Here is a 43,086-nt window from a genome sequence, read left to right on the forward strand (position 1 = left end):
AAAGATAAGCTGAAAAGCGGTCAACTCCAGAAGAAAACGAAAGCAACAACGCTCGAATGATTCAAAGGGGGTGGGTCAGTTTTACTTTGGCAGGGTGGGTCAGAATTCGATCGGTATTGACAACTGGTGCGGCTGAAAATAATTCGGCCTATGTTGTGACTGAAAAATAGCCTGATAGCTGCATTCGTATTTAGCCCCATGGCGGGGTGATGCTATGCAAGGTGGTATGATGGCGAGACAAGAATATCACCTGAGTAGGTCAGAAACGTATTAACAGGGACGTCTAATTATGCCGCTATAAAGCGGCATAATTTTATGTTGATCTAGCCATGAAAAGTATCAGCACCACCTGTATGGCAGACCTTACTAGATATACTCGATTTTCGAGTAACTTATTTTCAAATTTATTGAATAATGTTAACTTAATATTACCTAACACTCCCCTCAGTTTTATTTGTCAGAAAATTACCGTTGATATTTTCCATCTTCTGTAACGTAGCATCCATCTTATATTGAGGTTGAATCCAGTAAAAATGATACAGTGTTGATTTAAGTATCAAAAGGTGACTTTTTATTGTGGTTATTAGTTACATCATACAAGAGATTCAAAAATAAAACACCCAAAACCAAAAGTCTCGCAAAATAAGTCAAAATGAGCTCTTTACCTTTTAAGATAAAAGAAGCGGGATAATGTGACTTTTATAAGTTTCTCTAAATGTATGCTGTAACTAAATCGAGGCTATTATGTACATTTTAATCATTACGGATCTCGTCACGGAGTCGCTGATTTAATTAAACTAACTCACCATAACAACCTGGTTCCGAATTGTTTTACTCAAGTTTGTGAAGCCTGCTGATGATTTGTGAAATATCGGCAGAAAAGTACTCCATGACGCTCAGCCATATAATGTTACGTTTATCGAAGCCCTGATAGTTGGTTAAAACAGACCTGCGGGAAAGCCTGAATATCATAAACGGTAAAACCATTGGGATTCAAAGAGATAAAACCTCCTGGTAATAATTAAAGCCAGTTGGCCAGTAAAGCTGTCAGACGTACGTGCGCCGCGCTATCGCCTGCGATCGCAAGGCTACAACGCGTGCCCGCCGTGAGTAATGTGTCGTGCGGCAGCGCATCCAGTTCGATGTGCACCGGAATACGCTGTGCCAGGCGGCTCCAGCTAACCGGCTCTGGTGCTCAGATGGCTTTGGGTTCCGCTGTGATAATGGCGAAAAGTTGCGGTGACCTTCGCGCAGGACTGCTGCGACAGGGAGAGCATTGACTGGCCAGCAAGCACCGGAGGCTATGACAAAGAAACGGTGCAGGATGTCATGCTGGGTGCGGTAGAAAAACGCTTCGGAAGACAGCAGCCAACAAAGTAGCTGACGGATATATAGGATCAAATCCAGCATGGGCGGCACCGATATGAACAACCTCAAGCGCTTCCTGAAGTTCATCAAAGAAAAAGTGGATGATCCACCTGAAATCCTATGGCTACGACACGGCAGAGGAAAAAATGGGGCACACCACCACTTTTATCTGAACAGCGGCAGATTTTCCGAGAACAGCTGGCTGGAGAACATGCTGCGCGGCGTCTCAATCGATGGCTGGGCAGATAAATTCCAGTGGATGCTGAATGAACTGAAAGACATGCCTTCTGGTGAATCGCCTGTTGTGGGATCAGAAGGGCGCAGCAAGGTTGCATCATCCTGAACACGACAGGTGGCGTACAGACTGGAAAGAATATAAAATATTCAAATTGACCATTTTGATTAATCTGGAGTTGCTATGAACAACTTTACGGCCAGCGAAGCAAAGATGCAGTTTGGCGAGCTACTTAGCCAGGCCATGCGCGAACCCGTCAGTATTACCAAAAATGGCCGCCCGAAGGCGGTCATGATGTCGTGGGAAGACTATAGCCAGATTGAAGCGCTTAAAGTGCAGCACCTCCGCGCCACGCTGGCGCGCTCCGTTGAACAGGCTGAGCGCGGCGAGCTGTACGATACAGACGAGGTGTTCAGCCCGCTGACAGCGGACGAGCTGGCAAAAGCAAGGGAATAGAGCACAGAGATGTCGGTACGCTACACAAAAGACGCGCGGAACCAGATCCGTTCTATCCGCGCTTACTCGCAGCGACGCTGGGGTCAGGAAGTTGCTGAGCTGTATGCGCAGTCACTTCGCGTGACCATGACGGAAATCCTCGACCGAAAGCCTTCTCCTGGCCTGAACCGCAGTAATGACCTCGGCGAAGGCATTCTCAGCTTTCCCTGTGAGAGCCACCTCATTTACTACCGCGAGACGGATTACGGTATTGTGATTCTTGGCGTCCTGCACCACTCACAGGATGCTGTGCGCCATCTGCCACATAGCAACAGCCCTGCTTAATACGGCCGCGCTGCGCTCTGCTACTGCGCGTCTTTCGGCTTTTACCGTAGCGGCTAGCAAGTCTCGCCACCATCCCGATGTAGTTGCCTCTTTTCCGTACAGTTGGCGGATTAAATCATCCAGCACCTGACAGGCTCCCTCTATATCTGAACAGCGGATTGTAGTGGTTTACTGAATAAGCTTGTAGGGATTTTCACACTTTTAGGTATGCAAACCTTTAATCACAAAAGATCACAAGGGAGAGTGAAACAATAAAAATTCATTATACATTTTAAAATCATTAACTTAAATAATTTCCAATGCTAATTGGAAGTATGAAAACTGTGAGATTGCTCATCTATTTGTGAAAATTTTTTGCTCAATGCGCTTCCGGAAACCCCGGAACAGGCTTCTGCCTACTCACCGTCATTTGCGCTATCGATGTTAACCATCTTGCTGCCACCGATCCTGATGATGCTAAAAACGCTGGCAAAGGGGCACCTGGAGGCAGAAAGCACCGCTGCTGTTCTACTCAATACCGTAGGTGATCCTATTGTTTCGCTGTTAATCGCCGTGCTATTTGCCATCTGGGCACTGGGTATTAAAAGCGGCATGAATATGGCGTAACTGCAAAAAATCCTCGGCAAATGCCTTGGCCCCTGTGCTGCCATCATCTTAATACTAGGTGCCGGTGAAGGATTGAAAGAGATGCTGCTCGCCACTAACGTCAGTAAATTGATTGCTGATTCGGCGCTGCATTGGAATATTTCGCCACTGGTGCTTGCCTGGCTGGTTGCCGCGTTGATTCGTATTGCCATTGGCTCCGCTACCGTTGCGGTAGTGACAACAGCAGGGATTATGGCGCCGTTAGCAGCGCACAGTGGCGTCAATCTGGAGTTGCTGGTGCTGGCAACCAGCACCGGTGGGCTGATGCTGTCTCACGTCAATGATTCAGGGTTGAAGAGGAGGGGCTAAGGCTCCCTCCCCTCAATTTTTGGCTGATCCGCCCTGAATAGCGTTGACACATTTACCTCGTCCACTGAGGATAATGTGAGGAACCAGTATGTTAAATGCACCAACGCGATTACTCTCTGTCCTTTAAACTGGCCGTTGTCGAAAAAGGCGAAATGATCTACCGTCAGGCGCAAGACCGCTACGGGACCCAGGATAGCTCCACCGTCATGAAGTGGCTACGTAAATACGGCTATCCCGACAGGCTCTCATCCCCTTCAACAAGAACGTGCAGAGTCAACATGCCAAAAGTATCCCTTACTCCTGAGCAACGTATTAAATAACTGGAACAGCAGCTGGCTGAATCTGAAGTCAAGGCTCAGTTTTTTGAAGCCGTTGTGAAAGTCATGAATACGGCTTCCCTGTTCTGCTTCATTATGTGAAGCAATTTCCTGATTTGTTCTTTGATTCGCTTCACGCAATCTTCCCTTGCCGACGCAACTTCTCACCAATATCCATACGCTAAGTTTCAAGACATGACGCGTCTCTACGACGCGACATTTACCCTCTGGAGGTCGTATGGAGAATTCAACCCGTCACTATGACGGTGAGTACGTGGCGACAGAAACCAAAAATACGCCAAAACGTACCGCCAAAATCATGATGGCAGCCGGGATTGGTCATTTTATCGAGTGGTTTGATTTTGGCTTATACGGCACCCTGGCAGCAATTATCGCCAGTAACTTCTTTATCAGTTCCGATCCGGCCACCGCGCTCTTGAAATCCTTTGCCGTGTTTGGCTCTGGCTTTTTAATGCGACCGTTGGGTGGTTTCTTTTTCGGTTCAATGGGCGATCGACTTGGACGGCGAAAAGTGCTGGTGACAGTGATCGTCATCACCTCGATGTCCACTTTTGTAATGGGCATTCTGCCGACCTGGCATCGGGTCGGGATTATCGCGCCAGTTTTACTGGTGATTACCCGATTGGTGCAAGGTTTCGCGGCAGGCGGTGAAAGCTCCGGCGTCATTACCTATCTGGCAGAAAGTGCTGCGCCCCAGCGCCGTGCAACGCTCACCTGCTGGAGTGAAAACTTCAGTTTTATGGCATTTGTCTGCGGCTCAGGCCTGGTGCTGCTGTTGACCTATTGGTTGGGTGAAACGGCGATGAATGACTGGGGTTGGCGCATTCCTTTTTTGCTGGCTGCACCGCTCGGATTGGGTGGGTTATACATGCGCCGTAACATGGAGGACTCAGCAGAATTTCACAAGTTGAAGACCAGCGGCAGAATCGAAAAGTCTCCATTGCGCACCACTCTCAAAACTTCATTGTCGGCGTTGCTGTTTTGTACCGGTTTCGTAGTGATCAAAGCGGTCAGCAGTTGGGTACTGCAATCGTTTATGCCCGGCTATTTATCGACGCATCTGCAATACAGCCGCACCGATTCCTATCTGATCACCACGCTGGGCTTGCTGAGCGTCGCCATCTGCATGCCCATCACCGGCTATCTGTCGGATAGATGGGGACGGCGCCCGCTGATGCTGTTGGGATGCGCCGGTTTCATCCTGTTGACCTACCCCGCCATGCTGTTAATGACACAAGGTTCGGTGAGCAGCTCCATCGCGGCGATGAGCCTGTTGGGCGTATTTGTTGCGCTCTTCAATGGTGGCTGTGGCGCTGCGATGGTTGAGCTGTTCCCAACTGCAATCCGCTATGGCGGCATCGCCATGTCCTACAACTTTACTGTGGCGGTGTTTGGCGGCGTGACGCCGCTGGCCTCAGCCAGTCTGATCTCCTTCACGGGCGATCCGCTCTCACCCGCCTGGTACGTGATGATCACCGCGCTGATTTCATTCATTGCGGTGTGGTTTACCAAAGAAACGGCCGGAAAAGTATTGGATTAACGACAACTGGAGTCTGTATGCACATAACGAATGTTGAGTGTTTCCCACTCAAAATAACCCCGCAACAGGTCTATCTTGGCGGTAAGGCGGATGAAAGCGCCCCGGATTACTACTATCGCCCAGAATACCGCTGTGTTTATTCACGCAAGATGGAAACCTGTCTGGTGAAAATAACCACCAGCGAAGGCCATGTCGGTTGGGGAGAAGCGCTGGCGCCGGTCGTGCCGCAGGTGATCGCAGAATTGATTAATCAGTTATTTACGCCATTACTGATCGGCGAATCGCCCTTCTCCAGCGGCGTGCTTAACGCCAGGATGTATGACTCCATGCGCGATCGCGGGCACATCAGCGGGTATCACATTGATGCCATCGCTGGTGTGGATATCGCGCTGTGGGACCTCAAAGGTAAAATTCTCGGTTTGCCAGTTCATCAATTACTCGGCGGCGCATTCCGCGAGGCGATTCCTTGCTATGTCTCCGGTTTGCCAGAGCCCGATATCGACAGCCGCTGCGGCCTCGCCAGACAATGGCAGGAGAAAGGCTTCAATGCTGTTAAGTTAGCGCTGGGCTACGGTGTGCGTGACGACATCAAAAATATCCGCGCCATTCGCGAAACACTGGGCGACGAGGCGCAAATTTTTATCGATGCGCACTGGAATTACAGTGTGGCAGACGCCACCGATTTAGCGACGCAACTGCATGCACTGGGCGTCGGTTTTCTGGAAGCCCCACTGCTGCCAGAAGATATCGCCGGCCATCGTGAATTACGCGCCAAAAGCGCGATCAGCATCGCTTTAGGCGAGACCGAGCGCACCCGTTATCAGTTCAAAGTGGTCATTGAACAACGTGCGGCAGACATTCTCCAACCCGACGTCGGCAGAACCGGCATCAGTGAACTGATGCACATCGCGTCACTGGCTGAAACGTGGAATCTGCGTGTGGCACCGCATTTAAGTGTGGGTTTAGGGCCGTGTATCGCCGCATCCATTCATACCGCTGCCGCCATACCCAACCTGTTTATGCTCGAATACCAACCGCCGGTTTTTGCCATCGCTAATCAATTGCTGAAGCAGCCACTGATTTGCAATCACGGTGAGTATCATCTGCCTCAGGGCGCAGGATTAGGCATTGAAATCGATGAAGATCGCGTTCGCGACGTTGTGATGGAGGCAACATGTTAAAAGGTAATGTACCCATTCTCGCCACCGCATTTGATGAGCAGGGCCAGCTGGATTTGGCATCCATTGAACGCCTGGTGAAATTTCTGCTGCAACACGGCATTGACGGCCTGGCGCTGTTTGGCAATGCCTCGGAAGGTTACGCCTTAACACAGGAAGAGAAGCAAGCGTTGTTTTACTGCGTCAAAAAACAGGTGGGTGATTTACCGCTGGTGGCGGCGGCTGGCGGTGCTTCATCCGCCGTCGCCATTGAAGAGATCAACCGGGTGCGTCGCTGGGGCGCGCAGGTGGCGATGGTCAATCCACCCTCGGTGGTGAAGCCCGGTCCAGAGGAGATTTATCGCTTCTGGCGCGACATCTGCCAGGCCTGCGATATCGACATCATGATTCAGGATGCGCCACTGATGACCGGCGTTAACATTCCGGTGCCGACGCTGGTGCGTTTGTGTCAGGACTTCCCCACCATCAGGTACATCAAAGTGGAACAACCGCCAACCACGCTGAAAATCACTGCGTTAAAGCAGGCGCTTGGCGAGAGCGTGGGCCTGTTTGGCGGCCTGAACGCAGGGTTCCTGTTTGAAGAATTATGCCGTGGCGTGACGGGCACCATGCCCGCTTGCGAATTCCCGGATGTGATCAATGCCATTCTGGCGGCCTGGCAGCAGGATCGCCATGAGGCGCAAGCGCTGTTTTATCGCTATCTTCCTTTCCTGCGCTACGGCGTGCAGCCGGGGATCGGCGTTGCCATTCATAAAACCGTGCTGCATTGGGCCGGGATTTTTGCCAGTGATTACGTGCGAGAGCCGGCAAAAAGTCTGGATGACACCACGCGTCAGGAATTGAAAGAACTTACTGAGTTTCTACGCCTGGCCGCGCTGGGAGGACGACCATGAACTACATCGCTGTAGACTGGGGCACCAGCAACTTCCGCGCGCTAAGCGTGCGCGATGGCGTGCTGATTAAATCGGTGCAAGACAGTTGTGGCGTCGGCAAATGCCAGCAAGACGCCTTGCCCGGAATGTTAAAGCAGCAACTGCTGCGGCTTGATGATGCTTATGATGAACAATTGCCCGTGCTGCTCTGCGGCATGATCGGCAGCAATATCGGTATTGCTGACGCAGGTTATCTCGACATGCCACTTAGCTTTTCTCAGCTACTCGGTAAAGGCATGAAGTTGCCGGGCATCTTGCCTAATCCGCTGACCCTGCGCCCCGGTATTTGTGACAAACGGGTGAATGAGATCTGCCGTGGCGAAGAGATGCAACTGGCTGGCGCCCTGACGCTTTCTGATGCCTCCACGTTTGCCGCCGTCGGTACCCACAGCAAGTGGCTCAAGGTTAAGCGCTCACAGCAGCAGGTCACGGGTTTACAGACCTTGATTACCGGGGAGCTTTATCATCTTTTGCTCAAGCATTCTGTGGTGGGAAAAGGTTTGCCGGAGCAAATTCCCTCAACGGCAGCATTTCAGGCTGGCGTAGAGAGGGCGCTATCGGTGGTGCAAGAAGAGGCCGAACTGGTGACGGAGCTGTTTCGCTGCCGTGGACGCTACATTCTTGATGCATTGGCAAAGGAGGACGCTGCTTCATGGCTTTCTGGATTGCTCATGGGATACGAAATTGCTCGCGGTCATCCTGGCGGCAATAAAACGGTGTGCTTTATTGGCAGCGAAACGCTGCTACCGCATTACCAGCAGGCCTGCGAAATTTTACATCTCCGTTGTGAAGTATTACCCGCAGAAAGCGCAATGATTGCCGGATTAAATGAGGTATTTCGTCATGGTGAGTAATCAGAAAATTATCGCTATCTTGCGCGGGATAACGACAGACGACGCGGTGTTGCATATTGGCTGTTTATTGGAGCACGGTATTAATCGCGTGGAAATCACTACCAATTCCCCCGGCTGGGAAACCAGCCTGCAACAGGTTCGCCAACGCTTTGGCAGTGACGTCCAGCTCGGCGTGGGAACCGTCACCACGTCAGATCAGGTGCAGCGCTGTTTTGCCGCCGCGGTTGATTTCATTCTCACGCCCAATCTCAACCCAAAGATCATTGCGCTGGCGAAAAAGCATGAACTTATCGTCTGCGCGGGGGTGTTTACGCCAGGTGAAATATTCACTGCTGTCGATATGGGGGTCGATGTGGTGAAAATATTTCCCGCCTGCGCGCTGCCGCGCAATTATCCGCAACGAATAAAAGGTCCACTTTCTCAACCCGTCAGCTTTTCAGCGGTGGGTGGCGTGGAAGTGGGAAATGCAGCTGAGTTTTTGCGTTATTACGACAGCGTGGGATTAGGTTCCGCGCTGTATAAACCTGGCCAGCGCGTGGCCGACACCGCTGCGCGTTGTAAACTACTGCTGTAACATTGGCAGTGATTCTCCACTGATTTTTTTTGCCGCCGACACCAGATACAAACGCAAACTTTCAATATCCATTTTCTCACTGCTGATATTCGATAATGCGATCGCTGCCTGCATGCCTGGAATATTGCAGGCCAGGCGGTGATCACCCCGACCAAAGTCTTTGGCAAAGACCTGATGCCGACGCGCTTCGTCAATATCCTTTCTGAGTAGTTGGTAATCGTGAATACCTATTTGGCCGATAATTTCTTCATCGCTCATCGCCGATAACAATTTAATGCCGATAACTGAATCATGTACAGGATAAGATTCATAATTGCCAATGGCGCGCGCAATACTTTTTCCGCCGCGGGTATGAATCAAGTAGACCACGTTTTTTCCACTTAGCACGCCGATCACGATGGAAATGGCGTGATTCCCGCTCTCTTCCAGCAAATCCATCACCGCATTGTAAAATGCCGAATTATGAATTGCGTGAGCCGATAAGCGGTGGATACCGATGCCCAAACTGTATTTGCGGTTGGCATCGCGTTACACCATATCCAATGCCAGCAAGGTCTGCATTAACCGCGTGACCTTAGCGGAATCCAGCTCAAGCTCGCGTCCCATTTTGCGAATTCCCTGCGGACAGTTCGCTGTCGCCAGTAAATTCAGGCAGCGGAAGGCATCGTAGACGGTGCTGTTCATGTATGTCCTTGTTAGGGATTGAGATCAGAGAATGATAAATCCTGCGGGTTCAGGGTGATATGGGTTTAGGGAAGGAGTGTGAGGTAGGTATATAGAACCAGGTAAGCAGGTTTGTTCATAGTGGGCTAAGCCTCGCTCCCCTGTCAGCTCTGTGCCTATAGCGGATATCTTCAGATCACGTTCTGTTCATAAATGGGAACCAGTTTGTTAACCCTCACAGACTGCATTTCTTTCTTTTTAAATTTCTTTTTGAGATAACTATTGGCCATGTGGAACGATCGTTCTACTTTTATCACATGAACAAGAAGCCAACAGATACCCGAGAAAAAATCCTGACTACCGCTGAGCGGTTGATCTATCGGAACGGAATTCATGCCATATGCGCCATCGACTATAAATATTTCTCTCTCTGATGGCTTAAGGCGTGCCCATAATCCCTGCTCCCACGAAAGATATTGCTGCGCCGCCGCTTTGTTGCCCTGATGACGATCATGGGTGACATACAGAAAATCGATCCTGTCGAAATCAGACGGGTATTCAGGTGTGGCAACCAACTCGCCTCCTTGCTTCTGCCAGGCGGCCATCCCGCCTGAAAAGTGCCAAACCTCTACGTCTTTTCCCAATACCGTTGCTGTCCATGCCACCTGTAGAGCATCCTCACTAATAATAACCACCTGCTTCGTAGTCCTTTCACCTGAACGGGCACGGAGTTTTTGCCGGTTAACCCATTCCTGGCAATATGACCGTTGCGGTAAGCCTGACTGCTACGTATATCCCACAGCGCCAACACTGCACCTCCATTTATACGTTGTCGCAACGGTTGTTAACGATCGGCTCTGTCATGCTTGCTCTGACCAGCAAAGCAAATGCTTGCCTGACTAACGACTGTTCCTGACTGGGACGAATCCATAAATAAATCTGCGTGTCGGGCAGACGTGGCAAACCATCACTTTCGCCCAATACCCGCATATCACTGTTAAGTAAGCCGATACTGTGGGCAGTAATGCCCAGCCGAGCAATCCCCATGGGAATTTCAAATTGAAATTTTTAAAGTTATATTTTTTAAAACAACGAGTTAAGGAAGAAATTATTTGGGGAATGTCGAGAAGGCGTCAGACTTTTGATACGAAAAAGGGCTTTTGTTTTTGTAAAGAAAAGCCCTTTTTGATTCAGCAGGAGACTTACCCGTTTTGTGTATCAGCCAGCATGCGTTCGATTACTGCTTTGATAGCTGCATCCAGTTCAGCCTGATACACCGGGGGCAGGCGTGAAAACTCATAGGAAACCTGGCGCTTTTCCGTATCTGTTTTCTTGCGGGCGAACTGTTTGTTGTTAGCGAAGTCAGCTATTTTTTCAGTAATGACTTTTTTCTGTGTTTTATTGTTTTTGGGGCCCGCGTTTTCTGTGCGGAAATAACCAATGATTTTGTTTTTAAGGCCTGGATCATCTGTTTCAAATGCCGGGTCACCCTCGATTCTTTCACGTACGTTTGATGCCAGAACGTCCATGCTTATTTTTCTGGCCCTGGCTTTTTCAGCAATATCAAGAAGTGTCTGATAATCGGCTATGGAAAGATCGCTTACTGAGGGGAATACACCCATTATTTCATCAGGAACTGATGCAGCCTGAAAGGCGCGCGTGACCTTTGCAGCAGAAATCCCCTCGGCAGCAGCGATCTCTGACTGATTCAAATTTTCCGGGTACATTAATTTCAGACGTTTACCGAGTTCGCGTAGCGTATGCTCTTTTGCCGTCTGTATATCAATCGCCAGCTGGCGGGCATCTGCCAGGGTGAGTTCATCTTTAGTGACCAGCACTTCAAAAGGCGTATCGTTGTAAATGCAGGCGGCACGACGGCGAGAGCCATCCAACACTTCAACCCGCCCATTAACTTCGCGTCCTATTGCCGGAAAGAACTGTTGCAGCTTAATCGTACGGGAAATATCACTGACTGACTCTGGCGTAAGGAAAGCCTGGTCACGCCCATTGACTGCTGCATCTATGTACGTTTGCTCTTCAATGTCATCATGCAGCACGCGTGTAAGGACGAAGCGCGCTTCTGCACCTGATTTTAGTACAAAAACCCGCACGCTTTCCGTTTCGCTCAGCATTTTTGAGAAGTTTGAATTGCCGAGCGTGCGCCCCATTTTCTTCATTATTTTGGTCATTTGATGCCTCTCACAAACTCAATTCTTTTAAATACGGCCTGTGTGAACCGCTCTGCTTCACGTTTTGCATTCTTCAGTGCCTCTGTACTGCCCGGATAAGACTGCGGGTCGGCGCTGACGATAGTGTCAAATGTCTCACCACAACGTTCAAAACCATCAAGTCGTGGTAAGGCGGCATCTAAGATGTAAGACGTAAAGACATCGCGGGCTAACCCATGCGTCATCTCATGGTCACGCTTCGATGTCATTTTTGACATAAACCCGATATTGCCTTTGATGCGGGGATTAATGCCCTCTTCTTCCAGTTGCTCCAGCATCTCCGGCAGGCGCGTCAGGTATTTCAATGTCGAGTGGAAATCTACCTGGGCAGGAGGCGTAGGTGTCAGAAGTAAATCGCTTGCGGCAATGGCATTTAGCATAAAGGCATCAAGGTGTGGGCCTGTGTCGATAAAAATGAAATCGTAATCCTTGCCGACCCTGTCGATAATGTTACGTCGAAGCACTTCTGATGGCAGCACGCCCGGCAAATGTTCCCGAACCAGGTCATTCCACTGGCTGGCAACGAAGCCGTCATCGATGGAAGCCGGAATGATATCGACGCCGGGTATGATGGTCGGCTGGATAATATCCGAGTGAAGTTGTTCGGCGTCAAGGTCATTGAGCATGGCCTGAGCGGCAGTTTCCATAATCGAACCAATACTATTGGCATGGTTCAGAAACATGGTGCTGGATGCCTGCGGGTCAAGATCGATAACAAGGTTGCGTAAGTCGTATTGCAACAGATCAGGATGAACCCGCAGACCGTGTGCGAGCGTAACCGTACTGACGGTTTTTGAGACCCCCCCTTTAAGGTTCACGACGAAAATAACAAAAGGACCTTCGCCTTCGTGAATGTCACGATACTTAGGAACTTTACGGTGCGCGTAAATATCCACCACGTCCTGTACGGTCAGCGCATAATGCTTTGCGTTGCCCGCATCCTTTTTCCCAAACACATGCCCTTTCGTTTCCATCTCATCTATAGCCTGCTCAACGGCACGACGACTGAGCCTGGGTAGATTGGCTACCGAGTTACGGGTGAATGTCTGATAATACTGATTGAGTCCAAACTCGTGGCGTTTCCCGGTAATGTCATCACTCATGCTGCGTAGCATCGCGTTTGCCCTGCGCGCCGTTTCGTCTACCCCACCGTAGTTACTCTTCATCACACCGCTCCGTTAGCATTTTTTGCCAGTGTACGCGCCTGAGTAACTTGTGCAATATTTTTTGTCATTCAAAAAAAAGTTGTACGTGACATTATTTTTTGATTATGCCATTTCGGATTGTGCAGATGTTAAGAACACAGTGGTCTTACAGATAGAGTGACAGAAAGCTCAAGGTACGAGTGAATTACAACCGAAATAGCGGCAGGAATAATTCAGGCGCTTAATTAAAAATCCCCTGTCCTTTCCTGCTCCGATCATGAAGTAACCATTACTGACGGGAGAGGGAAAGGCATATTTTATCCCACTCTTTTTTCATAGATAACAGGCTGATTTATAATTAATTTTATGATTTATTTCAGATTGAAATTCCCAGTAAAACTGTCAGAGATGCGATTATCGATAATCACCTGAATATTTCCATTTGCACTATCACTGAAACGTTATTAAATGGGATATCAGTCCAGATGCAAATAAGCGCTTTCAGCGCCGCAATAATGATGTCGCGGGTATCGCGGGTTGGTAGGGAAAATTTTTGCTGGCCGCATTACCATAGCGCCACTTATCTTCTACAAACGGCAGCGTTCTGATGAATACGCTGAGAGGGCGAGCATAGGGTCTTTCCTGCCACGATCTTGCACTGGTACGCTAAGTAGAGTAAATCATAGTCTGCCTTAATGACGTGTAGCCCGTAATATGACTGCCAAAACCAGGGCTGCAGACTGTTCGTTGCCTGGTTAGAGCGTTTCCACCAATACAATACTGGCTTCGCAGTTTAACCCGATACCGTACGCTCAAATACAACGCTAAGATTTTTGCGGATAGATGAAGGGCGGAGCCACTCTGTCACGCCTATGGTCGACATCAGTGAAATATCGACTATCGTGCGCTTAGCGCTGTAAATATGTGACGTACATCATCATAATCTGCCGGCCAAGTGTCGATACATTCCTGGCCAGAGCACAGGTACAATGCCTCTATCAGCAACAGTTTTGACTACACGAAGTCCTGCATAGTTTGCCGTGCTTGCAATAATTATTAATGGGAACAACAATACTCTGGCTTATATCAAAATATGCGATAACTGCTTTTATGGTCGTGTTTATCTCAGAGGTGGCGAAACGCAGCGATCGTGTAGGTGGCCTGGTGGCCGCACTGCCGCTGGTAACCGTTTTGGTGCTTATCTGAATGAAACTGGAAGGGCAGGCGCAGGAGAAAATTTCAGCTCATGCCTGGTACACATTCTGGTACGTTGTGCCAACGCTGCCGATGTTTATCCTGTTTCCATGTCTTTACCAGCGCGCTGGTTTCTGGCTCACGCTGGTAATATCTTGCGCGATAACAGTGGTGCTGTTTGCGCTATGGGCGTTTCTACTGAAGCGGTATGGCATTATCCTAATGTAAGAAAACCAATACTGTGCCTGTCTTAACTTTTGATCGCGCTACGTCAATGCTGGCAGGTATCAACCAGCCATACCCTAAAGCTGAAAAAAGCGCGAAATATCAAAAATAAACCACTTGACCTAAAAACCCCCGACCTACCCCCGATTGATAAATGCACCGAAATGTTAATGATGCCCGCTTTTGACACTTCTCTGACGATGAGTAAAGATCCAGAACGGTTATAAGCGAATAGCCGACCCTGGCGATTCAATGAACTTTCCAGGCGTGGAGGCTTCGAACAGGCCTCGCCTTGAGGACAGATACTGTTTAACGGACCAGGCATATTCCAAAGTTAAAAATTTTAATTATCGGAAATAAGGAGCGCATCTGCTAACGCGCCCCTTATTTCATTACTGCTGGTTAAACCGGTTTTTTCAGGGTTCGGTCACAGTCCTTACGTGTAAAACGGTGCCGTTCATATAATAAATACCCTTAAAAGATACCGGGAGAAGTTTGCGGAGAAGCTTTTTGGGCTGAGCGGACTCAGGCACCTACGCCCTTCATGCCTTCAGGGGAATAACGTTCTCCGGCAATGGGAAGGGCGGACAGGGCTGTTCGCAACTTCTTCAGCTCAGCACAACACAACACAACACAACACAACACAACACAACACAACTGAGCTGAACATCCAGTGCATGTAGTGGTCAAGTAATATTGGCCACGGTTTTACAGTAAAAACGATATCTGTTCTCTGATTCTTCCGGCGTCAGCCCTCCGTTGTAATGGTGAGGCCTGACGCTGTTGTAGTAATTCAGGATATAACCGCTGATTTTTCGCCGGGCTTCGTCCCCGCCTACGTAACCATTCACCGGCACCCATTCTGTTTTCAGACTGCGGAAGAAGCGTTACATGGGACTGTTATCCCAGCAGTTTCCCCGCCGACTGACGCTTTGTTTTATTCTGTAACGCCAGAGAGGTTGTTGATATTTCAGACCGGCATACTGGTTTCCCTGATCGCTATGGAACATGACATCATGCGGTTGACCACGCGTCTCATAGGCCATCCGCAGCGCATCGCTTATCAGTGCGGTATCGGCATTCGCTGACAGACTCCAGCCGATAACCCTGCGGGCAAAAAGATCCATAACAACCGCCAGACAGCATCAGCGATTTCCTGCCCGGATATATGTAATATCTCCGCACCATACCCGGTCTGGCTCTGGTACAGCGAACTGACGCTCAAGCAAATTTGGCAGGCATGTATGTTCCTGACGGAAATTTTTTTACTGATGTTTGCCGGGCTGACAACTGCTCAGGTTCAGATATTTCATCAGACGCCCGGCACGGTAACGGCTCATCGGGACGCCGTTGTGGATCAGCATGTCAGCCAGAGTGCGCGCGCCCGCAGAGCCCCGACTCTGATTCCACGCCCGGCGTATTTCGCTGCACAGCCTGACTCGCGCCGGATTAACCGTATCGCGTCGTTTTCGCCAGTATCGGTAACTGCTGCGGTGTATTCCCAGAGCAGAACACAGGCTGACAACCGTGTGGCTGTCACTCAGTCTGGCAACTATCGTGAACCGTTCAGTGAGTCGGACATCAGGAGCGCGGTAGCCTTTTTTAATATCGTATTCTGTTCCTCCAGGCGGCGAACCTGCTTTTCCAGCTCGCGGATACGTTGCTGGTCTGGAGTAACAGGTGTGGCAGAGGGCGTAATCCCCTGGCGCTCTCGCCTGAGCTGGCGCACCCAGCTCTCAAGCGTGGTAGAACCGACATTCATCGCTTCACTGGCTTGTCGATATGAGTAGCCCTTATCAACAATCAGCTGTGCACATTCCAGCCTGAACCCGGGGGTGAAAGTACGCTTAGTTTTCTTGTTCATTAAGTCACCTGTTTTGTGTTGAGGTGAGAATATCACCTTTAATCAGGTGGCCAAATTTACTGTGCCACTACATTCATAAAACTGGAAGGCCTGGAATTTACAGTCAGGATGCGCCGGTGGACTCATGAGCTTTGACTGGGATACAGCCGCAGGGAATGCAGGACAGGCTAATTTAACCTGGTAACATCAGGATCGGTTCAGCAGAAGACTGAAGCGTACAGGGCGGCCAACAATCGCACGAAATAACATTTAGCACAAACAAAAACGGCAGCCAAACCGGGCTGCCGTTTCATCTCATCACTCACAAACTCAGGTACGTACACGCAAAAACGCTTCAATTTTATCGGCGATTTTGGTCACCACATAGGCAATCACCATATAAAACACCACCGCGATCAGGAACGCTTCCAGGTAATAGAAATTCAGCGCCGCGGTCAGCTGTGCCTGGGCGAAGATATCCACCACCTCGATGGCAAAAGCCAGCGACAACGCTTTCATGATCACCATAAAGGCGTTCGCCAGATCCGGGATCGCCGCCACGATTATCTGCGGGAACATCACGCGGCGGAATAGCTGACCGCCGCTGTAACCGAGCGACAGTGCCGCGTCCGACTGGCCGCTATCGAATGAATTCAGCGCGCCTTTCCACACCTCTGCCTGAAAAGCCGCTGCGCAGGCGCTGAGCGCCACGATGATAATCGCCCAGTTCGGCAGCGAGCGCGCATTGACTTCAACGCCAAACAGCGTGGCAACGAAGTGCAGGGCGGGTGGCAAACCGTAATAGGCCAGGAAGATTACCACCACCATCGGCACGCCTTTGAAGGCAATCTTGTAGGCAATAACCAGCTGGCGCAAAACCGGAATGCGGCGATGCTCGATAAAGGCAAACAGACCGCCGAGCAGCGTCGAGCAGATAAATATCGTCACCGCCATCAGCAACGTCACCGGCACTGCATCGAGCATGCTCCAGAAGTCCGGCAGCAAAACCTCACTATTAAACATGGTTTTTCTCCCTCACTCAGACGCTGGCGGTCAATTTCACGCGCGCCGCTTTCGCGCTGTACTTCGCGTGTCGCTGTTCAAAGAAACGCACAATCAGCCACGCCACCAGGCACAGCAGCGAATAAATAACCGCCAGCACCAGATAAGTACCGAACTGATACTGGTTGTAATCGCGTTCCATAATCAGGTGCGCCGTTGCCATCACATCCGCTGCGCCGATATACATCACCAGCGCCACGTTATGAACCAAATAGATAATGGCGTTGCCGTAGCCTGGCAGCGCAAAGTGCACCGCCTGCGGGCCAACGATGCGCAGCATTTTTTGGCGGAAGCTGTAGCCCATGCTGTCGGCGGCATCGTGCTGGCCGCGTTCGACGGCGAGAAACGCCGGGCGCATGACTTCAGACAAATAGCCGCCGTGATACAGGCTCAGGCCAATCATCGCCGCCACGTTGGCGGTGAAAAAATCGCTCATGCCGAGGTTATCGGTAATCAGCGGCAGGCCGTAAAAGGCGACAAACAGCTGCAGCACCACCGGTACGCTGCGCGCATAGGAAACGTAGAGATCGGCCAGCTGGCTGATCACGGGAATGCGACGCACGCGGAACACGGTAGCGATCAGCGCCAGCACAAAGCCCACCAGCATGGCGACCAGCATTATGCCGAGCGTCAGCGGCAGCGCTGACAACAGCTCAGGAATCATTGCGGAAAGATTCACGGTGAAACACTCCTGCTAATAAGGACAGCATGCGCCGTGCATAACACGGCGCAGTGAATCTGTTACTTCATGTACTTCGTGACGTCTTCGCCGAACCACTTCTGCGCCAGCTTATCCAGCGTGCCGTCGGCTTTCAGCTGTTGCAGTGCGTTGTTGACGTCATTGTTCAGCGCCTGGTTTTCAGCCGAACGGTGAATCAGCACATAGGTGTTGTTGATCGCCACTGGCTCGCTGGTTTTGATCGCCAGCTTCTGGTTGTCGATAACGGTCTGCTCGCCCAGGTTAGATGGCAGGATCAGCGCGTCATATTTGCCGTTCTGTACTTCCTTCAGGCGATCTGGATAAGGCACACCGGCGCTGGAGGCTTTGATGGTAATTTTGTCGTTCGGGTTATCCTGCTGCCACTGAGTCACGAATTTATACACGCCACCGCCTGCGGTAACAGGCACAATATTTTTGCCAACCAGATCTTTCATGCCGTTGATATTGCTATCGCTGCGACTGTAGATCTTCATCAGGCTGGCACCCATCGGCGCATCCGGAATCAGGAACTGTTTGCTGCGTGCAGGCGCTTTGTAATAGCCGCCGGTTGCCATATCGTATTTACCGGTGGCCAGGCCGGTTTCCTGGGCGATATCCGCCGCGCCTTCCATGACAAATTTGTACTGCGGCAGTTTAGCGTTGATGGCTTTCAGTGCGTCCGGCTCGTAGCCCTGCGGCTCGTGACCGATTGCGCCCCACGATAGCGGTTTGGATTCTGCTGCGGTAGCGATTTTGATGGTGCGCACCGCGTCAGCGAAGCTGCTGCCGCTCACCAGCGCGAGGGCAATGATGCCTGGCGCAGCCAGACGACGTAAAGTAGTTTTGATTGCAGGCATGTCATTGATTCCTTTTAATTATTAGAGGACGTGTTCTGTATTGAGGAACTGGGCAAGGCGCGGCAGGGTAGGATTATCGAAAATTTCCGTCGGGCTGCCCTGCGCGGCCACCACGCCCTGATCCATAAATACGATGCGGTTCGACACGCTTTTGGCGAACTGCATCTCATGCGTCACCAGCAGCGAGGTAATGCCGGAGGACGTCACATCTTTAATCACCTTCAGCACCTCGCCCACCAGCTCGGGATCGAGCGATGAGGTAGGTTCATCAAACAGCATCACATCTGGACGTATCGCCAGCGCGCGGGCAATGCCGGTACGCTGCAGCTGACCACCAGAGAGCTGTGACGGATAGTGATCAAGTTTGGCACCGAGCCCCACGCGCTCCAGCTCCTGCACGGCGATATCGCGCGCCTGCTGTTTGCTTTTGAGCTGAACCACCATCAGCGGGTCCATCACGTTTTCCAGCACTGTCATGTTTTTGAATACATTGAACTGCTGAAATACCATGGCGGTGCGCAGACGGATCGCCTGGAGCGCCGCTTTATCCGGTGACTGATAATCCATACGTATCTGATCGAGTTGAATTGTGCCCGCCGACGGCTTTGCCAGGTAGTTGATACAGCGCAGCAGCGTGGTTTTTCCGGTGCCGCTTGGGCCGATGATCGACACCACGTCGCCGCGTTTAACCGACAGATTGACGCCTTTCAGGATCGGATTGTTGCCGTATGACAGAGTAATATTGTTGAGTTCTAACATGGCGTAACCTTACTTATTCAGGTCAGCATGGCCGAGCACATGCATCAGACGGTTGGCCCAGCCAAAGATAGCGATAGCGTGGATCAGATCGACAATCTCCTGATCGTCCATGCCAGCCGCGCGCAGTGCTGCCACATCTTCCGATGTTGCTTCTGATGGCGTCACCGACAGGCGGCGCGCAAAATGGTAGATCGCCGCATCGCGTGCGCCCAGCACATCGGCGCGTTCAAAATAAATCGCACTTACCACCGCGTCGTTCTCTGCCAGCTGTACGTGGCGGCGCGCATGCACCACCGCACAATATTTGCAGCCGTTGACGATCGACGCCCCCAGCGCGCCCAGCTCACGATCGGCTCGATTCAGTCCGCCTTCGACATACATAATGGCGTTGAACAGCGCGGTGCGCGCCACATAGCTTTCTGGATCGTGCACCAGCGCGCGCACGTACTCGGAGATTTTCTTATTAGAAGGCGTAACCTTCATGGCATCCAGCTGAGCTGGCGTTGCAGCTTCCACTTCAACCGGCTCGATATACGGATGCCAGTGCAATGGCTTGAGACTGACTGACGGAATCATGCGGACCTCAGTAAACGTAAGCCAGCCGCCACGCGCGTCTGGAAGTTAACAAACGCAATCAACTCCGACAACGCAACGATTTGCGGATGGGTGAGTCCGGCCTGTTCCAGCAGGCGGATATGATGCTCTGTGGCCTGCATCGGCTGCTGAGTAATTAAATCGGTGTGGCGTGCGATGGTCGCCAGCGGTTCGCCTGCAGGCACTGCGCCTTCTGCCAGTGCCTGCAGCTCCGCAGACGGCTGATGCTGCGCCAGCTGCGCCTGATAATCGCGCTGCAGCCCGGCATCATCATTAAGCTTTGCCATACGCAGTGCCAGCGCCAGACGCAACCCGGTTGCTAAACTCTGGTCTTCCGCTGGCGTCAGTACCGACTGACGGCACTGCTCGGCACCGTCCACAAACTCCGGACGCAGGCGGCGCGTCTGGTACAGTGCATCCTGGGGTGTCAGCCCTGCGGCTTGATCAATGGCGTCGCTCACAACGCGTTCTCCTGTTTCAGTAAAGGGGTAGCGTCCACCCATTCATCGCCCTGTAGTTCAGGGGTGGCAAAATCTTGCAGGCTGGCGTAGTGCTGCTCAACGTCTTCGCTAAACAGCGATGCGGTGATGCCGCGCACCAGGCGATCGGCCCCGGCACTGACCGCCGGAATATCGCCGGATACCTTGCCGTGTGTCAGCATCGCGGCATCGTTAAAGCAGTAAATGTGTGCCAGTATCGGACATGCGCCCGGCGTGCGTTCGCGGAATTCAAATGCCGGGCCGAGATCCGGTGCTTCCAGCATGCTCTGACGCGCCGGTCCCATAATCGGCTGATAGCGACCATCGGCCCAGCTGCGAATATGTGGCGCAATGGCCGCAAATTCCGGACGGCCGTTAAAATCGTTGGTGAAGCCGGTGGCGGCAATCAGATAGTCGTAGTGCAGCGCGCCCTGGGTAGTTTCGATTAGCAAGCCGTTTTCCTGCTGCTGCACGGCTTTGATGCCGCAGTCGAGGAAGAAACGCGCATTAGCGTGACGAGATACGCGCAGCGTTGAAGCGCGCGGCGGCGGCGTTTGCGTAGTCGCAGTGTAATCGACAAATTTCCATTTCCACGCGTCCGGCAGCTGATGCATGCCGTGTATCACGCCCTGACTGCCGATGCCGGTCATTTTGTTAATGCGCGGCATCTCTTTGCGGCGAATCAGCAGGTCAACCGCCGCAGCGCCGTATTCCAGTGCGGTGGCGGCGTTATCCATTGATGACGCGCCTGCGCCAATCACCGCCACGCGTTTGCCGCGCAGCGCGTCGAAATCGATGTTATCGGCAGAGTGCGCCCAGAAGCGGCGATCAACCTTGCTCAGGAAATCCGGTACGGCAAAACCGCCCAGCCCGGAGCGCCCGGTCGCTAGCACCAGCCGCCGGGAATAGACGCGGCCGGTTTCTGCGCCGCTCAGGTCGAGGGCGATCAGCTCACCCACCTGCGCAATACCCGTGACGCGTACATTGTTATGCACCGGCAGGTTCAGCACCTTGCGATACCAAATCAGATAATCCATCCACTGATCTTTAGGGATCTTATCCAGCGCCTGCCACGCGGCTTTGCCCCATTGCGCGGTAAACCACGCGCGGAAGGTCAGCTGCGCCAGACCGAGCGCCGGACCATGCAGATTTTTCGGTGAACGCAGGGTTTCCATGCGCGCAAAGGTCACCCACGGGCCTTCCCGCCCGGCGGGCGCGGCATCATACGCCACTACGTTGCTGATGCCGGTGAGTTGCAGCCTGGCCAGTGCCGCCAGACCACACATGCCTGCGCCAAGGACCACGACGTCGCGCACCGACTCGCCATTATAAGTGTGCGCAGGCACCCAAGATTTGGCGGGCAGTTCGAGGTATTCCAGATCCTGCTGCAGCTGGGCTTCCAGCGCGGCAAGGCCGTCGGCAGCTTGTGTCATATCAGTATCCCTGGTGTCAGCGGCAGCCAGAGGGCTGTCTAAATGACTAATGCGTAGAGTATTAACTCTGCTTCTTAGTATTCTTAAAATGCATATTCACAGGTTAATAATCATTATTACGCATAGTAAGAGTTAAGGCTTTGCATCTTCCTCCTGGCCTGAAAAGGAGTCAATAATCGCGCTCAGCTTTTAATCAATGGATTTCTTATATGTTATGCAGAAATTGATATAAGCGTTGATATAGCAGGATTTTTTGCATGCCGGGTAGGCATTAATGCGCACCCTACAATAATGTACAGATGTAGTCGGGTCACCTTTGATGGCGACCAGGTGGATAGTCACGATGTGATATTCAACGATTTGCAGCGTCACTCAAACCTGATTAATCAGTCGCATAACGCGTGGATGCTCGCTGGCAGCCAGACATTCAAAGTCCGGCAGCAGCTCGGCGGCGGCGTTCGACAGCGCTTCCGTCAGCGCCTGCACGGCAGTGGAGATTTGTCGCCCCTGCGGCGTAATCACGCCAAAGTAATAGGGGATCTCTTCTTCCAGAGAGCGAATCGCGACGCCCGTCAGCGGCATACCCCAGGCCGTAACCGGCTCGAGGATCGCCACGCCCAGTCCGGCGCGCACGCAGCCGAGGATATTGGCCGAAGAGTTGGTTTCAATGGTTTCCAGCAGGGGTGCCTTGACCTTTTTCAGTGCTTTTTCATAGCGCCCACGCAGCCGCTGCGGGCTCCACGGCGCAATCAAACGGCGTCCGGCCAGCTGGCTGAGCGACAGCTGCGCCTGTGCCACCAGTTCGTCGTTCTCAGGCAGCGCCACAACACAGCGCGACTGGCCAATCCAGTGCAACTCTACGGCATGATGCTCCAGCGGCAGGCTGCACAGGCCAAGATCGGCTTCGGCGGTAATCACCGCATGCGCAGTCTGCTCCGCGGATTCACTGATGATTTGCACTTTGTTCTGTAGATCGAGCGCGGCCAGCGCCTGCGGCAGTAAACCGGCGGCCAGCGCGGGCGTCGCGGCGATAATGAGCGGACGGTGCTGCTGGTGCGCTATCTCCTGCGCGCGCAGGCGAATCTGCTGCAATGACAGCAAGGCTTTTTGTACGTATTGATGCAGTTGCAGCGCCTGTTCAGAAGGATGGATGCGCGGGCCATTACGGATAAATAGCGGATAACCGAGCGACTGTTCCAGTTCCTGGATCTGACGTGACACCACCGGCTGCGATCGGTTGAGCGTTTTGGCCGCTGCCGTCACGCTGCCCGTCGCAATTACCGCCGAGAAGGCTTCCAACTGGCGCAAATCAAGGTCGTTTAATAAGGTCATCGCGTGGTGCTTCCCTGAGTTCTAATCGGTCCCGACATTGACACGGGAAAAAGCCATCATAGAGAGAGTCGCGTGAATTCGCTACTGCGCGGTGTACGGCTGCGGAAGGGCGGGGCTGCCCCTATATCCGCGATTCTGGTGCTCGCGGTAATGCAGGGAGCGTGATAGCTTTGGGTATACGAACGACAGTGATTTTCTGAAGTAGTCTGCAAGGCATCTAATCCAGAGGAATGATCTATGAAGTTATCCACTCAATATCTGATCACGCCCGGACTCGGGATCATTCAGTTATCTATTGAGCTGTTTTGAACAGTAATTTTTTCACCTGATGTTGTCAAGACTCGAAATTTGACCCGTATTTTATTCCGCCTGTTAAATACCGATGGTCTAATGGTCGTGCGGAAGCCAAATTACTTGCATGATCAGGTACAAACATCGTTTTCACCGATCTCGACGAGACCAACGACATATCAGCGGCTGAAGCATTCTGAGACCAGGTGATTTTCGTCCGCCATGATGTTTCCTCGGCGTCAGATTGGGAGCGAGTTATCGCGACCACTATCCCAGTGATCGGGTACATCAGTCCTGGTTACGGAAAGTCGTATCGTTGGCGAAAGAGGCTGACAACCGACGCCGATACTGTGTCGGAAAACAGAATATTATTCTATCGAAAGCTGTTCCGAAAAGATTTCGGTCTCATAATCCGACTGAGAGAGAGTATCTGGCTTCGAAAAGTACAAACCAGGGATAATTTTAACCGGGCAATACCGGCTCATTATGCATAAAGAGAAAAAATGACTATGAAATATGTCAGTGAAATGAAAGGTAATCCTCCCGAAAATCCGGTGTGTTGATAGGTAGAATTTTCTCGTAATCTGAACCGGGGAGATACCTATGAAAAAATCACGTTTTACTGACAGCCAGATCATGTCCATCCTGAAACAAGCCGAGGCCGGAACGCCAGTGGCTGAACTGTGCCGCGAACACGGCATGAGCAGTGCCAGCTTCTACAAATGGCGCTCGCGCTATGGCGGGACGGATGCCTCCATGATGGCCCGCCTGAAAGAGCCGGAAGACGAAAACCGCCGCCTCAAAAAAATGTATGCCGAAGAACGCTTTAAAGCGGAAATCATTCAGGAGGCCATGGCAAAAAAGTGGTGAAGCCATCGCACCGAAAGCAGATGGCACAGGACGCGGTCAGAAGCCGAAGCGTCAGTATACGTTTTGCCTGCCCGTTGTTTGTTGTCAGCGAAAGTTGCTGTCGCTATCAGCCTCAGATGAATGAAGAAAATACCGTCATTGCCGACTGGCTGCTTCGCATCACTGACAGCCAGCGCAACTGGGGATTTGGCCTGTGCTTTTTGTACCTGCGTAACGTAAAAGGCTTCCGGTTCAACCACAAAAGGGTGTACCGAATTTACTGCGAGTTGTCGCTGAATATGCGAATAAGGCCGAAAAAACGACTGAAGCGGGATAAGCCCGAACCGCTGGCGGTGCCTGAAAACAGCAATGAATGCTGGTCAATGGGCTTCATGCATGATCAGCTGTCGGATGGTCGTTCTGTCCGTTTACTGAATGTTATCGATGATTTTAATCGTGAGGCACTGGCCATTGAGGTGGATTTTTCCCTGCCGGCAAGTCGGGTAGTCAGGACGCTGGCTCAACTCATTGAATAGAAGGGAAAACCAGCAGCCATTCGGGGTGATAACGGGCCATAATACACAGGTAAGCTACTGATGTCATGGGCGGAACGGCAGAATATAGTGCTTCACTTTATTCAGCCCGGAAAACCTCAGCAGAACGCTTATATTGAGCGATATAACCGGACGGTGCGTTATGACTGGCTGGGGCAGTATCTGTTTTCCTCACTGGATGAATTGCAGGACTATGCCACGCGGTGGCAATGGTTTTATAATCACGAGCGTCCGAATATGGCGTTAAATGGCTACACGCCGATGCAGCATATTCAGCGCATAGCCTGATTCTACTTATTGCCTCCGTTAAAAATGGGGAGATTACCGAAGAGGTTATGAAATTAGGCAGCAAAAAACCGGCAAATAGCCGGTTTGTTTAAAACATCGAGTGAAAGCAGAAGAAAAAATAATTTCCGCTCCTGTTAGCTTTACTTTATCGTCCCCAGTATTTCCCTGATTGACGCGTCAATTTTCTCGGCGATCTCTTTTGGTAAACGACTAAATTCATATTGTACTGTGCGCTTCTCGTCATTTGTCTTACGGCGCGCATAAGTATTTGCGGTACTAAAGGTGGCCAGTTTTTCTGTGACCGTTTTGTTGGTCGGTACGGAAACTTTTAGCTGACGCTTTGCGGATTTAAAGAGACCAAGGATCATCGCTTTCTTTTCGTCAGTATTGGTGCTCACTGGCAGCTCAGCTTCAGTGATTTTTTTCTGAATCTGAGCAGCAACATCGTTTACCTCAACAGCTTCGGCTTTGGCTTCTTCCCAGACATCCAGTAACAACTGGTAGTCTTGTAGCGTCAACTCTGAAACCACCGGGAACATCTCAATGAATTCAGCCGGAACCGCGGCAGCCTGGAAAGCACGCGTCACTTTGGCGTTCGAGATACCCTCAGCTTTGGCAATCTCACTCTTGTTCATGCCTCCTTCATTCATCAGCTTAAAGCGCAACCCTAGCTCTCGTAAGTTGTGCTCTTTTGCCGTCTGAATGTCGGCAGCAAGCTGGCGGGCGTCACTCATATCCAGTTCGTCGGCGGTTACTAATACTTCAAGGCTGGCACCGGAGAACAGGCATGCAGCGCGACGACGCGAGCCATCCATAATTTCGATGCGATTACCCTTGATACGGCCTATCGCTGGGAAAAACTGCTGCAGCGTGATAGTACGCGTAATGTCTTTAACCGATTCCGCGGTCAATGTGCTCTGGTCACGCCCATTAATCTGTGGATCGACATAGGTTTTCGCTTCTATATCATGATGCGGGATCAACTGGCGGACAAAAGTCGCCGTTTTTTTCGATTTCAGCGTAAACACGCGCGAATGGTTGTTGCTATCAATGATGCTGGCAATAGCGGACTCGCCAAGGGTACGTCCGATGCGCTGTATAGGCTTGCTCACAGGGTGCTCCTGATATATTCAATACGATCAAAAACAGCCCGAGAGAACTGCTCAGCTTCATGTTTAGCTTTACGTAACGCATCAGCGCTACCGGGATAAGATGACGGATTGGCGCTAATAACCGTATCAAAGGATTCGCCACAGCGCTCAAAACCGTCCAGTCGCGGCAAACTACAATCAAGCATGGATTTGGTAAAAACTTCGCGGGCATAGCTTTGAGAAGTCAGATGGTCATGCTTCGATGTCATCTTCGACATAAAGCCGATATTGCCTTTTAAACGCGGTTCCACGCCTTCTGATTCGATACGCTCCAGCATTTCTGGTAAGCGCGTCAAATATTTCATTGTTGAATGGAAATCGACCTGGGCAGGCGGTGTTGGCGTCAGTAATACATCGCTGGCAGCAATTGCATTGAGCATAAACGCGTCAAGATGTGGCCCTGTATCAAGGAAGATGAAGTCATAATCCCCTGCCAGCCGATCGATAACGTTACGCCGTAATACATCCGAAGGCGCGACGCCGGGAAGATGCTTCGCTACCAGCTCTTCCCAGTCACTCGCCACAAAGCCATCGTCGATGGAAGCAGGTATGACATCAACGCCAGGCATAACGGTCGGCTTAATAAACTGACTGCGCAATTGTTCTGTATCGAGATCATTAAGCATGGCTTGTGCAGCCGTCTCTAACACCGAGCCGATGCTATTGGTGTGACTCAAAAACATCGTGCTTGATGCCTGCGGATCGAGATCAATCACCAGAATACGCAAATCATTGTGCAGCATCGCCGGATGCGCGCGCATACCATGCGCCAGCGTTACGGTGCTAACCGTTTTGGACACACCCCCTTTCAGGCTCACCACAAAGACCACAAACGGGCCTTCATGTTTATCACGATATTTTGGCACTTTACGGTGTTGATATATATCGACGATATTCTGGATAGTCAGAGCGTATTGTGAAGTGCTGCCGGTTTGCCGCTTTCCAAACTGATACCCGGCCTCTTCCATGTCATTAATTGCCGCTACGACAGCGTGTTTACTCAGTAACGGCATATTGGCAACAGCATTGCGAGAAAACGTTTGGTAAAAGCCTGTCTGATTAAATTCCTGTCGCTGCTGTTCAATATGACTGCTTAATCCATGTAGCATGGAATTAGCTCGCGTAGCCATTTCTAGCACACCACCATAATCACGCTTCATATTCGCCTCATCGATAAATTTTTCCGCATACTACACAAAAAGCCGTTATCTGCCAATTTCTCAGAAAAAAACTAAAAAATTGGATTTTTCTCAAGCAGGTGAGCTTAATTACTCAATACGGATGGATGGATTAGGCTGGATAAATAAGCAGGAATATTCATACATACCTTATCTGTCCGAAAAGGCTGTAATTTTTATAGTTTGTATTTCATTATTCTCTGTCGCCTTAAGGCTGTCATAAGAATCTGTCTAAAAATCTATCAATAATCTAATTTTCTGTGTCTATTAATAGTTATTTAGCACGGTCTCGTCTATTCGCTTGATTTTCTATTTATTACTTCAGCAAGCGTTATAAGCGTAGTTCCACGTTATAGCGGTATTTAGATTACAATCCTGCATCAGGACAACTGACCACATTACATTCGCAAAAACGGTTCAAGCCATGGTGTTTTCAGCATGAAAATTTTTTCAAAATCATTATAAATCATCTAGTTGAGGATGAAAATATTTGGTGAAAACTTCCCGACAGTGCCAGCCTGAACGCGAAGTGATGTTATCAGAAAAGACGAAATAGAGTGGTGAAAGTCAGATATGACATCTGTTTATCTTCAACGAACTTTTCAGAGACAACAGGCCGTTATAAATCGATCACCCAGATCGCGCACCCCGTGCTTTACGTCTGGGGAACTCTATTAATCCGTGAAATCTGTTTTATATGATTTAGTCAACTGCAAAGGGCGTTAGCATTTAATATTTTCTGAGTTTACAAAAATAGCGTTCAGCTTTTTGATTTCTCAAAGCAGTAGGCTTATAAGCACGACGTGTTGGTTAGTCTGTTCGATATGTACAAACATCAAACTTAGAGTGTTTTATAAACCGGTTATATCTTCAATGAGTTAATGAGCAAGGGCATATATCATTATGTTCCCTTCAGCGCTTCAGTAACGTTTCTCAACGCTTCATATGGAAAACAGGGTGTTTTCATCGTGAAAATTACAAAAAAATATTATTTATTCATATAGTTAAAGGTAATTCTTGCTGGTGAAATTCTTTGAAAGCCAACAGGTTGAATCACGGTATAAGATGGGAATTAGCGTTCAGGTTTTTTAAAAAGAACATACCCTCTGCATGGATGGCTTCCTTGAGCCGTAATAATCTACAGCCTGCTGCCAGCTGCATAATGATTTTCCCCGTTACGTTTAAAACAGGAAAAACCCGATGCGTTCAGCCTTGATACACAAGCTCCTCTGATCGGCGTCATATTACTCAGCATATGGAAGAGGGTGATGTGTCCCCAGCAGAGCTGTTTTATCTGCTGTTTGCAAAAAAACAATCAGGCCCGAATTTCAGCGAACTGATCACATCAATGCGACAGCGCCAGGCAACGCTTCTGTCAGTATTGACTAACGACGCTTTGTTTACACGGGCCGACTAAAATTCGTTTAGCCATTTAATATAATGCGGTGTATATGCCGGGAGGGCAGAAAAAACACCCAAGCCATAGTCTCAGGTGTTTATCAGGGATCTAGCGGGGATGGATATTAAGCCATTCGAACAGCATATTGGCCATGGCGATAAGCGTAATATTATTGCTGTAAACATCATGCTCAGCATTAACGGCGGCAATATGGTTGTTGTAGCGGTCGTTTTCGGCGGTCAGCACATCCAGCAGGGTTCTTTTTCCCAGGCGTAACCACTGTTCGTAATAAATCTTACTCACCTTGTCCGTCTCCTGGCTGAGCTTTTTATACTCCCGCGCCTGCATTTCGGCGGTATCCCGACTCAGAGTCAGGTTCTTTATCTGGTACTCCATATCCATACGCGACTGGGTATATTGCGACTTACTGGCCGAAGCACGAGCGGAAGAGGCCAGAATGGCCGCTTTGTCAGAGCCACCAGAAAAAATATTCCACTGCACATTTACCCCGGTGTACCACTGCTCATCGTTGCCATAGCTGTCTTTAGCCGTATTTTTAGAGACAACCCAGTTGATTTGCGGAAGGCTACCCGCCTTAACGGCGGCAGCCTGATGTTCCGCCGCGCTGCTCTCAGCCTGTGCTTTTAGCAGCGAAGGGTGGTTCGCCAGTCGGCTCATCACCAGCGAAGGAAGAATCGGGCGCATGGTCCAGTCGAACTTTTTCGGGAGCGTAACGGGCTGGCCAGTCAGACGAGAAAGTTTTATTTCCGACTGTCTGAGCTGCTCCCGGACTCTTTGCAACGCGGTTTCGGCCGCTAATAGCTTCGCTCTGGCCTGCACCAGCTCGCTGTATCTTCCCCTATCCGTTTTAGTAATTTCGTTCAGCATATTCACCAGCTCGCGCATGCGCTCGACGTAGCGCAGCGTAATGTCCTGATTCTGCCGGTAGCGACTGAGATCAATTAATTCGTTGACCGTGCTGTAGGCGATTTGCTGGCGGGTATAGTTATATTGATGCACAGACGCTTTGGCCTGCTGCGTCGCACCGTCTATGCTTTCGCTGTTTCTGCCCCAGTCGAAAAGGGTGGTTGTAACGCTTACCGCAAGGCTACTGTCCCCAGGACGCCGTTGTCCAGGCGCAGCCCCGCTACCAAAAGAGGCCATCGGCGCGGTAGTGCCCAGCTGTACCTGCGGCCAGCGCTGCCCTTTAACCTGATCGATGTCATAATGCGCCGCGCTGCTGTCTGCATCCGCGACTTTAATTTCAGGGCTGTAGGCCAGTGCCTGGTTAATCGTCTGTTCAAGATAGGCGCGGGTACTGCCGCGAATAAGATCGTCTTTGCGTTTCAAATCGCCTGTCGCCAGCGAGGCGGCACAGTCGAAGCTTATCGCCAGTAAACTTATGATAAAAATGTTCCTTCGCATTGCATTATCTCTCCCTGAATGCTTCACGCGCTTTTAAAACCGGCTTGAGCAGGTAGGACAGGATCGTTTTTTCACCTGTTTTGATTTCCACGCTTGCCGTCATCCCTGGAATAATAGGGAAGCTCTTGTCTTTGACATGTAAATCCGATCCGTGCGTCCTGATATAGACCCGGTAGTAGGTCGCATCCTCGCGTCCAGAACGGGCTTTGGTTTCATCGATAATAGTGTCGGGACTGATGCTCTCGATAACGCCGCTAAGACCGCCATAGATGGCAAAATCGTAGGCAGAGATTTTTACCGTGGCTGGCAGACCAGGGTGCAGGAAAGCGACTTCTGAAGGTTTGATCTTCGTTTCCAGTAGCAGATTATCTTCTGAAGGAATAAGCGACATAATCTGGGTGCCGCGTGAGATAACCCCATCAATGGTGGTGGCTTTAATGCTGTTAATCGTGCCTCTTACCGGTGCTGTAATCAGGGCGTGTTTTATCACGTCCTTGCGTCCAACCAGCCGTGCTTCAGCCTGCGTTAAATCCGACTCCAGGCGGGTAAGCTCGCTGTTAGCCTCGGAATGGTATTTATTGGTGCGATCCGCAATCTGCAGGCGGAGATCGTTAGCCTGACGCCGCAGACGCAGGATTTCCATATCCGAAATCAGACCACGTTTCGCCAGTGGCTCTGAAAGGTTGACCTCTTGTTCGGCGAGTTTCAGGTTGTTCGACAGCGCATTGATACTCTCATCCAACAGTTTGCGCCGCGTCTGATACGCTTTGGTTTCATCCTGAACGATGGTATGAAAGTCCTGAATTTCCTGCGGAAAGATCAGCAGTAGATCATAGGCTTCCGCGCGCGCACGTGAGATAGCACCTTTAAGGCTGTACGTTTTCGATAACTCTTCCTGGTAGCTCGCTTCCGCACGGGTGGAATCCAGCTTAAGCAATGGCTGCCCCTTTTCCACCAGATCGCCTTCTTTAACAAACAGCGTCTCCAGCGTGCCGTCTTCAAAGCTTTCAATGATCTGTTCATGGCTGGCGGGGATCACTTTGGCATCGCCTTTGGTTACCTCTTCAACGCGGGCAAAATGGGACCACACCAGCGCTGAGATAACGATAACCACAATCAGCCAGAGAACGGCCATGCTCCTTGGGTGCTTTTGCATCACAATCGCGTTTTGCAGATCATCCAGAAACTGCATATCTGCAGACTGCATTTTAGGTTGTTTACGCATTGGCAGCAGCCTCCTGGTTACCCGCCACTCCGGAAGCGGAGCGGACAGCGTTTTGCACGGCGGTAGCCTTGCGCGGTGGCTGGCGCAACTTCGCCATAATGACGTCCTTCGCACCGTCCGCCAGGATTTTTCCATCCTCCAGCACGATGATGCGGTCAACCAGTTCCAGCACTGCCGTGCGATGAGTCACGATCACCAGCGTTTTATCCTGAACGACCTTCTTTAGCTGGCCAATAAATAGCGCTTCGGAAGCTGTATCCATCGAGCTTGTCGGCTCATCCATTAATAAGATGGTGGGATCCAGTAATAAGCATCTGGCCAGTGACACCTGCTGGCGCTGCCCACCTGAAAGCCCTTGTCCCATTTCGCCAATCGGCATATCGTAGCCTGCCGGATGGCGGCGAGAGAGAGCATCAATTCCCGTCAGCCGCGCCACCTCAAGGAAGCGCTCCGTGCTGACAGCAGGATTTCCTATCACGATGTTATGGCGTAATGTCCCCTGAAATAACCGATTGTCCTGACATACGTAGCCGCAGGCAGAGCGCCAGTCGGCCGGATCTATCTGATTAACATCCAGCCCGTCCATGGTCATTTGCCCTTGGGTTGGCAAATAGAGACGCGCCAGGATTTTTAACAGCGTCGATTTACCGCTGCCAATGCTGCCTAAGATCGCGACCCGCTCGCCGGGACGGATTTGCAGATTCAGGTCGTGCAGAATGTGTTGCGGATCCTGAATGCCCGTTTTGGGGTAATGAAAGCCAGCCTGATTCAGCTTAATTTCCCCTTTCAGTGGCGGCGTCGGTAAGAAATGGGCCTGCTTATCGCGCTCCGTGGGCATCGCCATAAGCTGATTCAGGGAAGTTAATGCGGTTTTAGCCTGCTGAAAGCGAATCGCCAGATTGACCACTGCCGCCAGCGGCGACAGCGAGCGCCCGGAAAGAATCACCATCCCAACCAGCGCCCCCATTGTCAGTTCCCCTGCATGGATAAGGTACACGCCCCACAGCACGATAAGCACCGTGCATACCTGCTGGACGTAGCTGACAAAGTTGCTGGTCAGGCTCGACAGATAGCGCGTTTTCATTGATGAAGCAGCGGCGAGGGCGCTGAAGTCGTCCCAGCGTTTTTGCATTACTCCTTCACCTTTTGCCGCCTTAAGCGTTTCAAGGCCCACAATGGTTTCGATAACGAGGCCCTGCTTCTGCGAGATTTCGCTGATGTTTTCCTTCATATAGCGCGACAGCGGCCACTGAATAACAATCCCGGCAATAATGATGACCGGTACTGCCAGCATCGGAATAATGACCAGCTGGCCGCCGATCATGAACATCACGCTCAGAAAGAGCAGGCAGAAGGGGAGATCAGAGAGCGTAGCAAGCGTCGCCGAAGAGAGAAAATCCCGGACGGATTCAAACTCGCGCAGCTGGTTGGCGAATGAACCGGCCGACCGGGGTTTGCACTCCATTCTGATGGCCAGGGTCTTGCGAAACAGGCGTGAGCCGACGAGAAGATCGGCTTTTTTCCCGGCGCTATCCACCAGATATGTTCTGATTTGTCGGGAAATAAATTCAAAGCTAATAGCGATGAGTACACCAATCGCCAGTGACCACAGCGTGGCATAAGCGCCTGTAGGCACCACCCGGTCATAAACGTTCATGGTAAAAAAAGTAGTCGACAGTGTCAGAATGTTTGCCAGCAGCGCTGCCAGAGCGGCGCTATAAAAGTACTGCCGGTAGCGCCAGAGGTTAGAAAACAACCAGTGCCCCGCCTGAGAAGCATCGGGTAAAATATCGTCATCTGCTCTGGCTGTTCGCGTGACCCTGGTCTTCGAGAACAGGGCGAATCCGGCGTAACATTCGGTCAGTTCCTTGCCAGTGAGATGGCGAGCTTCCTCTTCAGTGGGTTCCAGCAGCGAGAAGTGCTCGCCGTCTCTGCCAAGCAGAATGGCATATTCTCCAGTAGCAGTCGGGATAATGACGGGGAAAAGGGAGTCTGCAACACTTAACAAATCTCTTTTCATCCATCCGGCATGAATCCCCACCTGCTCTAACATCCTTACGGCAATATCCGGCGTTAATTTCTCGCCTCTTGGCAATCCTGCATGGAGCACATCCTGGCTCACCGACTTTCCGTGTTTGTTAACTATCCAGACGACCGCATTAAGCAGGGTATCCTTCCCCGCAGGTGCAGACGAGTGCGTACTGTTATTGTCTTTCATAATGGGATTTTCGAATCTCTGAAGGTTAGTAATTCCGTTACCTTTATTTATGTGGCAACCCTGGTATTTCTGGTTTAAAGAAGAAATAACATTATTAATTTTTTTTATTTAGGTGATTCATCTCATTATTGTTGAGAACTTTCTTTTTTATTTTTACGGAAAATAAAAGAGCGTTATATCCAGTGAAAGATGATGATGCTCAATATTTAACCTTAATTTACACCTCGTAATTCCGGCCGGAGAAATAATTAGCGTAAAGCAGGGTAATAATATAAACAATTAATCCAAGTGATTAATTCATGATTTCATCATTACGACCATAAAAAAATAAATTTACCCCTTTAAAATTAAATAGATAAACAATTATTTACATATATAGCCTCTCTGTTTACCTGATTTTAATAAGGGAAAGCTCATAGTTATAGCAGTTGCAGAATATATCAATACGCTTATTCGCCATTTATTATTAAATACAGGCGGCATGTTTTATTAATGCACCTAATTTCTGTATTCACTCACAGAGCACATAGCAAAACCATTGAAACTTGTAACCAGGGATAGATTATGACGATCTCATCGCAAACTGAAAGCATGTTGACGCATGCAAAAAATATGCTTACTGACAAAAATAACGTTGTTATAAAAGTTGAATCGTTAACACAGTTAACCATTCAGGCGCCTGTACAGGGCAATATCGTCATTAAAGGCGGAGAGGGAATCACTGCCGTTAAAAATCTCAAATTTGTGCGCCATGGTGACAACTTAACGATCTTTACTGAAGACGGGCATCATCCCGCCGTGGTCATTGAAGGCTATTATGCCCAGGAGCAACTCAGCGACATTTATGGCATTGATGATAAAGACCAGCTCTATACCTGGTCAGGCGCGAACAGTACTTCACAGGTCAGCGCCCTGAGTGATGGGGAAAGCAGTGTTGAGCAGGCTGTCCCTGCTCAGGACAGTTCCGCGCTAGCGGAGGAGACGCAATCCGCAGCGGCTGAACAGCAAGATAACGATAATGATAAAGGTGCCGCTGGCCTGTTCGGTATGTCCGGCTGGGCTGCGGCAGCTGCAGGCATCGCGACCGCAGCTGTCGCTGGAGGCGTTATCGCGGCTTCCCGACACGGTAGCCATACCAGTGGTGATAATGGCGACAGCAGCCCTTCGGAAGCCTCCTCGCACCCCGACAGCGCCACTCATGTTCAGCTAACGGATGAGAAAGACAATGACATTATCACCTCCAGTACAGTCAACGAAAAGTCGCACCTGCTGATTAGCGGACAGGCGACCCCAGAATGCTCCGTGATCATCAAAGACGGCGATAATGTCCTCGGCACAGCACCGGTGGATGAAAACGGCCACTGGGAGCTGCCGCTGGCGCTGAAAAGTGGCGCGCATCAGATTACAACTCAAGTCACCGACAACAGCGGTAACACCAGCGATCCAACCGCGCCTATCAGCATTGACGTGGATTTAACGCCTCCTGACGCCGCACATGATATTACCCTCTCCAGTAAAGACGGTAATATCCTGGAGGGGACAACCACCAACAGCAGCACGCCGACGATTCACGGTAAAGCCGAGCCAGGCACCACGGTAACGCTCAAAGAGGGCGATAAGGTCATCGGTTCCGCTGAAGTGGATCAAAACGGTGACTGGCAGATTATCCCGGCCGACGCACTGGCCGAGGGGGAAAATAACCTGACCGTTGAAGTGACAGACAATGCCGGCAACAGAACATCGTCTGCGCTTGACGTCACTGTCGATACGATCCCACCTTCGGGCACCCTCAGCGACATCCAGATCATCAGCGGTAATAACCCGGATGATCTGCATCCGGTTACCAGCGGACTCACCAATGACAGCACACCAGCGCTGAGCGGCGCTGTTGAGGGGGCTGAAGCTGGCGACAGGGTGGTGATCAAAGAGGGTGGCGTGGTAATCGGCTGTGCTGACATTGACAACGACGGGCACTGGTCATTCACGCCGACATCACCGCTGGGCGAAGGCAGCCATCATCTGAGCGCAGAGCTTCAGGACAGCGCTGGAAATGTGGGTGACGCCCGGCCGGTTGATGTTACTGTCGATACCACGGCTCCTGACGCCGCGCAGGCTATCACTGTCTCAGATAAAGACGGCAACGACCTGGATGGCACCGCCACCAACAGCAGCACGCCGACGATTCACGGTAAAGCCGAGCCAGGCACTACGGTAACGCTCAAAGAGGGCGATAAGGTCATCGGTTCCGCTGAAGTGGATCAAAACGGTAACTGGCAGATTACCCCGGCCGACGCGCTGGCCGAGGGGGAAAATAACCTGACCGTTGAAGTGACAGACAATGCCGGCAACAGTACAACCTCAGATCTGGCTGTCACCGTTGACACCACGCCGCCTGACGGCACAACCAGCGTAACCATTACCAGTGATGCGGGTAAACTTGTCGATGCTGCTCATCCGACCAATGACACAACCCCGACGCTCAGTGGTCACGTGGAGGGCGCCCAGCCGGGCGACAGAGTAGTGATTAGGGACGGCAATACCGTTCTGGGCACCGCGTCCATCGCTGATGACGGTAGCTGGACATTTACTCCACCAAACGCGCTGATCGACGGTTCGCACAGCATAACCGCAACAGTTACCGACGCCGTGGGTAACGCGGGCACGCCGTCCGCAGCCACAGACTATATCCAGAATACCGTAAAGCCTAATGCAGCCACGGATATTCATGTCACTAACGACGTCACTAATACCGAAGTGCCAGCAAATGGTATCACCAACGATACGACGCCAACGCTGAGCGGTAAAGCCACCGCAGGCAGTACCATCAACATTCTGGATAAGGACGGCAATATCCTGACAACAGTCCAGGCAGATGATAAGGGAGAATGGCAAACGTCTGTGCCTGTGCTGGCAGACGGACTTTATGATGCTTTACAGGTCCAGGTCGTTGATAATGCTGGCAACCACGCTGAAACATCCGTGCCAGCTTTCACAGTGGATACGGTTAACCACAACACGACCAGCATCGAAAGTACTTCCGGTAAAGCGGACGCGACCCCAACGTTTAATGGGCAGGTTATTCTGGCGGATGGTGATACCTACCAGACCGTCACCGTGACCATTAAAGATGATAACGGCGCCGTCATTGCCAGCAATATTCCTGTCAATGCCGATGGCAGCTGGAGCTTCACACCTGACGACGAACATCCACTTACCCCGGGTGTGCATCACATTAGCGCCGTGGTTGTCGATAGCGCTGACAACGAATCGCAGCTGGGTTATCTGAACGGTTCTTCCGATGGTAGCATGACCATCATACCCTCCGAACCTGTGGTTATCTCCAGCAGCGCGAAAGAGGGAGGGGCAGATACCTTTGGCTATTCAATCGCAGCCAGCGACAATTACATTTACATCAGTGCGCCACGAGCAGGCACAAACGCGAACGGCGGTGCTAATTATCAAGGCGTTATCTACGCTATCTCTAAAAACTATGCCCATCTGATTACCCAGAGCTGTGATATTGAAACGCTGCTCGGGAATCATCCTGAAATGGGAATCATCATTCAGAATAACAGTGCCGTACATAACGCTAATGGTGATAATAGTGACTTAGAAGGATATGGTCTTAAAGCGCTAGATGGCGGTTGGGTAGCTATTTACTCTCACTGGAACGACAAAGTGTTCTTTATCAAAGAACCGTTGCCGCAGAATTTGGATCTGAAAGATATTTCCAATGCGCCAGACGGGTATAACGAACATGGTTTCATGATAACCGATAATGACTGGGCTAGATATTTTGCCTTCAACGTGGGGTCCATTGCGAATAAAGACGGTACGTTGACGTTTCTTATCGGCGATATTGCCTCCGCCAGAGGTGAACACGGCGCTATCACCACAGTCACGTTCGATCCTGCAAACGGCAAATGGGGCAATATAACCTTGAAGGCTGATCCAGCTAATGGTACAGAGCATGCCGGATGGGTTCCTGAAAGCAATCTACCGGAAGGCATGAGCGTGGGTCATATTGACCATGAAGACTGGACGACTACAGGTACGACGCAGAACAACAACTTAGGTTCCGATATTCAGATGCTCGGAGATATTTTGGGCGATGGTCATCAATATCTTGCCATTCAGGATGCTGAGTCAGCGAGATTGGGACTGAACGGCCGGGGCACCTGGTACCTTTACCAAGTGCCGGAAACAGGGATGCCAGCTAATCTCAGCCTGGCTGATGTTGATACTTCTCAGATGATTCGTATTAACAATATTGGCTCGGGATTATTAAATGAAATTAGTACTAATCCCTCTCAAGCCATCGGTAGCGCTGAGCAGGTTCCACACACTCACAATATCGCGAACCTGGGTGGTTTCAGTAATGACACTGATACAGATATTGCTATCGGATCGTCAACAGATAACTATAAATTGACAAACGGCAAAGTCTGGATCCTCCACGCGAATAAGCTTGATGGCGATATTAACATCGGCGTGAACGATCAATCTCAGTCCTTTGATACCAAATATGGTTATGCCATTGTCAGCACCAATCACGGCGGCGGGCAAGGTTTTGGCCTTAACGTCATCGGAGGTTATGATTTTAACGGCGACAATATCAAAGATTTAGTGATCAGCGATCCAAACGCTAAGGATCCGAACGGTAATACCACCGGAGCCGTCTATGTCGTTTATGGTGGACACGAAGCCGATTATCAGGGCTATCTTGCCAGCAATAATGGTCAGATCGATATTCAGGATATTCTGGATAAAGGCTGGGGAGAAGTGCATTACGGTAGCGTGAATAATCAGTTGTTTGGCTGGTCGGTTGATGTTGTGGATATGAATGGCGACGGACGTCCTGATCTTATCGTTGGCGCCCCATCATCGACGACAGGAGACAGTAACAGCGATTTGCACAATGGTCAGGTATACGTAATCTACAATACACACGACGACCAGCCTGCTTCGCACGCCATCGGTACATTTGCGGCGAATAGCGATACGGATGTGGTTAATTATGATGATACCGGTGCGGCGCTGCTGCTCGATGGCGACCATCAGAACATTGATTTGGCGAATCTGACCTCGGTCTTAAAGGGTCATCATAATGTGGATATGTCCGATGGCAACAACACGCTGAAAATGGACAACCGCACGCTGGATGCTATAGCGAGTGAAAACGATGAGGAAAGCACTCCATTGATCGTAACGGGGGAAAACGGCAACGTTGAACTGGGCGGCGGAGCTGAAAACTGGCATTCCAATGGAACGGTGACCGTTGACGGTACGGCTTATCAGGAGTTTCAGAGTAGCGGTCAGTCAGAAGTACTGATTGAAGACCGCGTTCATGTCACTATTCTCTAACATTTAACGTAAGCAGTAAGGGCATAACGTGTAATGCGTTATGCCCTTTTTTATTGCTGACTGAAAGCGAAGCCTGAAATCCAGCTCAAGCGACTGGAAGATGACCTTATTGTAGTGGCATAGTGAATTTGGCCACCTGAACAGAGGTGATATGCTCACCTCAGAACATTACAGGTGCCCCAATGAAAAGAAGAATTTTCAGCGCAGAGTTCAAACGTGAATCCGCTCAACTGGTTCCTGACCAAAACTATACGGTTGCAGATGCTGCCAGCGCTATGAATGCTGGTCTGTCCACAATGACGCGACGGGTGAAGCAGTTGCGTGATGAGCGGCAGGGTAAAACACCAATAGCTTCCCCCATTACCCCGGAACAGATCGAAATACGCGAGCTGAAGAAAAAGCTACAACGCATTGAAATGGAAAACGAAATATTAAAAAAGGCTACTGCGCTCTTGATGTCAGACTCCCTGAACAGTTCTCGTTAATCGGGAAACTCAGAGCGCAGTATCCTGTGGCCACACTCTGCCACGTGTTCGGGGTGCATCGCAGCAGCTACAAATACTGGAAAAACCGCCCTGAAAAGCCAGACGGCAGGCGGGCTGTATTACGCAGTCAGGTTCCGGAGCTGCATAACATCAGCCATGGCTCTGCTGGCGCAGGAAGTATCGCGACCATGGCAACCCTGAGAGGCTTCAGAATGGGACGCTGGCTTGCCGGCAGGCTCATGAAAGAACCGGGACTGGTCAGTTGTCAGCAGCCTGCTCACCGGTATAAATGTGGTGGCCATGAACACGTCGCTATCCCGAATCACCCTGAGCGGCAGTTCGCAGTGACAGAGCCTAATCAGGTGTGGTGCGGCGACGTGACGTATATCTGGACAGGTAAACGCTGGGCATACCTCGCCGTTGTTCTCGACTTGTTCGCAAGGAAACCTGTCGGCTGGGCAATGTCATTCTCTCCAGACAGCAGACTGACCATTAAAGCGCTGGAAATGGCATGGGAAACCCGGGGCAAACCAGCCGGGGTGATGTTCCACAGCGATCAGGGTAGCCACTATACAAGCGGGCAGTTCCGGCAGTTACTGTGGCGTTACCGGATCAGGCAGAGTATGAGCCGACGCGGAAACTGCCGGGATAACAGTCCGGTGGAACGCTTCTTCAGGAGTCTGAAAAACGAGTGGGTACCGGTGACAGGTTACGTAAGCTTCAGTGATGCTGCCCATGCAATAAGGGACCACATCGTCGGATATTACAGCGTACTCAGGCCGCACGAATATAACGGTGGGCTACCACCAAACGAATCGGAAAATCGATACTGGAAAAACTCTAAAGCGGTGGCCAGTTTTAGTTGACCACTACATATAGAGCAAGGTTATTGGGAAAAGAATAAATCGACTTTGATAGAGAAGACCGGACTTGAACGACTTATTACACTAATAACGCAGTCTCTTGATAATCTGGAGAATATCTTTAACGAGAAGCTTGATCGTATAACTATTGGTATAAACTCAGATGCTAATGATTTTGTAAAAAAACAGCCACAGCCAAACAGATTACAGTGGAGTCTGGCCAGTGAAAAATGGAAGACCAGCATCGATAATCCGATTTACAATCAGATAAAAAATATCGGGATAGTCGACGTAATGAAGTATGTAAACAATGAGACGGATTTTTTATCTGTGTTCAATGCCGTATCATCCAGAAAGAATAGTCTGGAAGCTGACTGTAATAATCTTCTTGCCTGTATATTTGGTAACGGAGCAAATTATGGTGTTCATAGAATGGCGACTGCATCAGACCGTAGTATTGGCATACTACGTGATGTAAATGACAAATTCATTCACCCCGATACAACTGGAATAGCTAGCACAGTAATATCTGACGCAATTGCAAACCTTTCGGTGTATAAATACTGGACAATAAATGAAGAATCTCCATTTGGAAATGTTGATGGACAGGAGCACACTTGCAGAATAAATACATTCAAAGCCTGTTAATCTGCCAAGTATTTCAGAAAAGGAAAAGGTGTTTCTGCGGTGACACTGGTATCTAATCATGTACCATTGGCAACTGTGGACATTTCTCCAAATGAATATGAAGGACACTTTGCATTTAACCTGTTATATAATAACACCACTGAAATACAGCCAAAACCATTAGCTACTGATAATCATGGTGTCAATAACGTAAATTTCGCGATACTGGATATCTTTGGTTATCAGTTTTCACCACGTTATGCAAAATTCAAAAAAGTATTTAATGAGTTGTTTGAGGTTATCCTGGAGGATGAGCAACTTATTATCAGGCTTAAAAAGCAATTTAATTTTAAACTCATTGCACAGGAATGGGAAAACATCCAGCATATTATTTGATCTTTAAGCAGAAAAACAACCGTCCAAAGTACGGTAGTTAAGAAATTATCTAATGCAAAGCGTAGTGGTAAGACATTAGCAGCGCTCCGGGAGTATGACCGGATTATAAAATGCATCTATGTCTTGGACTATGCTGACAATAAAACTTTAAGGCAATTTTTTCTGCAGGCTCTGAACAGAGGTGAAGCTTATAATCAACTAAGAAGAGCAATAGCATCAGTCAACGGAAATCAATTCCGTGGTGGCGATGACTATCAGATAGATCAATGGAACGGTTGCGCGAAACTGATAGCTAATTGTGTAATCTACTATAACTCAGCAATATTATCCGGACTGGTCGAGAAATTTGAAAAAGAAAATAATAAAAAAGTGATAGACGTTCTGGCTAACTTAGCCCCAGTAGCATGGAGACACATTCTCCTTGGTGGGAACTATTCTTACGAAGATCAAGTAGCGATCACGAATTTGAATAGTCTTCTGGAGGGGGTGGATCCACTAAGCGATGAAGATGACGCGGAGTATGAATAAAATTAACTACTTGATAAATAATAGTTTTTATGTGATAGCATCATTTTATATAAAAATCAACCATTTAAGCATTAACGCGGAAGGACTTTACAAAAAACAATTAAATTAATTAACTTTCATTATATTAGTACAGATAAATTTTACCACAAATATTTACCTTCCTCATCACAATTATCACAATTTATTTTTATATATTTTATAGACAGAAAATGTTAATAAAATTATTCTATAATAGCCGACACTTGCTTGTATTAATCCAATGTTTTCAGAGGTACTGATGATTCAATTTATTAATAGATGTAACACCTTTTCATTACCACGTCCTGCACAAAACAATACAACAATGATTCATAACATTGACTCATCGTTTAATGAGTATTTAGAAGAATTAAAAAAACCAATTTCAAAGGAAAATAATAACTATAGTGAAGATGCTATAAAATATAAAAAAACTATTTTAGGCCAGACATTCACAAACTACAATTTATCTGATTCCGTTGACTTATCTGAGATAGACTTACAAAACGTGGATGTTAATGATATTATATATAATATAAAACCCTTTCTCATTGGCAACCATGTTATTACCAATATTCTACTCAGTATTAACAGTATTGACGACAAATACAGTCAGCAGAAAATTCAGTTAGCTCATGACATAGTCGGATGGTTACGTCAGGAAAAAGATATTTTATCTCTGGATTATCAGGTGTTTGAAATATTATCCCATTCACTTTATACAACTGATGCGGATATATCAGAATATGTTACCTTGTCCTGTAATAAAAACTCAGATGAAGAGGGTATAACCCCCTCTGAGATTTCACTATCAAACACAACAAAACCCGAAGATGTCAATACCGATCGAATTCTGACCCACCCTGCCAAAGTAAAACTGACCCACCCCCTTTGAATCATTCGAGCGTTGTTGCTTTCGTTTTCTTCTGGAGTTGACCGCTTTTCAGCTTATCTTTCAGT

The 43,086-nt window shown here is 49.9% G+C and carries 33 protein-coding genes and 8 pseudogenes; 20 read left to right on the forward strand and 21 right to left on the reverse strand.

Going from position 1 to position 43,086, the window contains the following annotated elements:
* Positions 1-1,021: 1,021 nt before the first annotated feature.
* The gene (locus QRY16_RS15395) at positions 1,022-1,150 is read right to left on the reverse strand and encodes a hypothetical protein (protein ID WP_419776138.1); all 129 of its coding nucleotides are present in this window, start codon (positions 1,148-1,150) and stop codon (positions 1,022-1,024) included.
* Between the two features lie 27 nt (positions 1,151-1,177).
* On the opposite strand from QRY16_RS15395, the pseudogene QRY16_RS15400 reads away from it, so the two are divergent.
* From QRY16_RS15400 to QRY16_RS15450, 11 genes and pseudogenes are all read left to right on the forward strand, one after another.
* Positions 1,178-1,371 (forward strand): annotated as a pseudogene (locus QRY16_RS15400) (IS3 family transposase); the annotation flags it as partial.
* 37 nt (positions 1,372-1,408) lie between these two features.
* A complete protein-coding gene (locus QRY16_RS15405; protein WP_193406799.1) occupies positions 1,409-1,711 on the forward strand; it encodes a hypothetical protein in 303 nt (100 codons plus the stop codon).
* Between the two features lie 75 nt (positions 1,712-1,786).
* Positions 1,787-2,059 (forward strand): type II toxin-antitoxin system Phd/YefM family antitoxin, encoded by a 273-nt coding sequence (locus QRY16_RS15410; protein WP_289777230.1) that lies wholly within the window; start codon positions 1,787-1,789, stop codon positions 2,057-2,059.
* A gap of 9 nt (positions 2,060-2,068) precedes the next feature.
* Positions 2,069-2,383 (forward strand): type II toxin-antitoxin system RelE/ParE family toxin, encoded by a 315-nt coding sequence (locus QRY16_RS15415; RefSeq protein WP_193406797.1) that lies wholly within the window; start codon positions 2,069-2,071, stop codon positions 2,381-2,383.
* Between the two features lie 354 nt (positions 2,384-2,737).
* A pseudogene (locus tag QRY16_RS15420) lies at positions 2,738-3,337 on the forward strand (GntT/GntP/DsdX family permease).
* 95 nt (positions 3,338-3,432) lie between these two features.
* Positions 3,433-3,723 (forward strand): annotated as a pseudogene (locus QRY16_RS15425) (IS3 family transposase); the annotation flags it as partial.
* 169 nt (positions 3,724-3,892) lie between these two features.
* Positions 3,893-5,215 carry an MFS transporter gene (locus QRY16_RS15430; RefSeq protein WP_419776139.1) on the forward strand — a complete coding sequence of 441 codons (1,323 nt, stop codon included), beginning with the start codon at positions 3,893-3,895 and terminating at the stop codon, positions 5,213-5,215.
* A 17-nt stretch (positions 5,216-5,232) separates the two neighbouring features.
* Positions 5,233-6,396, forward strand: coding sequence for a mandelate racemase/muconate lactonizing enzyme family protein (locus QRY16_RS15435; protein ID WP_289777231.1), 1,164 nt, complete (start codon positions 5,233-5,235; stop codon positions 6,394-6,396).
* A complete protein-coding gene (locus QRY16_RS15440; RefSeq protein ID WP_289777232.1) occupies positions 6,390-7,286 on the forward strand; it encodes a dihydrodipicolinate synthase family protein in 897 nt (298 codons plus the stop codon). Before QRY16_RS15435 ends, QRY16_RS15440 begins: the two co-directional genes overlap by 7 nt.
* Positions 7,283-8,179: a 2-dehydro-3-deoxygalactonokinase gene (locus QRY16_RS15445; RefSeq protein ID WP_289777233.1), complete on the forward strand. Its 897-nt coding sequence runs from the start codon at positions 7,283-7,285 to the stop codon at positions 8,177-8,179. Before QRY16_RS15440 ends, QRY16_RS15445 begins: the two co-directional genes overlap by 4 nt.
* A complete protein-coding gene (locus QRY16_RS15450; protein ID WP_289777234.1) occupies positions 8,169-8,753 on the forward strand; it encodes a bifunctional 4-hydroxy-2-oxoglutarate aldolase/2-dehydro-3-deoxy-phosphogluconate aldolase in 585 nt (194 codons plus the stop codon). Before QRY16_RS15445 ends, QRY16_RS15450 begins: the two co-directional genes overlap by 11 nt.
* Here the strand turns inward: QRY16_RS15450 and QRY16_RS15455 are convergent.
* Both QRY16_RS15455 and QRY16_RS15460 read right to left on the reverse strand, forming a co-directional pair.
* Positions 8,742-9,257: an IclR family transcriptional regulator gene (locus QRY16_RS15455; RefSeq protein WP_289777235.1), complete on the reverse strand. Its 516-nt coding sequence runs from the start codon at positions 9,255-9,257 to the stop codon at positions 8,742-8,744. The two genes, QRY16_RS15450 and QRY16_RS15455, sit on opposite strands and share 12 nt — an antisense overlap.
* Positions 9,258-9,281: 24 nt before the next feature.
* Positions 9,282-9,437 carry a hypothetical protein gene (locus tag QRY16_RS15460; protein ID WP_289777236.1) on the reverse strand — a complete coding sequence of 52 codons (156 nt, stop codon included), beginning with the start codon at positions 9,435-9,437 and terminating at the stop codon, positions 9,282-9,284.
* 296 nt (positions 9,438-9,733) lie between these two features.
* Here QRY16_RS15460 and QRY16_RS15465 point away from each other — a divergent pair.
* Positions 9,734-9,814, forward strand: a pseudogene (locus QRY16_RS15465) (TetR family transcriptional regulator); the annotation flags it as partial.
* Positions 9,815-10,238: 424 nt separating this feature from the next.
* Here the strand turns inward: QRY16_RS15465 and QRY16_RS15470 are convergent.
* The 3 genes from QRY16_RS15470 to QRY16_RS15480 form a co-directional block, all read right to left on the reverse strand.
* Positions 10,239-10,463: a hypothetical protein gene (locus tag QRY16_RS15470; protein ID WP_289777237.1), complete on the reverse strand. Its 225-nt coding sequence runs from the start codon at positions 10,461-10,463 to the stop codon at positions 10,239-10,241.
* A 155-nt stretch (positions 10,464-10,618) separates the two neighbouring features.
* Positions 10,619-11,605, reverse strand: a complete 987-nt coding sequence (locus QRY16_RS15475; protein ID WP_193406553.1) for a ParB family protein — start codon at positions 11,603-11,605, stop codon at positions 10,619-10,621.
* Entirely contained in the window at positions 11,602-12,810 is a 1,209-nt protein-coding gene (locus QRY16_RS15480; protein WP_193406552.1) for an AAA family ATPase, read from the reverse strand. The genes QRY16_RS15475 and QRY16_RS15480 overlap by 4 nt, the downstream gene beginning before the upstream one ends.
* Before the next feature lie 1,050 nt (positions 12,811-13,860).
* On the opposite strand from QRY16_RS15480, the pseudogene QRY16_RS15485 reads away from it, so the two are divergent.
* A pseudogene (locus QRY16_RS15485) lies at positions 13,861-14,211 on the forward strand (DUF3147 family protein).
* 683 nt (positions 14,212-14,894) lie between these two features.
* Here QRY16_RS15485 and QRY16_RS15490 read toward each other — a convergent pair.
* The 9 genes and pseudogenes from QRY16_RS15490 to QRY16_RS15530 all read right to left on the reverse strand — a co-directional run bounded on the left by QRY16_RS15490 (position 14,895) and on the right by QRY16_RS15530 (position 23,267).
* A pseudogene (locus QRY16_RS15490) lies at positions 14,895-16,108 on the reverse strand (IS3 family transposase).
* Positions 16,109-16,381: 273 nt separating this feature from the next.
* The gene (locus QRY16_RS15495) at positions 16,382-17,074 is read right to left on the reverse strand and encodes an amino acid ABC transporter permease (RefSeq protein WP_289777238.1); all 693 of its coding nucleotides are present in this window, start codon (positions 17,072-17,074) and stop codon (positions 16,382-16,384) included.
* A 16-nt stretch (positions 17,075-17,090) separates the two neighbouring features.
* The gene (locus QRY16_RS15500; protein WP_202987536.1) at positions 17,091-17,777 is read right to left on the reverse strand and encodes an amino acid ABC transporter permease; all 687 of its coding nucleotides are present in this window, start codon (positions 17,775-17,777) and stop codon (positions 17,091-17,093) included.
* A gap of 77 nt (positions 17,778-17,854) precedes the next feature.
* Entirely contained in the window at positions 17,855-18,670 is an 816-nt protein-coding gene (locus QRY16_RS15505) for a transporter substrate-binding domain-containing protein (RefSeq protein WP_289777239.1), read from the reverse strand.
* A 21-nt stretch (positions 18,671-18,691) separates the two neighbouring features.
* The gene (locus tag QRY16_RS15510; RefSeq protein ID WP_289777240.1) at positions 18,692-19,429 is read right to left on the reverse strand and encodes an amino acid ABC transporter ATP-binding protein; all 738 of its coding nucleotides are present in this window, start codon (positions 19,427-19,429) and stop codon (positions 18,692-18,694) included.
* Positions 19,430-19,438: 9 nt separating this feature from the next.
* Positions 19,439-20,005 (reverse strand): peroxidase-related enzyme, encoded by a 567-nt coding sequence (locus tag QRY16_RS15515; RefSeq protein WP_289777241.1) that lies wholly within the window; start codon positions 20,003-20,005, stop codon positions 19,439-19,441.
* The gene (locus QRY16_RS15520; RefSeq protein ID WP_193406565.1) at positions 20,002-20,484 is read right to left on the reverse strand and encodes a CMD domain-containing protein; all 483 of its coding nucleotides are present in this window, start codon (positions 20,482-20,484) and stop codon (positions 20,002-20,004) included. Before QRY16_RS15520 ends, QRY16_RS15515 begins: the two co-directional genes overlap by 4 nt.
* Positions 20,481-21,935 carry an NAD(P)-binding domain-containing protein gene (locus tag QRY16_RS15525; protein WP_289777242.1) on the reverse strand — a complete coding sequence of 485 codons (1,455 nt, stop codon included), beginning with the start codon at positions 21,933-21,935 and terminating at the stop codon, positions 20,481-20,483. Before QRY16_RS15525 ends, QRY16_RS15520 begins: the two co-directional genes overlap by 4 nt.
* A gap of 372 nt (positions 21,936-22,307) precedes the next feature.
* Positions 22,308-23,267: a LysR family transcriptional regulator gene (locus QRY16_RS15530; protein ID WP_193406567.1), complete on the reverse strand. Its 960-nt coding sequence runs from the start codon at positions 23,265-23,267 to the stop codon at positions 22,308-22,310.
* 894 nt (positions 23,268-24,161) lie between these two features.
* On the opposite strand from QRY16_RS15530, the gene QRY16_RS22330 reads away from it, so the two are divergent.
* Positions 24,162-24,428: a transposase gene (locus tag QRY16_RS22330; RefSeq protein WP_476738972.1), complete on the forward strand. Its 267-nt coding sequence runs from the start codon at positions 24,162-24,164 to the stop codon at positions 24,426-24,428.
* Positions 24,422-24,943 (forward strand): transposase family protein, encoded by a 522-nt coding sequence (locus QRY16_RS22335; protein ID WP_496201185.1) that lies wholly within the window; start codon positions 24,422-24,424, stop codon positions 24,941-24,943. The genes QRY16_RS22330 and QRY16_RS22335 overlap by 7 nt, the downstream gene beginning before the upstream one ends.
* Positions 24,944-25,040: 97 nt before the next feature.
* On the opposite strand, the pseudogene QRY16_RS22340 reads toward QRY16_RS22335, so the two are convergent.
* Positions 25,041-25,088, reverse strand: a pseudogene (locus tag QRY16_RS22340) (hypothetical protein); the annotation flags it as partial.
* Here QRY16_RS22340 and QRY16_RS22345 point away from each other — a divergent pair.
* Entirely contained in the window at positions 25,076-25,249 is a 174-nt protein-coding gene (locus QRY16_RS22345; protein ID WP_476738969.1) for an integrase core domain-containing protein, read from the forward strand. The pseudogene QRY16_RS22340 and the gene QRY16_RS22345 sit on opposite strands and share 13 nt — an antisense overlap.
* A 140-nt stretch (positions 25,250-25,389) precedes the next feature.
* Here QRY16_RS22345 and QRY16_RS15540 read toward each other — a convergent pair whose 3' ends face one another.
* The 5 genes from QRY16_RS15540 to QRY16_RS15560 form a co-directional block, all read right to left on the reverse strand.
* Positions 25,390-26,361 (reverse strand): ParB family protein, encoded by a 972-nt coding sequence (locus QRY16_RS15540; protein ID WP_289777243.1) that lies wholly within the window; start codon positions 26,359-26,361, stop codon positions 25,390-25,392.
* Positions 26,358-27,560 carry an AAA family ATPase gene (locus QRY16_RS15545; RefSeq protein WP_289777244.1) on the reverse strand — a complete coding sequence of 401 codons (1,203 nt, stop codon included), beginning with the start codon at positions 27,558-27,560 and terminating at the stop codon, positions 26,358-26,360. Before QRY16_RS15545 ends, QRY16_RS15540 begins: the two co-directional genes overlap by 4 nt.
* Positions 27,561-29,085: 1,525 nt before the next feature.
* Positions 29,086-30,402: a TolC family protein gene (locus QRY16_RS15550; protein ID WP_289777245.1), complete on the reverse strand. Its 1,317-nt coding sequence runs from the start codon at positions 30,400-30,402 to the stop codon at positions 29,086-29,088.
* Positions 30,403-30,406: 4 nt separating this feature from the next.
* Entirely contained in the window at positions 30,407-31,627 is a 1,221-nt protein-coding gene (locus QRY16_RS15555; protein ID WP_289777246.1) for a beta-barrel domain-containing protein, read from the reverse strand.
* Positions 31,620-33,845, reverse strand: a complete 2,226-nt coding sequence (locus QRY16_RS15560) for a type I secretion system permease/ATPase (protein ID WP_289777247.1) — start codon at positions 33,843-33,845, stop codon at positions 31,620-31,622. The genes QRY16_RS15555 and QRY16_RS15560 overlap by 8 nt, the downstream gene beginning before the upstream one ends.
* 564 nt (positions 33,846-34,409) lie before the next feature.
* Between QRY16_RS15560 and QRY16_RS15565 the strand changes: the two genes are divergently transcribed.
* The 4 genes and pseudogenes from QRY16_RS15565 (at position 34,410) to QRY16_RS15580 (ending at position 43,021) form a co-directional block, all read left to right on the forward strand.
* Positions 34,410-39,209: an Ig-like domain-containing protein gene (locus QRY16_RS15565; protein WP_289777248.1), complete on the forward strand. Its 4,800-nt coding sequence runs from the start codon at positions 34,410-34,412 to the stop codon at positions 39,207-39,209.
* Between the two features lie 182 nt (positions 39,210-39,391).
* Positions 39,392-40,560, forward strand: a protein-coding gene (locus tag QRY16_RS15570) for an IS3 family transposase (RefSeq protein ID WP_289777249.1) whose coding sequence is annotated in 2 segments (ribosomal slippage) — positions 39,392-39,641 and positions 39,641-40,560 — 1,170 coding nt in all. Because the reading frame shifts where the segments join, the coding sequence is not laid out codon by codon here.
* Positions 40,561-40,851: 291 nt separating this feature from the next.
* Positions 40,852-42,108 (forward strand): annotated as a pseudogene (locus QRY16_RS15575) (Tn3 family transposase).
* A gap of 277 nt (positions 42,109-42,385) precedes the next feature.
* The gene (locus QRY16_RS15580; RefSeq protein ID WP_289777250.1) at positions 42,386-43,021 is read left to right on the forward strand and encodes a hypothetical protein; all 636 of its coding nucleotides are present in this window, start codon (positions 42,386-42,388) and stop codon (positions 43,019-43,021) included.
* The last annotated feature ends 65 nt before the right edge of the window (positions 43,022-43,086 follow it).

It is taken from the genome of Mixta mediterraneensis (assembly GCF_030283135.1).
Taxonomy (GTDB): Bacteria; Pseudomonadota; Gammaproteobacteria; order Enterobacterales; family Enterobacteriaceae; genus Pantoea; species Pantoea mediterraneensis.

What these genes read in the sequence shown, in the direction of transcription:
- QRY16_RS15450 (WP_289777234.1), top strand. Translation starts at nt 8,169, where the DNA reads ATGGTGAGTAATCAGAAAATTATCGCTATCTTGCGCGGGATAACGACA.
- QRY16_RS15550 (WP_289777245.1), bottom strand. Translation starts at nt 30,402, where the DNA reads ATGCGAAGGAACATTTTTATCATAAGTTTACTGGCGATAAGCTTCGAC.
- QRY16_RS15500 (WP_202987536.1), bottom strand. Translation starts at nt 17,777, where the DNA reads ATGATTCCTGAGCTGTTGTCAGCGCTGCCGCTGACGCTCGGCATAATG.
- QRY16_RS15470 (WP_289777237.1), bottom strand. Translation starts at nt 10,463, where the DNA reads ATGGGGATTGCTCGGCTGGGCATTACTGCCCACAGTATCGGCTTACTT.
- QRY16_RS15445 (WP_289777233.1), top strand. Translation starts at nt 7,283, where the DNA reads ATGAACTACATCGCTGTAGACTGGGGCACCAGCAACTTCCGCGCGCTA.
- QRY16_RS15560 (WP_289777247.1), bottom strand. Translation starts at nt 33,845, where the DNA reads ATGAAAGACAATAACAGTACGCACTCGTCTGCACCTGCGGGGAAGGAT.
- QRY16_RS15580 (WP_289777250.1), top strand. Translation starts at nt 42,386, where the DNA reads ATGATTCAATTTATTAATAGATGTAACACCTTTTCATTACCACGTCCT.
- QRY16_RS15415 (WP_193406797.1), top strand. Translation starts at nt 2,069, where the DNA reads ATGTCGGTACGCTACACAAAAGACGCGCGGAACCAGATCCGTTCTATC.
- QRY16_RS15545 (WP_289777244.1), bottom strand. Translation starts at nt 27,560, where the DNA reads ATGAAGCGTGATTATGGTGGTGTGCTAGAAATGGCTACGCGAGCTAAT.
- QRY16_RS15510 (WP_289777240.1), bottom strand. Translation starts at nt 19,429, where the DNA reads ATGTTAGAACTCAACAATATTACTCTGTCATACGGCAACAATCCGATC.
- QRY16_RS15410 (WP_289777230.1), top strand. Translation starts at nt 1,787, where the DNA reads ATGAACAACTTTACGGCCAGCGAAGCAAAGATGCAGTTTGGCGAGCTA.
- QRY16_RS15515 (WP_289777241.1), bottom strand. Translation starts at nt 20,005, where the DNA reads ATGATTCCGTCAGTCAGTCTCAAGCCATTGCACTGGCATCCGTATATC.
- QRY16_RS15460 (WP_289777236.1), bottom strand. Translation starts at nt 9,437, where the DNA reads ATGAACAGCACCGTCTACGATGCCTTCCGCTGCCTGAATTTACTGGCG.
- QRY16_RS15565 (WP_289777248.1), top strand. Translation starts at nt 34,410, where the DNA reads ATGACGATCTCATCGCAAACTGAAAGCATGTTGACGCATGCAAAAAAT.
- QRY16_RS22330 (WP_476738972.1), top strand. Translation starts at nt 24,162, where the DNA reads ATGAAAAAATCACGTTTTACTGACAGCCAGATCATGTCCATCCTGAAA.
- QRY16_RS15405 (WP_193406799.1), top strand. Translation starts at nt 1,409, where the DNA reads ATGGGCGGCACCGATATGAACAACCTCAAGCGCTTCCTGAAGTTCATC.
- QRY16_RS15475 (WP_193406553.1), bottom strand. Translation starts at nt 11,605, where the DNA reads ATGACCAAAATAATGAAGAAAATGGGGCGCACGCTCGGCAATTCAAAC.
- QRY16_RS15530 (WP_193406567.1), bottom strand. Translation starts at nt 23,267, where the DNA reads ATGACCTTATTAAACGACCTTGATTTGCGCCAGTTGGAAGCCTTCTCG.
- QRY16_RS15480 (WP_193406552.1), bottom strand. Translation starts at nt 12,810, where the DNA reads ATGAAGAGTAACTACGGTGGGGTAGACGAAACGGCGCGCAGGGCAAAC.
- QRY16_RS15440 (WP_289777232.1), top strand. Translation starts at nt 6,390, where the DNA reads ATGTTAAAAGGTAATGTACCCATTCTCGCCACCGCATTTGATGAGCAG.
- QRY16_RS15430 (WP_419776139.1), top strand. Translation starts at nt 3,893, where the DNA reads ATGGAGAATTCAACCCGTCACTATGACGGTGAGTACGTGGCGACAGAA.
- QRY16_RS15435 (WP_289777231.1), top strand. Translation starts at nt 5,233, where the DNA reads ATGCACATAACGAATGTTGAGTGTTTCCCACTCAAAATAACCCCGCAA.
- QRY16_RS15505 (WP_289777239.1), bottom strand. Translation starts at nt 18,670, where the DNA reads ATGCCTGCAATCAAAACTACTTTACGTCGTCTGGCTGCGCCAGGCATC.
- QRY16_RS15495 (WP_289777238.1), bottom strand. Translation starts at nt 17,074, where the DNA reads ATGTTTAATAGTGAGGTTTTGCTGCCGGACTTCTGGAGCATGCTCGAT.
- QRY16_RS15555 (WP_289777246.1), bottom strand. Translation starts at nt 31,627, where the DNA reads ATGCGTAAACAACCTAAAATGCAGTCTGCAGATATGCAGTTTCTGGAT.
- QRY16_RS15525 (WP_289777242.1), bottom strand. Translation starts at nt 21,935, where the DNA reads ATGACACAAGCTGCCGACGGCCTTGCCGCGCTGGAAGCCCAGCTGCAG.